The following is a 57671-nucleotide window of genomic DNA, read 5'->3' as shown; positions in this document are numbered from 1 at the left end:
TCTGCACAGTTCTCTGCAAAGACCATCCAGGGCGCATATGACTCCCGGTTCGGAGATCTGCAGGACAAAGACTAATTTCAGGGAAAGGAGCGGCTTTTTGCCTGCGGGGAAAAGCCGGATCAAGCTATGTCACAGGATTATAATACTACCATTAATTTGCCGAAAACAGATTTTCCCATGCGTGGAAATCTGCCGAAACGGGAACCGGATACCTTGCAGAAATGGGAGGACGAGAACCTGTATGAGGCAATGATTGCCAAGAATGAGGGAAAGCCTCGCTATATTCTCCATGACGGTCCTCCCTATGCCAACGGTGAGATCCACTTGGGTACAGCGCTCAACAAGACGCTCAAGGATTTCATTATCAAGTATAAGAATATGAGCGGCTTTTGTGCACCCTATGTACCGGGCTGGGATACACACGGTCTGCCTATTGAGCTGAAAGCTATGAAGTCTATCGGCGTGGAAAATGGCGCTATTTCACCGGTAGAGCTGCGCAAGCACTGCAAGGATTTTGCCATGATGCATGTCAAGAATCAGATGGCACAGTTCAAGCGGCTGGGCAGTCTGGGGCATTACTGCGATCCGTATCTTACCCTGAAGCCGGAGTACGAAGCACGTCAGGTGGAAGTATTCGGCGAAATGGCAAAGCGTGGCTACATGTACAAGGGTCTGAAGCCCGTTTACTGGTGCCCAGACTGTAATACTGCTCTGGCAGAGGCGGAGATCGAGTATGAGAACGATCCCTGCTACTCCATCTATGTGAAATTCCAGGTGACAGACGACAAAGGTCTGTTTACAGATTTGGGTATTGCCAAGGAACAGGTGTATTTCGTCATCTGGACGACCACCACATGGACAATTCCGGGTAACCTGGCGATCTGTGTTGGTCCGTCCTATGAGTATACACTGGTAAAGGTGGGCGAGGAATACTACTGCATGGCAACAGAACTGGTTTCTGCTACCATGAAGGCCGCTGGTATTACCGAATACGAGATGGTAGGCACATTCCTGGGCAGCGACCTGGAGCATATCAAGACAAAGCATCCGCTGTACGACCGTCTTTCCCCGGTCATTGTGGGTGATCATGTCACTTTGGAAAGCGGAACTGGCTGTGTACATACCGCACCAGGCTACGGCGTAGAGGACTTTGAAGTCTGCAAAAATTACGACGATATCGGTATTCTCGTTTGCGTAGACGATAAGGGTCGTCAGACAGAAGAAGCCGGCGAATTTGCGGGAATGGATACGGACGAAGCCAACAAGGCGATTGCAGCGAAGCTGACAGAACTGGGCGCAATGCTGGCAACGGAAAAGATCGTCCACCAGTATCCCCACTGCTGGCGCTGCCACCAGCCCATTATTTACCGTGCAACAGAACAGTGGTTCTGCTCCGTAAACGGCTTTAAAGATGAAGCCATTCAGGCAATCGAAAACGTCCGCTGGATTCCGGAATGGGGCGAGGATCGTATCAAGGGAATGGTACGTGACCGTAGTGACTGGTGTATTTCCCGTCAGCGTACCTGGGGCGTACCGATTCCGATCATTTACTGTAAGGACTGCAAGAAGCCCATCGTCAACGATACCACCATCCGTGACATTGCGAACCTGTTCCGGAAGGAAGGCGCTGACGCATGGTGGACAAAGGAACTGTCGGAATTCCTGTCTCCGGAAGTACAGTGCGAATGCGGCTGCAAGGAGTTCACCAAGGAATTCGATATCATGGACGTATGGTTCGACAGCGGTGTTTCCCACTCGGCTGTCATGGAACAGTACGACTGCCTGCAGTGGCCGGCTGACTTGTATCTGGAAGGCGCTGACCAGTATCGCGGCTGGTTCCAGTCCTCTCTGCTGACCTCCGTGGTATATAAGGGCACGGCACCCTATAAGGCTGTCTGCACTCACGGCTGGGTGGTTGACGGCGAGGGCAGAAAGATGTCTAAGTCCCTGGGCAACGGCATTATGCCTGACGAGATCGTGAAGCAGTACGGCGCAGATATCCTGCGTCTGTGGGTGGCTTCCTCTGATTATCATTCCGACATTCGCATCTCCAAGGAGATTCTGGGACAGCTGTCGGATGCATACAAGAAGATTCGTAATACTGCCCGTTATATCTTGGGTAACCTGGGCAACGGCGACGGCTTCCACCCGGATCGTGACAGTGTATCTGATGATCAGCTGTTGGAACTGGATCGCTGGGCACTGATGCGTCTGGACAGCGTCATTGAAAAGGTGCATGAGGGCTACGAATCCTTTGATTTCCATGTGGTATTCCACGCCATTCATAATTACTGCACCACAGATCTGTCCAACTTCTATCTGGATATCATAAAAGATCGCCTGTACTGCGAGGCAGAGCATTCTGTAGAACGCCGTGCGGCACAGACTGCCATGTACCGTATCTTGAGTGCCATCACACGTCTGATCGCACCCATCCTCTCCTTTACGGCAGAGGAGATCTGGTTGTATCTGCCCCATTCTGCGGAGGATGATGCCAAGAGCGTATTCCTGAACGAAATGCCCAAGGCAAGCGGTATCACTGAGGATGCAGCTTTCCTGGCAAAGTGGGAGCTGATTTATCAGACTCGTATGGATGTCAACAAGGTGTTGGAGGAAAAGCGTAACGAAAAACTCATCGGCAAGTCTCTGGAAGCAGCTGTGACCATTTCCGTTGCAGATGATGCTCAATATGCGATTTTGTCTGAGGCAGCTGATGTGCTTGCCAAGGTGCTGATCGTTTCTTCTGTCAGTGTAGTCAAGGCAGACGCCGGTGAGACAACTTATACAGTGGAACGTGCTTCCGGAGAAAAGTGCGAGCGCTGCTGGATGTATCTGGACAGTGTGGGCAAGAATGCTGCACATCCGACCCTTTGCGCACGCTGCGCTTCGGTTGTATCGGAGTCCTGACGGGAAAGGAATCATTTGTGCTGATCGTTGCATTGATTGGAATTATTTTGCTGACTGTCATTGATCAGCTGATAAAATACTGGGCAATTCAGGAATTAAAGCCCGTGGGGGAAATGCAGTTTCTGCATTTCGGTGACACGGAGATTCTGGGGCTGCGTTATCTGGAAAATGACGGTGCTGTGTTTAGCAGCTTTTCGGGAATGCGCTGGCTGCTGATCGTGCTGACGTCTGCTTTAATGGGAGTTTGTATCTACTGGCTCATTCACCGGGGAAAACGATCGAAACTTCTGACGGCGAGTCTGACGTTGATTATCGGCGGCGGCATTGGGAATCTCATCGACCGGATATTCCGGGGCGGACTTGTGGTGGATTATCTGGACGTCAAGCTGTTTCACTTTGCCGTTTTCAACTTCGCAGACTGCTGCGTCGTCATCGGCGTGATTCTCTTTGCTCTGTACTTCTTCCTGATCGACCCAAAGCTGGAAAAGCAGGGGAAAGAGGGCACTGTATCCGGAACTGCCGAAAAGGAGTCGGAGAATGTCTGAGACAATGACCTTGCAAATCCCACCGGAAGGGGCAGGGGAACGGCTGGACAAATGGCTGGCAGCGCAGGAGTCTGTTTCTCTGACACGTTCTCTGCTACAATCCCGCATGGAACAGGGACATATTACCGTAAATGGAAAGTCTGTCCCAAAGAATTACCGCCAGCACAGCGGCGATGTGGTGGAGATCGTGCTGCCCGAACCGGAACCGCTTTCGCTGGAGCCGGAAAATATTCCCCTGGATATCGTCTATGAAGATGACGATGTACTGGTGGTGAATAAGCCTAAGGGAATGGTGGTGCATCCTGCACCGGGACATGCCACGGGAACGTTGGTGCACGCTTTGCTCTATCACTGCGGCGAACGGCTCTCCGGTATCAACGGCGTGATTCGACCGGGTATCGTGCACCGTATCGACCGCTTTACCAGCGGCTTGCTCATGGTGGCGAAAAATGATATTGCTCACCAGGCACTGTCAGAGCAGATTCAAGCGCATACCTTTACACGGGAATACCAGGCAGTGGCAATGGGACATTTTCGGGAGTCTGCGGGAACGATCTCGGCATCTATCGGACGGCATCCGGTAGATCGAAAAAAAATGTGCGTGACCCAGAAGAATGCCAAGCCGGCCGTGACACATTATGAGGTGCTGGCAGAATATCAGCGTGCCACCCATCTGCGGCTGCGGCTGGAGACAGGGCGTACTCACCAGATTCGTGTGCATTTGGCATACATGGGACATCCGGTGCTGGGAGATGATGTCTATGGAAAGGCGTTTCCTGGCATTGAGGGGCAGTGCCTCCACGCCGCCAAGATCGGATTTCTTCATCCGACTACTGGCGCATATCTGGAATTCGAAAGCCCCTTGCCAGACTATTTTGAAAAAGTACTTCGAAAACTGAAATCCTGAAAAGGAGCGTGCCTATGGAAACACTGGAGAACACTCTGCTGCTCACGGACTTGGACGGAACACTGCTGCCTGCCAGCAAGGAGATCACTCCGGCAGATCTTGCAGCGATTACAGAATTCCGACAGAAAGGCGGCAAATTTGCTGTCGCCACTGGACGAACATTGCAGGCGTCGCAGCGGTATTTGCAAAAGCTGCAGCTGGATATGCCAGTGATCCTGTTCAACGGTGCGGCGATATACGACCCGGTTTCCGAGAAAATGCTGGATACGGTGACACTGCCGCCGGATGCGGTCTCCATAACACGGACAGTGCTGGATGCATTCCCGGATGTTTCGGCGGAGATCCTCCGGGAGAATGGCACATATGTAGCACGCATGACGGCATACGAAAAGGAACATCTGGAGATATGTCAGGTGGAACCCATCCTCATGATGCCGGAGGAAATCCCGGCAGGGGGATGGCTCAAGGTACTCTTTGCCATTGCACCGGAACGGATGCCCGAACTGACAGCGTTCTTCCGGAAACATAGCTGGGACTGTGCAGATTTTGTGCAGTCTGAGGCACGATTTTATGAAATGTTGCCCAAGGGCACCACAAAGGGAAGTGCACTGCGGAAATATCGAACACTGTGCGATATGCCGCAGCTGCGTATCGTGGCAGCCGGGGATTTCGATAACGATTTAGAAATGCTGCACGAAGCGGATATTAGTGCCTGTCCGTCCAACGCACAATCCTGTGTGAAAGAAATTGTAGATATTCAGCTTGAAAATTCCTGTGAAACACATGCAATTGCAGAGCTGATCGATCATATTTTATGCAGATTTTCCGAATAACTTTGCATTATTGCAAGGTTTCATATCAAAATCATTGGAGGTTCATAGAATGGATGAAATGACCAAAAAACAGCTGCAGGCAACAGCTTGCCGCATTCGAATGGGTGTTGTTGAGGGTACCTACAACGCAAAGTCCGGACATCCGGGTGGCTCTCTCTCGATCTGTGATACGTTGACCTATCTCTATTTTGCAAAAATGTACGTTGATCCGAAAAATCCCGATATGGCAGACCGTGACCGTCTGGTGCTGTCCAAGGGACACTGCGCACCGGCACTGTATTCCACGCTGGCAGAGCGTGGCTTCTTCCCCAAGGAAGAGCTGAAATCCCTGCGTCACATCGGTGCACTGCTTCAGGGACACCCCTGCATTCATATTCCGGGTGTGGATATGTCCAGCGGTTCTCTGGGCCAGGGCATCTCTGCTGCCTGCGGTATGGCACTGGCAGCAAAGATGGACAATGCTGCTTATAAGGTGTATACCATTCTGGGTGACGGTGAGATTGAAGAAGGTCAGGTCTGGGAGGCTGCCATGTTTGCAGCACATTATCAGCTGGATTCTTTGGTTGCCATTGTGGACAATAATGGTTTGCAGATCGATGGCAAGATCACCGATGTCTGCTCGCCGGAGCCGATTCCGGAGAAGTTCGAGGCATTTGGCTGGCATGTGATTCGCATGGACGCACATGATTTTGATTCCATCGAAGCAGCAATGCAGGAGGCAGAAACTGTCGTTGGAAAGCCGGTTGCCATCATTCAGAAGAGCGTCAAGGGTAAGGATGTTTCCTTTATGGAAAACCAGGTTGGCTGGCACGGCAAGGCACCGAATCAGGCAGAATATGAACAGGCAATGGCAGAGCTTTCTGCACAGCTGAAGGAACTGGAGGGTTAACGATGGCAGAGGTTCAGAAGAAAGCAACAAGAGAAAGCTATGGCGAAGCATTGCGTGACTTGGCGGAAAAGTATCCGGATTTGGTAGTACTGGACGCTGATCTTGCTGCCGCTACCAAAACCGGCATCTTCAAGAAGGCATATCCGGAACGTTTCTTTGACTGCGGTATTGCCGAAGCCAATATGATGGGCGTAGCTGCTGGTCTGGCAACTGTCGGAAAGATTCCCTTTGCCAGCACATTTGCCATGTTCGCAGCTGGCAGAGCCTTTGAGATCGTCCGCAATTCCATCGGTTATCCCCACCTGAACGTGAAGATCGGTGCAACCCATGCCGGTATTTCCGTGGGTGAGGACGGTGCGACCCACCAGTGCAATGAGGATATTGCCCTGATGCGTACCATTCCGGGCATGACCATCCTCAACCCGGCAGATGACGTAGAGGCAAAGGCTGCTGTAGAGGCTGCCATCCAGCATGAGGGTCCGGTTTATCTGCGTTTCGGCAGACTGGCTGCACCGATCTTCAACGATCCGGCAACTTACAAGTTCACCATCGGTAAAGGTCTGACACTTCATGAGGGCAGTGACCTGACACTAGTTGCCACTGGTCTTATGGTTTCCGAGGCGATGCAGGCTGCGGAGCAGCTGGAGGCTGAGGGTATCCATGCACGTGTACTGAATATCCATACCATCAAGCCTTTGGATACTGAGCTGATCTGCAAGGCAGCTTGTGAAACTGGTCTGTTGATAACTGTGGAAGAGCACAGCATTATTGGCGGTTTGGGCAGCGCAGTGGCAGAAGCGGTTACTTCCTGTTGCCCAGTTCCGGCAGTCCGCATCGGCGTCAATGACGAATATGGTCACTCTGGTCCGGCTGTGGATTTGCTCAAGGAGTTCGGACTCTGTGCAGATAACATTGCAGCTGTGGCGAAAAAGGCAGTTGCAGAGAAAAAGTAATTCTATCAGATAATTGATTGTTCTTAAAAACGGCAGGCGTTTCCATTTTGAAAATGCCTGCCGTTTCTAGTAAAAAGAGGTGTTACAATGAAAAAACTGAATCTGGAAACAGTACAGAAATTGTTTCTCTATTTTCTCATGGCGGCAATTATTGGTTGGTGCTATGAGGTATTTCTGGAAGTTGTGGTTTATCATTGGGGGTTCAGCAATCGAGGTGTACTGTTTGGTCCTTATTGCCCGGTTTACGGAGTGGGAATGCTGGCATTTCTCCTGTGCTTCGGAAAGTTCATGGAGATGGAATTGAAATGGAATATCCGCTGGCTCCGTCCCATTGCCATATTTGTAGGCTGCGGCGTGGTGGCGACGTTCATCGAACTTGCTGCAAGCTACTTATTAGAATGGACGACCGGCAGTTGGCCATGGCAGACTTATGCGGATTATTCCATCAACTTCCAAGCACGTGTTGCCCTTTCACCGTCTGTCCGCTTCGGCATCGGCGGCGTACTGTTCCTGTATCTGCTGCGCCCACTGTTTGCAAAACTGACTGGGCTGATGTCCAATCGGGTACTGAATTGGGTGAGCGGTATTGCTGCAGCGGTGTTTGGCATTGATCTTGTCGCAACCTTGCTGTATCGACTCTTTGCATGAAAGATTTCGAGAAATTGCGCATATCCTCTCACAGAGGTGATTGCAATGGTCTGTACGCTGGAGGAACTGCGCAGCAAGGATGTCATTAATGTGGTCAACGGGGAAAATTTGGGGCGGGTGGACGATCTGGAATTGGATGCAGAAACCGCAGCGGTGACAGCACTGATCCTGTATGGCAGACCGAAGATACTGGGCTTGTTCGGACCAAGAGAAAACTGCGTCATTGGCTTCCGTCAGATCCATCTCATCGGGAAGGATACCATTCTGGTGGCGCTGGAGAATATTGAAAATTGTTCAACATGCACAAAAATCAAGATAAATTGATGGAAATATTTTTCGTGTATAAATCTTGACCAGAACCGACCTTTTTTGGTATAATAAAAAGGCAGTTCGCACGCATGTCCTGGAATGTGCCGGTGCTTTGCATATCGGCAGAGTTGTGCATTCTATAAGGAAATGCGGAGGAAGCAAAACCAATATATTAGGAGGACTACACAATGGGCGTAGTATCAATGAAGCAGCTCCTGGAAGCTGGCGTACACTTTGGTCATCAGACCAGAAGATGGAATCCGAAAATGGCTCCGTATATTTTCACCGAGCGGAACGGTATCTATATTATCGATCTGCAGAAGACCGTAAAGAAGCTGGACGAAGCTTATATGTTCGTTCGTGACCTGGCTGCACAGGGCGAATCCGTACTGTTTGTCGGCACCAAGAAGCAGGCTGGCGAATCCATTAAGGAAGAAGCTACCCGTGCTGGCGCCTACTATGTAAACGCACGCTGGCTGGGCGGTATGATGACAAACTTCACCACCATCCAGAGAAGAATCAAGCGTCTGGAACAACTCCACGAAATGGAGACAGACGGCACATTCGATTTGCTGCCGAAGAAGGAAGTTGGCAAGCTGCAGCTCGAAATTGAAAAGCTGGAAAAGTTCCTTGGCGGTATCAAGGATATGAAGAAGCTGCCGGGCGCACTGTTTATTGTTGACCCTCGCAAGGAGCGTATTGCTGTTGCTGAGGCAAAGAAGCTGAACATCCCGATCGTTGCTATCGTAGATACCAACTGCGATCCGGACGAGATCGACTATGTGATCCCGGGCAACGATGATGCGATCCGTGCTGTAAAGCTCATCGCTGGCGTAATGGCTGATGCGATCATCGAAGGCCGTCAGGGCGCAGATGCTGCCGCAGAGGCAACTGAGGCTGAGGCAGCTGCTGAATAAGCGAAATAAATGGATTCATGACCCGAATATGTGCTGGTTTTCGCAAATCATATTCGGGTTTTTTGAAAGTATCGTAGATATAATTTGAGGAGGAATCATCCAATGGCTAATTTTACAGCAAAAGATGTCAATGAACTGCGCAAGTCCACTGGCGTAGGCATGATGGACTGCAAGAAGGCACTGACTGAGGCAGACGGCGATGTTGAAAAGGCAATTGAGCTGCTGCGTGAAAAGGGTCTGGCTACCCAGGCAAAGAAAGCTGGCCGCGTGGCTGCTGAGGGTATGGTTGTTGCAAAGGTAAATGCAGACAATACCGTGGGCTGTGTCGTTGAAGTCAACTCTGAGACCGATTTCGTTGCAAATACTGACGAATTCAAGGCATTCGTAAACCAGGTCGCAGATACGATCATTGAAAAGAATCCGGCTGATGTTGAGGCTCTGAAAGCAACAACTGTTTCTGGCGGTACAATGACCGTTGACGAAGCACTTCAGGAACTGTTCCTGAAGATCCGTGAGAATCTCCAGATCCGTCGTTTCATTCGCCTGGAAGGCATTCTGGTACCGTATATCCATGGCGGCGGCAAGATCGGCGTTATGGTTCGTGCAGAGTCTCCGGCTGGCGCAACACCGGAAGTTCTGGCAGCTGCAAAGGACTGCGCACTGCAGGTTGCTGCTATGAACCCGCCGTATCTGAAGCGTGAAGATGTTCCGGCTTCTGTTCTGGATGAAGAGAAGAAGATCATTCTGGCACAGATGGCTGAGGATCCGAAGATGGCAAATAAGCCGGATCAGGTAAAGGAAAAGATCGCTGCTGGTAAGGTTGGCAAGTACTACGAAGAAAACTGCCTGCTGGAACAGGCTTTTGTTAAGGAAAATAAGAGCTCTGTACAGGAGTATGTTAACGGCGTTGCGAAGGCAGCTGGTACTACCATCGAAATCGCAGAGTTTGTTCGTTTTGAGCGCGGCGAGGGTATTGAAAAGAAAGCTGACAACTTTGCAGAAGAAATTGCAAGCATGATCAAGTAAACAAAACTTATTTCATAAGGCGATTTTGCCGAAAAAAAGGAGCGTGGCGGTTGCCATGCTCTTTTTTTGATTTTTTCCTATAAATCGCTTTACATTTCACGAAAAATAGTGTAAAATAAGTACAGGAAGTTTGTGAGCTGTCGTACCGGACTTCTGGAGTGATATGGATTTCCTGTTGGAAGATCTGTACAAGAGACATATACGAAAGGAATAGGAAGTATGAAACCAAAATACAAAAGGGTTCTTCTGAAACTGAGCGGTGAAGCACTTGCCGGCCCGAAAAAAACCGGATTGGATACAGAAACCATGTTGCCGATCTGCCAGAGCATCAAGAAGTGCGTAGATGCCGGCGTGCAGATGGGAATTGTTGTTGGCGGTGGTAATTTCTGGCGAGGACGCTCCAGCCAGAATATGGATCGTACCCGTGCTGATCATATCGGAATGCTCGCAACAACTATGAACGCACTCGCTGTTGCTGATTTGCTGGAATCTCTCGGCGTGGATGTGCGTGTACAGACTGCTATCAGTATGCAGCAGATCGCTGAGCCGTATATCCGCAACCGTGCCATTTCTCATCTGAACAAGGGAAGAGTGGTTATCTTTGGATGCGGTACCGGAAGTCCGTTCTTTTCGACAGATACGGCAGCTACGCTGCGTGCCGTGGAAATTGAAGCGGATATTTTGCTGAAAGCTACTATGGTTGACGGCGTGTATAACAAGGATCCCCACAAATATCAGGATGCTGTGCGCTATGATCGCCTGACATTCAGCGATGTACTGGGCAGTGCACTCCAGGTTATGGACAGCACCGCTGCTTCTATGTGTCGGGATAATGAAATGCCCATGCTGGTATTTGACCTGAGCCGCCCGGATAATATCTATGACGCTGTTATGGGCGAGGATGTGGGAACTGTTGTTGCCGAAGAGGAAAATAAAGAAACGAACGCATAATCACATTGCAATTCAAGTAAAATGTATTGAAAGGAGCCCGGTGATTCCGGGGAAATGAGCTATGAAAGAACTGTTAAAGGAAACCGAGGAAAAGATGAAGAAGTCCATCGGCCGCTTGGAGCATGAGTTTACTACTATTCGTGCAGGCCGTGCCAATCCGGCTGTGCTGGATAAAGTAATGGTAGATTATTACGGTGTACCTACACCCATCCAACAGATGGCTGCTATTTCTGTATCAGAGGCACGTATTCTGGTGATTCAGCCGTGGGATGCTACCACTTTGAAAGCCATCGAAAAGGCAATTCTGGCTTCTGACGTGGGAATTACTCCTACTAATGACGGCAAGGTGCTCCGTCTGGTATTTCCTCAGCTGACAGAGGATCGTCGTAAGGAACTCTGCAAGAATATCAAGAAGATTGGTGAGGATACTAAGGTCGCTATCCGCAACGTACGCCGTGATACCATGGAAAAACTGAAGGCAAAGAAGAAGGCGTCCGAGTTGACAGAGGACGAAGTAAAGGACGGCGAAAAGAAGATCCAAAATCTGACAGATAAGTACTGCGCAGAAGTGGATAAGATGGTTGCTGATAAGGATAAGGAAATCATGAGCATCTGATTGGGATAGGCTCTGATATCGGATAGGAGTTGAACTGCATGGCATTGCCATTTTTCACAAAAAAGAATTCACAGACTCAAACAGACTCTGCCATTGCATTGCCAGAGGTGTTGCCCCAGCATGTGGGATTTATTATGGACGGAAACGGACGCTGGGCGAACAAGTGCGGTATGCCCAGAAAGTTCGGTCATAAAGAAGGTGCAAAGAATTTCAAGGATCTGTCCTTGTACTGCCGGGATATCGGCTTGCGGAATGCTTCTTTTTATGTATTTTCCACGGAAAACTGGAAACGTCCCCAGGACGAAGTGGATGCCATTATGGATCTGTTCTGGGACTATCTTTGCGAAGCGGATCAGTATTTGGAGCGGCGTGTGCGCATGGTTTTTGTGGGCGACCGCAGCAGATTACAGGATCGGCTGCAAAAGCGGATGCAGGAACTGGAGGAAGATTCCAAGGACTTTGAAAAGATGAACTTGATCCTCGCCATCAACTACGGCGGCAGGGATGAGATCAGACATGCGACGCAATGCATTGCACAGCAGGTGCAGGCTGGGAAACTGGATCCTTCTGCTATTACAGAACAGACCATTTCGGATAATTTGTACACTGCCGGGCTGCCCGATGTGGACTTGTTGATCCGTCCCAGCGGCGAGCTGCGGTTGTCCAATTATCTCATCTGGCAGTGCGCCTATGCAGAGTATTATTTCACCGATGTGCTCTGGCCAGATTTCAATCGGAACGAACTGAATAAGGCACTGGTGGATTATGCACAGCGGGGCAGACGATTTGGGGGCATATGACCATGAAAATTCGTATTATCTCTGGCGTTGTCGGAGGCTTGCTGGCAATTTTGATTCTGGTTCTGCATAAGACGTTTGTCTTTCCCCTTGCCATCGCCGCACTGATCTGTATTGCGCTGTTTGAATTGTACCGTGCCGGAAAATGTCTCCACTGCCGTATTTCCGTGGGTGCCGGACTGGTGTACGGCGCTGCGTTGCCGTTTTTGCAGTATTATGGGAACATATCTGCTATCATTGCAGTGACATTTCTCTGTATCGTTGCTATGTTTGTGGAACTGGTACTGTTGCATAAGCATGTGAAATATCAGGAGATCCTGTTCATTGCAGCTGTGACTCTTCTGGTGGCTGGCTCGCTGAATATGCTGAATGCACTGCTGCTGGGCAGTCAGTACGGTCTTGCTTGTGTGATTCTGGCACTGTGTTCTGCCTGGATCGCAGATACCGGCGCTTATTTTGCGGGCACGTTTTTCGGAAAACATAAGCTTTGTCCCGAAATCAGCCCGAAAAAAACTGTAGAAGGTTTTTTCGGCGGGATTGTGGTGGACATTGTGGTCATGATCGTATTTGCCTTGATCTATAGCCTGATCACACATGCCCATGTGCATTACTTGTGGCTGATCTTTACAGCAGTAGTATGTGCCGTCATTAGCGTGCTGGGCGATCTGAGTGCTTCTGTATTAAAGCGCCAGCAGGGAATCAAGGACTTCGGCAACATTATGCCGGGACACGGCGGCGTTATGGATCGTTTTGACAGCGTTTTGTTTACCATTCCGGCATTTTATGCATTGGAGTGCATGTGCCCAATATTTTACAGATAATTGTTTGAATTATGGATGAAGCACACGATGCAGGGTGGTTTGCGCTCTGCATCGTGTGTGTACTATAAGGTAGTATTACTGCACGAAAAAGGAGTCGTCATTTATGGGGAAGTGTATCTCAATTTTAGGATCCACGGGATCCATCGGGACACAGGCACTGGAAGTGGCAAAGGCACATGACATGCGGATTCACGCCCTTGCTGCCAACCGGAACATCGATCTGCTGGAACGGCAGACACGGGAACTGCGTCCCAAAAAGGTTTGTATTTATGATGAAACCAAATATCACGAGTTAAAAGGACGTCTGTCAGATCTGGCAGTGCAGGTACTCTGCGGTATGGACGGCTTGTGTGAAATTGCTGCGGATACGGCGGCAGATATGCTGCTCAATTCCGTGGTAGGCATGGTAGGACTGCTGCCCACGCTGACCGCCATTTCGGCTGGTCTGGATATTGCCCTTGCCAATAAGGAGACCCTGGTTGCTGGCGGTTCGCTGGTTATGGATCAGGCGGCGAAAAAAGGTGTGTCCATTTATCCAGTGGACAGTGAGCATTCTGCGATTTTCCAGTGCTTGCAGGGGAATCGCCGGGAACAGTTGCGGAAAATTATTCTGACTGCATCCGGCGGTCCATTCTTCGGAAAGATACGTGCTGAATTGGAGCATGTCACAGTCGCAGATGCCCTGAACCACCCCAACTGGAGCATGGGAAGCAAGATCACGGTGGATTCTTCTACCCTCATGAACAAGGGACTGGAATTCATTGAGGCAAAGTGGCTGTTCGACCTGACACCGGAGCAGATCGAGGTAGTTGTGCATCGTCAGAGCGTGGTGCATTCGGCGGTGGAGTATCAGGACTATTCTATCATTGCGCAGATGGGTGTACCGGATATGAAGATCCCTATTCAGTATGCACTGCTCTATCCCGACCGGATGCCTTGTCCGACCCGGCCGTTATCATTGACAGAATATGGCACACTGACATTTGAAAAGCCGGATCTGAAAACTTTTACATGCTTGCAAACAGCAATTACGGCAATTACACGTGGTGGTACCACCCCGTGTGTTGTCAACGGAGCAAATGAAGAAGCCGTTGCCGCTTTCTTAAAGGGGAAAATCGGATTTCTGGAGATCGGTGCTCTGGCACAGCGTGCTGTGGATTCCATTCCACAGACGGAGATCACCTGCTATGAGGATGTGATGCGTGCAGATGCACGTGCAAGGGAATTCGTACATAATTCAATTTCTCAGTAAAATAATACAAATCCCTCAAACTCCAATCGATAAACTTGCGGTATTCTCCTAGACTGACAAAATTTCTGCCCGCAATTTTATCTATCTCCATTTCAGGGATTCGTATAAGAAAGGATACATGCACCTATGCAGCATATCGTAACACTTCTCATTGCCATTGTCATTTTCGGCATGATCATCGGTATTCACGAATTCGGACACTTTATTGTGGCAAAGCTGCACAAGATTCAGGTGAATCAGTTTGCCATCGGCATGGGACCTCGCATTCTTCATTTTCAAAAGGGTGAGACAGAATATTCTCTGCGGCTTTTTCCCATTGGAGGATTCTGCTCCATGGAAGGAGAGGATGAATCCAGCGATAATCCCAACGCTTTTGAGAAAAAGGCAATCTGGCGCAGAATGACGGTTGTCCTTGCCGGTGCCATTATGAATATCATCCTGGGATTCCTGCTGATTGCCGTGCTGCTGTGCACCAGCCAAAAGGTACCCTCTACGGTCATTGCACAGTTTGCCCAGACCACGGATGCGACTACCGGTGAAACTATCACTGCGGCAGAAAGTGAACGCTCCGGATTGCAGGTAGGTGATAAGATCATTGCCATTGACGGCAGTCACATTTTTTCCACCACTGACCTGATCTATAAATTGCAGACCACGGATGCGAAATCCTTTTCCGTAACTGTAAAGCGTGACGGGGAGAAGATCACCATTGATCCGGTGACATTCCACAACGACAACACAGAAGGTCTGCTGGATTTTGCCGTGCAGGGAAAATCCAAGAATCCGGTGACAGTTCTCTCTTATGCGGCAAAGGATACGGTAGCTACTGCAAAGCTTATCTGGATGTCGCTTATTGAACTGGTCAGCGGCAAGTACAGCCTACAGGATCTCTCCGGCCCTGTGGGTACCGTCAGCGTTATTGAACAGGCGGCGTCTACCGGGGAAAATGTTCTGGAACGAGTGCAGTCCGTTTTGAATCTGACCATTTTTATTACTGTCAATGTGGGCGTGTTCAATCTGCTTCCCATTCCAGGACTGGATGGCAGCCGCTTTGTGTTCCTGCTGATAGAGGCGGTTCGCCGGAAACCCATTCCAAAGGAACGGGAAGCCATGGTGCATTTTATCGGTATGGCAGCATTATTTTTGCTGATGATCCTGGTGACAGTGCAGGATGTCAGTCGGTTTTTTCAATAAATCATGATATGGAGTTAAGTTTATGAGAAAAGTCAGACCCGTTTCCGTCGGCAGCTGTAAGCTGGACGGATCCCATATTTATATACAGTCCATGCTGAATACCCGTTCGGATGATATTCCGGGCAGCGTGGCACAGGCTGTGGCACTGGAACAGGCAGGCTGCGAGATCGTCCGGGCTGCCATTCCCGACAAGGAGGCCGTTGCGCTGATCCCGGCGATCAAGGAGAAGATATCCATTCCGCTGGTGGCAGATATCCATTTTGACTACCGCTTGGCACTGGAGGCAGCAGCTGCCGGTATTGACAAGATTCGTATCAACCCAGGGAATATCGGCAGTATGGATCGTGTACGTGCCGTTGTACGTGTGTGTCAGGAAAAAGATATTCCCATTCGTATTGGCGTCAATTCTGGTTCTCTGGAAAAGGAAGTTCTCGCCAAATACGGCGCACCTACGGCAGAAGCACTGGTGGAGAGTGCTATGGGACATGTGCGGATGCTGGAGGCGTGTGACTTTGATAACATTGTCATTTCCATGAAATCCTCCGATGTCAATACCATGATCAACGCATACCGTCTCTGTGCTCAGCAGTGTGATTATCCGTTGCATCTGGGCGTTACCGAAGCCGGAACAGAACGTATGGGACTCATCAAGTCTGCTATCGGTATCGGCACTCTGCTTCATGACGGCATCGGTGAGACCATTCGTGTCTCCCTGACAGAAGACCCGGTGCAGGAGATACGTGCCGCACGGGATATTTTGAAGTGTATCGGCAAACGGGGCGGCTCTCAGATCGTATCTTGCCCCACTTGCGGCAGAACACGGATCGACCTGGTGAAAACCGCCAAGGAAGTGGAAGCGGCACTGGAGCATGTCCAGAAAAATATCAAGGTGGCTGTTATGGGCTGCATTGTCAATGGCCCCGGCGAAGCAAGAGAAGCGGATATCGGCATTGCCGGAGGTGACGGCTGTGCTGTGCTGTTCCGGAAGGGAACAGTTCTGCGGAAAGTGCCGGAAGAGGACATTGTGCCGGAGCTTATGGCTGAGATCGAAAAACTGTAAGAGCAGTAGGAGTGGAACATATGGATTTGAATTTCGCAGCGTTTTTGGAGGAATATGTCCCGGTGATGCCCCAGTCCGTACAGGACGGCATTCTGAAACGTATGACCTATTCGGAAAACCTGACGAAAATTTCGTTTTATATTGCATTTTCCCATCTCGTTCCGGTGCAGGATCTGCTGTCACTGGAGCATGAACTGGAGATTCGCCTGGAGATTCATGCTGTGCGGCTGCATCCCCAGTATGCGCCGGAGCTGTTTTCCATGGCGTATTTTTCAGATCTGGTCATTTTTCTCAAACGGGAGATGACAGTTGTCAATGGGTTCATCGACGGAGCAGACGTAACATTTGAGGGTGATAAGCTGGAGATCCAGTTACATAACGGCGGCTTTGAAATTCTTGAAAAATATCACGTGGCGGAGTATTTTTCCGGCTTGCTGGAACAGCTGTTTTCCCGGAAAATTCAGGTGAAATTCCAGGGTACTGCCAGTGTCACAGAAGATGAATTCCAAGCGATGATCGCCAAGGCGGAACAGGAACTGCCGAAACATGCGGAACAGCTCCAGACACCGACGCCGGCACCTTCGGCAGGAGACGGTGCAAAACCGCCTAAGCCCACAGCACAGAGTGTAGCCATGAATGAAGAAATCCCAGGTGTGATTCCTGGGAGCGCTGTGCTCATCAAAGGCAGACCCATCCGGGATATTCCCATGCCTATCTGGGAGGCTATGGAGGTACAGAATCAGCGCATTGTGGTTATGGGCGATGTTTTTGCTATGGAATCCCGTGAAGTGCGGGGCGAACGCACTGTATTGACCTATCAGATTACTGATGGCAACTATTCTGTTCTTGTTAAAGTGTTTGACACTACAAAGAGCATTTCCGAATTGCCATATGGAGAGATAAAAAAAGGCAGTACTCTTCTCGTACTGGGGAGAATTGCTTATGACGAATTTGCCCGGGAAGAGGTACTGAAGCCGGAATCCATTGTTATGGTGAAGCGGCAGCGAAAAACAGACGGAGCACCGAAAAAACGTGTGGAGCTGCACTGCCATACCAACATGTCGCAAATGGATGCAGTGACTCCATGTGCAAAGTTGGTGCAGCGTGCCTATGACTGGGGACATCCAGCCATTGCTATCACAGATCACGGTATCGCACAGGCATTTCCAGAGGCTATGTCCGCATGGGACGGTTTCAAGGACAAAAACTTCAAGGTGATCTTTGGATGCGAAGCCTATGTTGTCAACGATTTGAATCGTCAGCTTGTTGTGGATGATCCAGGAAACCGGACATTACAGGACGAGATCATCATTTTTGACGTGGAGACGACCGGACTCAGCATGTCCCAGGATCGTCTTACAGAGATCGGTGCTGTGCGGATGCGTGGGATGCAAGTGGTGGATACTTTTAATACTATGGTCAATCCGGAACGCTCCATTCCGCCGAAGATTGTGGAACTGACCGGCATTACAGATGCTATGGTGGCAGACGCACCCAAGGAAGCAGAAGCAGTCCGGAAATTCATGGAATTCTGCGGCGATCATCCCGTTCTGGCGGCACACAATGCTCGGTTTGATACAACCTTTGTGCGCAATGTTTGCAAACGACATGGTATTGCATTTGAGTTTGCCACACTGGATACGCTGGTGCTTTGTAAGTGTATGCTGCAGACGCTGTACCGTCATAAGTTGGACGGCGTAGCAAAAGCGTTAAAGCTGGGAAAATTCGACCATCACCGGGCATCGGACGATGCACAGATGTTAGCAAAGATTTATATCGAACTGGTGACACGATTGGTGCAGACCAAGGGGGCGACCATGCTCTCTGATCTGAACACCAAGACCCAGGAGATCGATGTGAGAAAATTGAAATCCTATCATCAGATTATTCTGGTGCGTAATCACGTGGGCTTGAAAAATCTCTACAAGCTGATCTCCTATGGACATATTGAATGTTTCTATCGTAAACCCTTGATCCCAAAGTCTGTACTCATGCAGCATCGAGAAGGATTGATTTTCGGCAGTGCCTGCGAAGCTGGTGAGCTGTTTCAGGCAATGGTAGAGGAAAAGTCCCATGAGGAATTGGTGAAGCTAGCAAAATTCTATGATTACCTGGAGATCCAACCTGTGGGAAACAATGCTTTCATGATCCGAAATGGCACTGCTGCCAATATGGAGGAATTACAGGAGTACAACAAGCGTATTGTTGCACTGGGTGACGAACTGGGCATTCCTGTTTGTGCGACTTGTGACGTGCATTTTATGGATCGGGAGGATGCCATTTACCGTGAGATCCTGCAAGCCGGACAAGGTTTTGAGGATGCCGGAAATCAGGCACCCCTTTATCTGCGCACCACAGAGGAAATGCTGGAGGAATTTTCCTACCTGGGGGAGGAAAAGGCATATGAGATTGTTGTGACCAACACCAATGCCATTGCCGATCAGATCGAAAAAATTCGTCCGTTCCCGAAAGGAACCTTTACGCCCACCATTGATGGCGCAGAGGAAGACTTGGTGCGGATCACGACTACAAAGGCAAAGGAAATCTATGGCGATCCTATGCCGGAGCTGGTGGAAAAGCGGCTGGATCGGGAACTTTCTTCCATTATCAAGCATGGCTTCTCCGTACTGTATATCATCGCCCAGAAGCTGGTATGGGACAGCGTGGATCACGGCTATCAGGTTGGTTCCCGTGGTTCCGTCGGCTCTTCCTTTGTAGCATCCATGGCGGGTATCTCAGAGGTAAATCCTCTGGCACCCCACTATGTCTGCCCCAAGTGCAAACACAGCGAATTTATCACAGACGGCAGTGTCGGATCCGGCTTTGACTTACCGCCGAAAAACTGTCCAGAATGCGGCGAGGAAATGAACCGTGACGGACATGACATTCCCTTTGAGACCTTCCTGGGCTTCGACGGTGATAAAGCACCGGATATTGACCTGAACTTCTCTGGTGAATACCAGTCCTCAGCCCATCGCTATACAGAGGAGCTGTTCGGACGGGATAATGTGTTCAAGGCGGGAACCATTGCCGCCGTTGCAGACAAAACTGCCTATGGTTATGTAAAAAAATATCTGGAAGAACGTGGGATACAATGCAGTCCCACAGAGATCAACCGGCTTTCCATCGGCTGTACCGGTATCAAGAGAACTACCGGTCAGCATCCCGGCGGTATGGTCGTTGTACCGAGTGACTATGATGTATACGACTTCACTCCGGTGCAGCATCCGGCAGACGATGCCGAGTCGGATATTCTGACGACTCACTTCGACTTCCATTCGCTCCATGATACCATTCTGAAGCTGGACGAACTGGGACATGTGGTACCTACCATGTATAAGCACCTGGAGGATGCCACGGGAATTTCCATTCATGATGTACCTACTACAGATCCCAAGGTCATTCAGATGTGCACGGATGCGTCTGTGTTGGGTGTGACGCCGGAGGAGATCTACTGCCAGACGGGAAGTCTCGGTATTCCGGAGATGGGAACCGGCTTTACCATCCAGATGCTGCTAGATTCCAAGCCAAAAAAATTCAGCGACTTTTTGCAGGTCTCCGGTTTGTCCCACGGTACAGATGTATGGTTGGGCAATGCAAAGGATCTCATTGACAATGGAACATGTACCATTTCGGATGTGATCGGAACACGTGACAGTATTATGACCTACTTGCTCCATAAAGGCGTTGAGCCGAAGCAGGCATTCCAGATCATGGAGGATACCCGTAAGGGCAAGGCACCCAAAACCTTTACCCCAGAACGTGTGCAAATGCTCAAGGATCATGACGTACCCCAGTGGTATATTGACAGCTGCCTGAAAATCAAGTATATGTTTCCGAAAGCTCATGCGGCGGCGTATGTTACGGCGGCCATCAAGCTGGGCTGGTTCAAGCTCTATTATCCGCTGGCGTATTATGCGGTGTATTTCAGTACACGAGGGGATGACTTCGATCCGGTTCTGGCACTGCAGGGTAAGGATGCTGTCCGTGCCAAAATCGAGGAACTGAAAGAAAAGGGCAACGACCGTTCCAAAAAGGAAAGCGACCTGCTGGATACGCTGCTCATTGTCAATGAAATGCTCAGCCGTGGCTGTGAATTCCTGCCCATTGATCTGTACAAGTCCCACGCCGACCGCTATCTGGTGGAGGAGAATAAAGTCCGCATCCCGTTCAGTGCCATTCCCGGCATCGGCGTTTCTGCGGCACGTAATCTCTATGAAACAGCACAGAAGCGGAACTTTATTTCTATTGAAGAATTCCAGGCGCAGAGCAGTGCGTCAAAAACCATAATCGAGACCCTGGAACAGATGAACGCTTTGGGCGATTTGCCGAAATCAAGCCAGATGATGCTCTTTTGAGTACAGAATCTTGACAGATGTATTTTTCTGTGGTACTATAGTATTGTGTTAGTATGATAAAGCGATAAGGAGGAACCTATGAGAAAATATGATTTGATTACGCCGGAGGGGACAAAAGATTTTTTGTTTGAAGAATGCTTGGTGCGCCGTGAAACAGAGCATAAGCTGCATGCCATTTTCCGCAGCAAGGGCTATTCGGAGCTGACGACGCCAGGATTGGAATTTTTTGATGTATTCCAGTCGGAATCCGGTCATTATCCCCAGGAACGGCTGTATAAAATGACAGACAGCAAGGGACGTCTGCTGGTACTGCGTCCGGAGTCCACTATGCCCATTGCACGTGTTGTTGCCACACGTCTCCGGGATGCTTCACTGCCCCTGCGGCTGTATTATAATCAGAGCGTGTATCGTTTCGAACCAGCACTGAAAGGCCGCAGTGACGAGATCACGCAAACTGGTATCGAACTTCTCGGCTCTGCTTCCTATATGGCGGACGTGGAAATGATCACCACTGCCATTGAGGTACTTTCTGCGTGCAGCAACGACAGCTTTTCTCTGGAACTGGGCGATGCCGGGGTATTCAAGGAACTAATGCGTGAATTGAATGCTACACCGGAAGAGCGGGAGAATATCCGTTATCTTATTGAAACGAAGAACTATCCGGCGCTGAACGATGTGTTGGATACCATGGGAGATTCCAGAGCAGCAGCGGCACTGAAAAAGCTGCCGGCACTGTTCGGAGGAGAGGAAGTATTCGAAAAGGCATCTCAGCTGTACTCTAATCAGCGCATTGATGAGATCCTCATGGATCTGCGGAAGCTGTATGAGGATCTTTCAGAAGTGATCGGTGCTGGCAGACTGACTGTGGATCTGGGTATGGTCAACAATGCGGATTATTATACAGGTGTGATCATCAAGGGCTATCTGGAGGGTTACGGTGAAGAGGTACTCTCCGGCGGCAGATATAACAAACTATTGTCTGATTTTGGCTATGATATTCCGGCAACGGGCTTTGCGGTGAATGTGGATGCAGTTTCCAATATCCTGCGGAAGAACAAGGATGTGGCAGTGCAGCCAGCAGATGCCGTGATCTATGCTGCACCGGGCTATGAGATGAAAGCGGTGACAGTGTCTCAGGAACTGCGTGCCAAGGGGCAGATCGTGGAATATGCTTTCTTCGATTCCATCGACCTGGTACGGGAATATGCAAAAGACCGCAGGATCGGCAAAGTTGTCATTGTGGATGAAGAAATTACGGAGGTGGAATAAATGGCAAAACCCTTGAGAATGGCATTGACAAAGGGCAGACTAGAAAAGGATACCATTGGTCTGCTGGAAAGCTTGGGGTTTGACTGCACGGCTGTCCGGGAAAAGGGACGCCGGCTGATCCTGCCCATTCCCGATGCGAATTTGGAAGTTGTTCTGGCAAAGGCAAATGATGTTATTACTTATGTCGAGCACGGCGTGTGCGATATGGGCGTTGTGGGAAAAGATACCATTATTGAAATGCAGGGCAAGTTCTTTGAACTGGTCGACCTGGGCTTCGGTAGATGCAAGTTTGCACTGGCGGCAAAGAAGGGAACGGACTTTTACAGCGGCTTTGGCGTAAAGTGCATTGCTACAAAGTATCCCAATGTAGCACGCCGCTTTTTTGAGAGCAAGGGCATGGACGTGGATATTGTCAAGATCGAAGGCTCTGTTGAGCTTGCACCGCTGTTGGGACTGGCAGACGGTATCGTGGACATTGTAGAGACAGGCGTGACCCTGCGAGAAAACGGGCTGGAAGTGGTAGAGGATGTTGTGCCCATTTCGGCACGGCTCATTGCCAACACCGTCAGCCTGAAACTGCGTCAAACAGAAATTGAAGCATTGATCCAACAGATCGAGGAGGCATTGCAGAAATGATTACGATGAAAACCATTAACGCCAGCGATGTGCAGGAGCGTGAAGCATTTTTCACCAGCCTTGACACTCGCGCCAGCGAAACCAACCAACGTGTGACAGAAACAGTCAGCGAGATCATCTGTACTGTAAAGGCTGGCGGTGACGAAGCTGTCAAGAATTACACCTTAAAATTTGACGGCAGTCTGCCCCAGTATTACGAGGTGCCGAGAGATGTGATCAACGATGCCATGACAGAGGCAGACCCAGCATTTGTGGATGCTATGCTGAATGCCATTGAAAACGTCCGGGATTTCCACCAGCGTCAGGTACAGCAGGGCTTTGTGAATGCATTGCCCAACGGTGTCATTATGGGACAGCGTGTCCGTGGTCTGGCACGGGTAGGCTTGTACGTACCGGGCGGCACGGCGGCATATCCCTCCAGCGTTATTATGAATGCAGTACCGGCAAAGATCGCAGGTGTCAAAGAAATTATTATGGTAACACCGCCTTGCAAGGACGGCACACCGAATCCAGATATTCTGGTAGCTGCGGGACTCTGCGGCGTTGACCGTGTATTCCTGTCCGGCGGCGCACAGGCAATTGCAGCGTTGGCATACGGTACGGAAGAGATCCCAAAGGTGGACAAAATCGTGGGGCCCGGCAACATCTACGTGGCAACGGCGAAGAAGCTGCTGTATGGCGTGGTGGATATCGATATGATCGCAGGCCCCAGCGAAGTTCTGGTTATGGCAGACGAGACAGCCGACCCGAAATTCGTGGCAGCTGATCTTATGTCCCAGGCGGAGCACGATGTGCTGGCTTCGTCCATTCTGGTGACCACCAGCGCAGAACTGGCAGAAAAGGTACAGGCAGAGGTCAATCGTCAGGTGCAGTATCTTTCCCGGAAAGAGATCATCGAAAAGTCTATGAACGAGTATGGTGCAGTACTGCTGTGTGATAGTCGGGAAGAAGCGACAGCTTTGGCAAATCGTATTGCACCGGAACACCTGGAAGTTCTCATGAAAAATCCCATGGAACTGCTGGGGGCACTGGATAACGCCGGTTCTGTATTCCTGGGACCGTATGCGTCTGAGCCTTTGGGGGATTATTACGCAGGTCCGAACCACGTGCTGCCCACCAGTGGTACGGCACGGTTCTTCTCGCCGCTGGGCGTGCAGAGCTTTACCAAACGCTCCAGCTATACTTATTACACGAAGGATGCCTTGGAAGCGGCGAAGGAGGATATTGTGCTGATTGCCAATAAGGAAGGGCTGACGGCGCATGCGAATGCCATTACGGTGAGGTTTGAGGAAAAGCAGTAATAGGAGATATTATGGATTTCTATGAGGTTGTAAATTCAAGACGAACCATTCGGGATTTTGAAAATGTTTCTATGGATGATGAAATCATTGAAAAAATCATCTCTGCTGGAATGAAAGCCCCGACAAATGATCATATGAGAGATTGGCACTTTATTGTGATAAAGGACAAGGGTGTTGTCCTGAAGCTGATTGATAAAATTCCGGTTGAAATATCAGATGAGGAAATCAATAACATATTAATGGAATGGAATCTAAAGGACAATTGCCAGCAGAATGCGTATAAAAATGCAATTCCGAAGCAATATCGTATGCTTGCTGAAGCCTCTTGCCTAATCGTTCCGTTGTTTAAACAAAATACAGATATATTACATCCTGATAATCTTTCTCACTTAAATGGTCTCGCATCCATCTGGTGTTGTATTGAAAATATGTTTCTTGCTGCCACTGCGGAAGGATACGCTTGTGCATTGCGTGTTCCTTTGGGAGAGGAAGGAGATTGGGTAAAATCAGTTTTGCGTTTTCCCGATGACTATCTGATGCCATGTTTTATTGCAGTAGGAAAACCCAGTGAACATGCGGCATCTATTGAACAGAAACCATATTCTCTACATGATAGAATACATAAAAATATTTGGTGAAAGAGTATCGCCAAATTTCAACCGTATAAAAAGAAATCAAAATTGATGGAGGCAGCAAATAATGGCGAAGAAAGACGAAAGATTTGCAGTAATTATAAAAGAAGGAAGCCAGATGAAAGAATCCGGACTGATACAGGTGATTGTAGATAAGGAAACAGGAGTAAATTATCTGTGGGTGAAATCTGGTTACGCAGGTGGATTGACGCCGCTATTGGATACCAATGGAAATCCTGTTGTGACAAATCCATCGGCGCTTGATGGATAATCAAAGGAGGTACCGCAATGCGACAAGCGCAGCTCACACGCAAGACAAAAGAAACAATCATCCAGGTAAAAGTGACATTGGACAACCAGGGCACCGCCAACATCTGCACGGGCATCGGTTTTTTTGACCATATGCTTATGGCACTTTCCGTGCACAGCGGCATTAGTATGGATATTGCCGTCAAGGGCGATCTTCACGTGGACGGACACCATACCGTTGAGGATACGGGCATTGTCCTAGGCAAGACGCTGGGAGAAGCACTGGAGGACAAGTCTGGCATCACACGCTATGGCAGTGCTTATATTCCCATGGATGAAGCCCTGGCGTTTTGCAGTCTGGATATCAGCAACCGTCCGTTTCTGGTGTTCCAGGGGACGTTTACCAATGCCATGATCGGACAGTATGACGCATGTCTCACAGAAGAATTTTTCCGTGCCTTTGCATTCAACGCTGGAATTACCCTCCATGTGAATATGCTGTATGGTTCTAACGACCATCATAAATGTGAAGCGGCTTTCAAAGCGGTTGCTCATGCCCTGAAAACGGCAGTAACACCTCTGGAATCCGGAAAAACTTTGTCTACGAAAGGAGTGCTGTAAATGATCGCAATTGTGGATTACGGCGCAGGCAATATTTTCAGCGTGAAAAATGCCCTGGATTTTCTGGGACTGCCCGGGGAACTAACTTCGGATCCCGAAGTGATCCGTAAGGCGGACGGCATTATCCTGCCAGGGGTAGGGGCGTTTCCCAGTGCTATGCAGATGCTGCACGACCGGGGACTGACGGAAGTGATCCAGGAGGAATCCCACAAAAAGCCGTTTCTCGGTATCTGCCTTGGCATGCAGCTGATCTTTGAAAAGGGCTATGAATTCGAGGAATGCGACGGTTTGGGACTGGTTCCCGGCAGCGTGGAAAAAATCGTTGCACCGGGGATGGTCATTCCCCATATGGGATGGAATAAGCTGGAAGTACAGAACAACTGCCCTATTCTCCAGAACCTGCCGGAGGAAGCATATGTCTACTTTGTGCATTCTTACCAGGCGCACACGCCGGAGGAGTATCTGGCAGCGTATGTGGAATACGGCGATACGAAGATTCCGGCAATGGTCTATGACAGAAAGACCGTCTACGGCGCACAGTTCCACCCGGAAAAAAGCGGCGAGACCGGCTTGCAGATTCTGCGTAACTTCGGAGGGCTGATGGGATGATTATTTTACCTGCAATTGATATCAAGGACGGTAACTGCGTCCGCCTGTTCAAGGGGGACTTTTCCACCGTGGAAAAGGTTGCTGCGGATTACATGGAAACGGCAAAGGATTTCGAAGCTGCCGGTGCATCCTGGATTCATATGGTGGATCTGGACGGTGCTAAAGAGGGTAGACCGGTCAATCAGAAGATTTACAAGGACGTCGCTGCAAATACCAGCCTGAAATTGGAAGTGGGCGGTGGCATCCGTAACCTGGAAACCATTGCGGAATATCTGGACAGCGGTGTGGAACGTGTCATTCTCGGCTCTGCTGCGTTGAAAGACCCGAAGCTGGTGCAGGATGCGGTGAAGCAATTCAGCAGCCGGCATATTGCCGTGGGTATCGACGCCAAAAACGGCATGGTGGCTACAGAGGGCTGGCTGGAGGAATCGGATGTGGATTATATCACCCTGACCAGGGAAATGATGGCAGTGGGGGTGCGGTATTTCATTGTGACGGATATTGCCAAGGACGGCACCCTTTCCGGCGTGAATATTGGCCAGCTGTCTGACCTGCATCAGGCAACGGAAGGCAAGTGCAGTATCATTGCCAGCGGAGGTGTTCATACCATTGAGGATATCCGCAAGTGTAAGGAACTGGGATTGTACGGCACCATCTGCGGCAAATCTATCTATAAGGGCACATTGGATCTGAGAGAGGCCATTGCGTTGGCGGAAGGAGCGGAGTGATATGCTGGCAAAACGAATTATCCCATGTCTGGACGTACGGAACGGCAAGGTAGTCAAGGGCGTCAACTTTGAGGGTATCAAAGAGGTAGGTGACCCGGTGGAATGCGCCTATGAATACAACCTCCAGGGTGCTGATGAGATCGTGTTCTATGATATTACAGCTTCCTATGAGGGCAGAGGCGTCATGCTGGACGTAGTTCGGGAAACTGCCAAAAAGGTATTTGTTCCCTTGACCGTAGGCGGCGGCATCAAGACTGTGGACGATATCCGGGAAACCCTTCGTGCGGGTGCGGACAAGGTATCTGTCAATTCCCAGGCAGTGCAGAACCCCCAGCTCATCAAGGACGGCGCTGATATTTTCGGCTGTCAGTGTATTTGCGTAGGCGTGGATGCCAAGAAGGTGGCGGATAACAAGTGGACGGTATACATTAATGGCGGCAGAGTGGATATGCACCTGGATCTTATTGATTGGGTGAAGCAGTGTGAACAGCTGGGTGCCGGGGAGATCTGCCTGAACTCCATTGATACAGACGGCGTCCGCGGCGGCTTTGATCTGCCCATGCTGAAAGCAGTCTGCGATGCCGTACAGATTCCGGTCATTGCCAGCGGTGGTGCCGGAAAGCTATCCGATTTTGCAGATGCATTTCTGGAGACTGGGTGTTCTGCAGCATTGGCAGCATCCCTGTTCCATTTCCGGGAGCTGACCGTGCAGGAAGTCAAGGCGGATTGCCGGGCAAAGGGCATTTCCATGCGATGAAAGGAAAAAAATATGGATCTGAATAATGAATTATTTCAAAAACAAATTACCCCTTTTTCTTTTATGAAATTAGACGACAGTTATATGCTTCAACTTCAGACTGGCGAATATTTAATGGATGTTTTTGCAACCCGTGAAGAAGAGGGATTTTTAGGCAATGGTTATGATTGGGAATCTTTAGCGACTGTTTTTCTGGAGGAAGAATTTGATGGCGATCCGGAAGAATTTGAATTCGATTCCGAAGCAGATACGTTCGTCATCTATTCTGAAAGTGGAGAGACGTTAGCTGCTTTTGCTGTTGCATTCAAGGCAGCATGTGAGAATAGAGTACAGATTTTAGATCTGTTTTCTCGTGCTGAACTACAATAAAAATATGATTTACCGTGAAGAAAAGCGTGACTTATTTTTGCTGAAAGACAGCCATTGGCTGGCGCACTGCATCAGCGCTGATTTTGCATTGGGTGCAGGAATTGCCAAGGAATTTGCAAAACGATTTGATGAAAAACGGTTCTTGTCAGAAAATCGGAATTCATTTCCGGCGTGGAATGGAGCGGGCTTCTGTATTCCGGATGAACAGAATCATGTGCTGAATCTGGTGACCAAAAAAGGCTGGCGAAACAAACCGACACTTCTTTCTTTGGAGCAAGCACTACAAAGTATGGCAGCATTTGCAACACAGAACGCCATAACAAAGATCGCCATGCCGAAGATCGGCTGCGGCCTGGACAGACTGCATTGGGAAGATGTTTTCCCTTTGATTCAGCGTATCTTTGCAGATATGGAAATGGAAATTGTGGTCTGTTATCTGGATTGATTTTCGTCGAGCGGAGGGAAATCAAATGTTGGTATTTTATATTGCAATGACAATTTTCATACCACTGCTGATGTTGTTGAGCGGTTGGGTGATGAAATATCACACACCGAAAAATATCAACGGTTTCATTGGATATCGGACGGAGCGCTCTATGCGGAGTCAGGAAACCTGGAACTTTGCCCATCAATATTGCGGCAGGCTCTGGATCACAATAGGCACAGGAATGCTCATTGTATCTGCGGTGCTCTGTGTCGGATATGCTTTTTTCTCGGAAAAGGCAGGCTACATTGTATTTCTGGTAGCAATACTGATGCAGACGCTCTTGCTTTTGCTGACAATTCCGCCTACCGAATACGCACTGCAAAAGAACTTCGATTCCAACGGACATCGAAAAACAAACGAGGTGAAATAAATGGTTAAAATCGACATCAGCCATCTGGAAAAATACTTTGCCAAAAGCGAGCTGATTCCGGCGATTGCTTTTGATGTGGACACAAAAACCGTCTTGATGCTGGCATATATGAACGAGGAAAGCCTGCGTAAGACACTGGAAACCGGTTATACCTGGTATTGGAGCCGTTCCCGGCAGGAACTGTGGAACAAGGGTGCAACCAGCGGACATTTGCAGAAGGTGGTTTCCATTTACGGCGACTGTGACGATGACACATTGCTGCTGAACGTAAAGCAGACCGGCGTAGCATGTCACACCGGATCGTACAGCTGCTTTTTCAATGAAATTTACAGAGAGGACGAAGAAAAATGAACGCATTACAGGAATTATACGAGGTAGTTATGAGCCGCAAGGCAATGTATGAAAGCGGTGAGGTAGATGTAGAATCCCAGAAGTCCTACACCTGCTATCTGTTTTCCAAGGGGCAGGACAAGATCCTGAAAAAATGCGGCGAAGAGTGTTCTGAGACCATTATCGCTGCCAAGAATAACGATAACGATGAACTGAAAAATGAGATCGCTGACCTAATGTACCACCTGATGGTACTCTGCGCACAGCAGAACCTGCCCTGGTCTGAGGTGGAAGAAGTACTGGAAGAACGGAGCAAGAAGATCGGTAATCTGAAAACCTTTAAGAATGTAGATCACAATTCTTAATTGATTCGGGGGAAGAGAATGCCAACGATTGAAGAGTATCATCGTCAAGGAAAAGAACAATTGAAAAAGTATCCGATTCTCTTACTGCTTTTCGTTGTTATGCGAGTCGGTATGAAAATTCTGGTGAAATATACGGATATCGAGTTGCCCGGGTGGCTTGGAATTGCTGCTTTTATTGTAATTGCAGTAGGCATTATCATACTGTTTGTTTTGGATATGATCCGGCGGGATAAGACTCTGAAGAAAATGGAACAGCTGGAAGAGGAACAAAGCCGCCGTCCGGTTATGCATAACAGCATTGACGGTATGCTCCGGCAGTATGGCGTGGCTCAGTCTAATATCCATAAAGATTATACCCCGAAACGGAAAATTTCCCCCGAAGTACAGGCGGAGGAGGAACGATTGGATGCCATGAATCAGGAAAGCAATACGGAGTGGTGGTAAGACAATACCGCACAAAGATTGTACGTCAGATGTATTCTACGAACATAAACTTCATCAGATAAAACAAAAAGCGGAGGTAGATACTATGAAAAAAGAAAAAGGCGTATTCCAGCAGATTCAGTCCTGGTTTTTACAACTGGAAGAGAAAAAGTCCAATCCTCTTACGAAAACAGAACGAATGGCGGCTTTAGGAAGTATTTTATTTGTTGTACTGCTTATTCTGAAAAACCTGGTAAGTATATCTAATACAATTTCTTGTGTGATGCTACTGCTAGTGATATTGTTAGAATTGCCGGAACTGATCAAAATAATTTGTTTTGTTCGAGAAGGTATAAGGAGACAATAAGACAGCGTGGAAAATGAGAAAAATTTTTGCCCATGCAGTCACAATTCCGCAAACCTCTGAATACACTGTAGAGAAGCATTTGTCAGGAAACTGACGGGCGCAGAACAGTTTGAGGAGGTTTTTCTATGAGTAAGTGCCGTCCCACGCCGGAGCAGTGTGCCGATACTATGCCAGTGAAAGTGAACCGCATTTTCGACAGCTGCAGCGACCGGGATTGTTTTTCCAATGTGCGGATTCAGATCGGCGGAGAGCTGCCGGGCAATATTAATGTGGTCAAAAGCCGGTGCGTCCGGGTAACTGATATCTGCATGAATATTGAGCCGGTTCCGTTCAACCGTGGGTTCTATTCCATTGACCTGACTTATACGTTCCGGGTGGAACTGTTGGCGTATGAACGCTCTTGCAGCAGTCCGGTTCTGCTGACAGGAACTGCCTATGCTAACAAAAATGTGATCCTTTATGGCGGCGAGAGCAATACCAAGACATTTTTCAGCAACGGCGAAAAACTGGGTGAGACTGATGCCTGCTGCGAGACCATTAATCTGCCGACAGCGGCGGTGCAGGTGGTGGAGCCCATTGCATTGGAAGCCCGTATCGCCTCTGTTTGTGTGGCGGAGGATACGCCTCCGGTGCGTTCTGTCATTATGACCCTGGGGCTGTTCTCGGTGGTGGAATTGTTCCGTCCGGTGACCATACTTGTTCCCACCTATGAGTATACGATCCCGACGAAAGAATGTCATTCGGATACCGAGTCCCCGTGTGCAGTGTTTGACAAGATCCGTTTTCCGGCAGAAGAATTTACACCAGGCTCTCTGCCGTGTGCAGCCAAAGAGGAATCTTGTGGTTGTACAGAGGGATTTGATGCATCCGAAAACACTACATCGTAATACGGAAAACGGGCGGCTGAATTGTCGCCCGTTCTGCTGTTAAGGAGGATTACCGGATGCGGAAACAAGCTTATGTCAAACGGCGTGCCAGACTGCGTTCGCTTCTGATATTTTGTACAGTTGCCTCTCTGCTGGTCGTTCTGCTGATTCGCACAGACCGTGCCATTCGTCCGAATCTCTGTACTGTCTGCGAAAGCGAGACACAACAGTTCGCATCCAGACTCATGGCAGACAGCGTCGCCGAGGTGCTGACTGAAGAATCCTACAGCTACAGTGATTTTGCAACCCTGGTCTATGATACGTCCGGGAATGTAACGGCAGTAGAAACGATGACACAAAATGTCAATGCCATGCAGTCGGCAATGCTGACAAAGGTGCAGGACAGACTGGATGCCTGCCGGGATGTCACCTTGGAAGTCTCTCTCGGTACGGCAACGGGGGTATGGCTATTCGCCGGACGTGGACCGCATGTTTCCGTGCGTCTCATGCCCATCGGAAATGCTTCGGTGAAGCTGATCAGCGCTCTGGAATCCGCCGGTGTAAACCAGACCTGTCATACCATTCGTGCCGAGGTGACAGTGGAAATACAGGCGGCGATTCCTTTTTCACAGACTACTGCTCAGGTGCATTATTCGTGTCTGATCACAGAAACAGTCATTGTAGGGAGCGTGCCTGAGTCTTATCTGGAATTCAGTGGCATGTAAAAAACTGCATTTCTAGCGAAAAAACCATGAAAAAATTGTAAAAGGTCTAGCATATGCCGCAGGTTTGTGGTATAATAAAAAAGTATCTGGCGTCAATGCCGGATCACAGCAAGGAGAACCAAAACATGGATGAAATGACAGCAAAACAGCGGATGTCAGAACTGCGGCAACTGCTGGAACAGTACAACGAGCAATACTATATGCAGGAAAATCCCACCGTTTCCGACTATAAGTATGATATGCTCATGCGAGAATTGGAAACGCTGGAGCAGCAGTTTCCTCAGTATGCTACAGAGGATTCGCCCACAAAGCATGTGGGAGGAACGGCATCCCGTACTTTTGAAAAAGTGCCTCATGTCGTGCAGATGATGAGCTTGCAGGATGTCTTTTCCTATGAGGAAATGGATGCATTTGTCCGCCGCTGTCAGGAGGAATTGCAAACGCCGGAATTTATTGTCGAGCCGAAGATCGATGGTTTGTCGGTGTCGCTTGAGTATACCAATGGTGTTCTGACACGGGGCTCTACCCGGGGAGACGGTTTTGTGGGGGAGGATGTGACGGCAAATCTGCGTACGATTTCGAATATTCCACAGCGGCTCACCAATGCACCGACATTTCTGGAAGTGCGCGGCGAGGTGTATATGTCACGCAAAAGTTTTGCCGCACTTGTGGAGCAGCAGGAACTGAACGGAGAGACTCCGGCAAAGAATCCCCGGAATGCAGCGTCCGGCTCTTTGCGGCAAAAAAATGCTGCCGTCACAGCCTCACGCAGTTTGGACATCTGGATCTTTAATATTCAGCAGGTCGATGGCGTTACACTCCGTTCCCATTTGGAATCGCTGGAATATCTGGAATCTCTGGGCTTTCCCACGGTGATCCCTCACAGCGGCAAATGCCACACAGTGGAGGAGATACGTGACAAAATCGCTGCCATCGGCGAGGAGAGAGGCGGTTATGCCTACGATACAGACGGCGTTGTAGTAAAGGTGGATTCCTTTGCACAGCGAGAGGAAATAGGTGCTACTTCCAAAGTACCCAAATGGGCAGCAGCATTCAAGTTTCCGCCGGAGGAAAAAGAGACCACTTTGCGTGAGATACTTTTGAGCGTAGGCAGAACCGGTGTTATTACGCCGGTAGCGATCTTCGACCCGGTACAGCTTGCCGGAACAGAGGTGGCACGTGCTACACTGCATAATCAGGATTTTATCACAGAACGGGATATCCGTCTGGGAGATACGATTGTGGTACGAAAAGCCGGAGAGATCATTCCGGAGGTACTGCGTGTTGCGGCACATGCCGCCGATTCCAAACCTTATGTTTTGCCGGAGACATGTCCTGTCTGTGAGACACCAGCAGTGCGTGATGACGATGAAGCAGCGCTGCGCTGTCCTAATCCGGACTGTCCGGCACAGCTCATGAAGCGTATGATTCACTTTGTCTCCAAGGATGCTATGAACATTGACGGCTTAGGGCCCCAGAATCTGGCAGCACTTCAGGAAGAGGGATTGGTGCACTCCGTAGCGGATCTGTATCATCTGACTCAGGCGGATCTGACCGGGCTGGAACGCTTTGCGGAAAAGTCGGCAGATAATCTGATACGTGCCATCGATGCGTCCAGAGGAAATTCTCTGGATCGTCTGATCTTTGCCTTGGGAATCCGGGGAATCGGTTCTCGTGCAGCAAAACTGCTCTGCGAACGTTTTTCCACTATGGATGCGCTGCTGGCTGCGACAGCGGAGGAAATTCAGGAGATCGATGGCTTCGGTGCAACTATGGCAGAAAGCGTGGTCACTGCACTGACAGAGCCCCATATGCGTCAGCTGATCGACCATCTCCGTGAGGCAGGCTGTAATATGACCTATCAAGGCACTGCAGTGGAGGATACACGTTTTGCCGGTATGACCTTTGTGCTGACAGGTACGCTCTCAACCATGAAGCGCAGTGAGGCAAAGGAATTCATCCTGCGTTATGGCGGAAAGGTCAGCGGCAGCGTCTCCAAAAAGACTTCCTTTGTTGTCGCAGGAGAAGCTGCCGGCAGTAAGCTGGACAAGGCGAACGAGTTGGGCATCTCGGTGCTCAGCGAAGAGGAATTTCGTAACAAAATCCAAGAAAGGGTTGATATAAATGAAAATTGATATTGCACATATTGCAAAGCTGTCCCGACTTCGTATTGAGCCGGACAAGATGGAGAAATTCGAAACCGATATGGCTGCCATTGTGGATATGGTAGACCGTCTGCCGGATGTGGAGGACGAGCTGACACTGGATGCAGAAAATGCTATGCGTCTGCGTGAGGACGAAGCCGTGGAGCACAAATTCCGCCGGGAAGAAATGCTGGCAAATGCACCGGAAGTACAGTCCGGCTGTCTGGTCGTACCCAAAACAGTAGAGTAAGGAGGAAACGATATCATGAAGCTGTTTGAAAAAAATGCTGCCGAACTGTCTGCCATGCTGCAAAAGAAAGAATGCAGTGCTGTGGAACTGACACAGGATGTTCTGGCGCAGATCGATGCCAAAGAGCCTACAGTAGAGGCATATGTCACACGCTGTGAGGACTGTCTGGAACAGGCAAAGGCAGTAGATGCTGCCCGTGCCGCAGGAGAAGAATTGCATCCTTTGGCAGGTATCCCCATCGGTATCAAAGATAATATCTCCACAAAGGGTATCCGCACCACCTGTTCTTCCCGTATGCTGGAGAACTATGTGCCGCCTTTCGATGCCACTGTGATGCAGCCGGTACGCAAGGCAAATATGGTAATCACAGGAAAGATGAACATGGACGAGTTCGCCATGGGTTCCTCTACAGAGACATCCTATTTTCACAAGACCCATAATCCACATAATCCGGACTGTGTACCGGGCGGTTCCTCCGGCGGCAGCGCAGCAGCTGTGGCAGCAGGAGAGGCTATTTTGACTCTTGGCTCCGATACGGGCGGTTCGATTCGTCAGCCGGCATCTCTGTGCGGTGTAGTTGGCCTGAAGCCTACCTACGGCAGTGTATCCCGGTATGGTCTGGTGGCATTTGCATCATCCTTGGATCAAATCGGACCTTTCGGAAAATCTGTCAAGGATGTGGCTATGCTCCAGAGTCTCATTCAGGGACACGACAAGATGGATGCCACTTCGGCTTATCGCACCTATACTAACTTATACGACAACCTGGATGGCAATGTGCAAGGACTGCGCATCGGTGTACCCAAGGAATACTTTGGTGACGGCATTGACGCCTATGTCAAGGATGCAGTTTTTGCTGCCATCAAGCTGCTGGAACAGAACGGTGCAGTTGTCAAGGAAATCTCTCTGCCCAGTACGGAATATGCCATCAACACTTACTACATCATTGCATCTGCGGAAGCATCCTCCAACCTGGCACGGTTTGACGGCGTGAAGTACGGCTATCGTGCAGCAGGATATGACGGGCTGACAGATATGTACGAAAAAACCAGAAGCGAGGGCTTCGGTGATGAGGTAAAGCGCCGTATTATGTTGGGAACATTTGTATTGAGTTCCGGTTTCTATGATGCATACTACAAGAAGGCAAAGCTGGTACAGCGCCGTATCGGACAGGAATTTGCACAGGCATTCCAGGACTGCGATGTCATTCTCACACCGACAGCGCCCTCAGCCGCATTCCGCATCGGCGAGAATATCAACGATCCGCTGAAAATGTACTACAGCGACGTATGCACTGTTACTGTTAATATTGCGGGACTGCCGGCTGTCAGTGTACCATGCGGCAAGTCATCTGACGGTCTGCCGCTGGGTATGCAACTGATCGGCAACAAGTTTGCAGAGCAGACGATCCTGAATGCCGCATATGGCTATGAACAGCTGGTAGGCGGATTTCAGGCAATCCCGGAAACCTTTTGAGGAGGAGTGAACCTATGAAAGATTATGAAATGGTCGTGGGACTGGAAGTCCACGCTGAATTGAATACAAAATCGAAGATTTATTGCAACTGCCGCAACGCATTTGGTCTGGAAGTCAATACCCAGGTCTGCCCGATCTGTATGGGGATGCCGGGCACACTGCCGACTCTGAACGAAAAGGTCGTGGAGTATGCCATCAAAATGGGACATGCCATGCACTGTGAGATCAACGGTATCTGCAAGCAGGACAGAAAGAACTATTTCTACCCGGATCTGCCAAAGGCTTATCAGATCTCTCAGGCAGAGGTACCTCTTTGCGGAAAGGGCTATCTGGATGTTATGGTGGACGGACAGATGAAGCGAATCGGCGTGACCCGTATCCATATCGAAGAAGATGCCGGAAAGCTGCTTCATGATGAATCGTTCTCCGGTTCTCTGGTTGACTTGAACCGCTGCGGTGTGCCGCTGATTGAGATCGTTTCTGAGCCGGATATCCGCAGCAGTGCCGAAGCAAAAGCGTATCTGGAAACCATCAAGTCCATTTTGCAGTACCTGAACATTTCGGATTGTAAGATGCAGGAGGGTTCTATTCGTTGTGACGTTAACGTTTCCGTCCGGGAAAAAGGTGCTACTGAATTCGGTACACGCTGCGAGATGAAAAATGTCAACAGCTTCAGTGCAGCTGTCCGTGGTATTGAATATGAGGCAAAGCGGCAGATCGAATTGTTGGAAGCAGGCGGTACCGTTGTACAGGAGACCCGCCGATGGGATGATGCCAAGGGTATGAGTATTGTCATGCGTTCCAAGGAAGATGCCCAGGATTACCGCTATTTCCCGGAGCCTGATCTGCTGACCATCGTTGTACCAGAAGAGAAAATCCAGGCACTGAAAGAGAGCATTCCGGAACTGCCCAATGTGAAGCTCCAGCGATATGTCTTTGACTTCGGTCTGTCCCAAACAGATGCTACACTCATTGCGGAAGATATTTCTCGTTCTAGCTTGTTTGATGCCTGCGTGGCACTGGGCACTTGCAAGCCCAAGAGCATCAGCAACTGGATTCTCTCAGATATTGCCAAGTATACCAATGAAACCGGCAAGACCATTGAGGAGACTGCACTGACGCCGGAGCATCTGACTGCACTGATCGAACAGGTAGAAAAGGGCGTCATCTCCAATTCTTCTGCGAAAAAGGTATTTGCCGTAATTGTAGAAGAGGACAAGGATCCCATTGCCGTGATCGAAGAGAAGGGTATGAAGCAGAATTCGGATACCGGCTTCCTGGAACAGCTGGCAAAGGATGTTTTGGCACAGAATGAAAAGTCTGTCAATGACTATAAGAACGGCAAGACCAATGCACTGGGCTATCTGGTGGGTCAGTGCATGAAGGCATCCAAGGGTAAAGCAAATCCGGGTATCGTCAAGGAGATCGTTACCCGAATGCTATCAGAATAATTCTGGGGAATGCAGTTTTCAATATGACACACAGCTGTCACATTTCATATGTTATGATAAAACTGCCTGCGGAAATTCCTGCTTCACAAATGCAGGCAGTTCCGTCCGGACAGTCAGACCGTCTAAATCGGCGAGACATGTTCCGACATCGGTGGAAAAGGTCAGCTGATATGCCCATAGACGCTGGTATTTGCAGTGTGTACTGCGGTTTTCCTTCATATTTCCATATTTGGTATCGCCAAGAATGGGGGTGCCGATGTGTGCCAGATGGGCACGGATCTGATGTGTCCTGCCGGTGATCAGATCTACAGACAACAGCGCATGATGTGTGTTGGATGCAATGACGTGATAGGCGGTGATGATCTCCTGGAAACCATCTGCTTTCGTGTCACGGACAGTGACCGTATTGTGGCTTTCGGATTTTTTATGCCATGCACGGAGCTTTGCATCATGCAGCTTTGGCGTACCCACAGTAACACAGAGGTATGTCTTGTGAATGCGGTCTTCCCGAATGAGGCGATTCACCTCACGCAAAGCCGCTGCGGTTTTCGCTGCAATGACAATGCCGCCGGTGTTTCGGTCGAGCCGGTTACACAGCGCCGGCGTGAAGCTTTGTTCCTGTTTCGGGTCATAGGCACCGGTGCGGTAGAGGTAGTGGAGCACCCGGTTGATCAGTGTATCAGGCACTTGGCGGTTGTCACAGTGTACTACAAGTCCCACGGGCTTGCAGACTAGGAGAATCTGGTCATTTTCAAAGAGAATGTCCAGTTTGTCCGGTGCCTGTAAGAATTCCGGCGCTTCTGTTCTGGCGGAAGGGTGTTCCGCTTCGAAGTAAGTATCGCTGACAAAAAGCTGAACTGTATCACTGACACAAAGTCTTTGATCCGGTGTACAACGTTTGCGATTCACCTTGATGTGCTTAGTGCGGATCCATTTGTAAAACAAACTTTTAGGAAGCCGGGGCAGGATCTTCTGTAGGAATCTGTCGAGTCTCTGATCACTGTCATTTTCCTGAATGCAAAATTCTTTCATTTTCCATATTGCTGCTGCATTTTGCGGCAGCACTCCTTTTCTAATGTGACTTTCTATCAGTATACCACATTTCTACAAAAAAGAAAAGTGTTTTTGTGCTTTTGACGGGAGGGATTTCCATGGGGCAGACGAAAAAGAAACCGGATCAGGATACGGCTGGTGCGGACAAGCATCAGGACATGCCGGAGGAGACAGGGTCTGTTTCCAAGCCAAAGCACAGCCACTATGGTCATCGGGAACGGATGCGGACACGGTTTCAGAAAAGCGGTCTGGAGGATTTCCAGCCCCATGAGACCTTGGAACTGCTGCTGTTTTATGCTCTGCCACAGAAAAATACCAATCCCATTGCCCATGAGTTGATACAAGAATTTCACTCTTTGTCCGGCGTATTTGATGCAGATATCCAGGACTTGAAGCAGATCAAGGGCATTAGTGAATATACGGCAGTATTCCTGAAACTGATCCCTCAGGTCTGCCAGCAGTATCAGCTGGACAAAATGCGGGAGCATACGGTTCTGGATTCTGTGCAGAAGCTTTGTGATTATGTGAAAGCACATCTTTCCTGCGATACGGAAGAGCGTGTGCTGCTGATATGTCTCAATGAATCCCTGCAGCTGCTTCACTGCGAAACTGTATCAAAGGGAACAACGCAAAGTGCAATGCTGGATGTTCATCGAATCGTAGAATGTGCCATTCGGATGCGCAGTTCCAGAGTGGTTCTAGCGCATAATCATCCTAACACAGGAGCAGAATTCTCAGATGCGGATCTGTTTGCCACGCAGCAGCTCCGCCGAATTCTGGACAGCATGCAGATACAGCTGCTGGATCATATTGTGGTTGGAAAGCGTGGAGATACCATTTCCATGCGGCAGGTCATGGGCTGGTCAGAGTCGTAATCGTTTCAGGAGGAATTGTCATGGATCACTTTGAATTACACGCACCCTTTGCACCTACTGGAGATCAGCCGGAGGCAATCGAAAAGCTGGTGCAGGGAATCAGGGATGGCGATCATGAACAGACATTGCTGGGCGTAACTGGTTCCGGTAAGACTTATACCATCGCTAATGTCATCGCCAAAGTCAACAAGCCAACGTTGGTTCTGGCACACAATAAGATCCTGGCGGCACAGCTCTGCTCGGAATTCCGGGAATTTTTCCCCAAAAATGCAGTAGAATATTTTGTGTCCTACTATGACTATTATCAGCCGGAAGCGTACATTCCCAGTACAGACAGCTATATCGAAAAGGATTCGTCCATTAACGATGAGATCGACAAAATGCGTCACAGTGCCACAGCTGCGCTGGCGGAACGCCGGGATGTCATTATTGTCGCAAGCGTTTCCTGTATCTACTCTCTGGGAAGCCCGGAGGAATACCGTTCTATGATGGTATCCATTCGTCCGGGGATGGAAAAATCCCGAGAACAGCTGATCGATGAACTGGTGGCAATTCAGTATGAACGAAACGACATCAACTTTGTCCGCAACAAGTTCCGGGTACGTGGGGATGTGGTGGAAATTTTTCCGGCATCTTCTACGGATAAGGCGATTCGTGTGGAATATTTCGGTGATGAGATCGACCGTATCTGCGAGATCAATGTTGTCACCGGGGAAATCACTGCGACTATGCAATATGCGGCAATTATGCCGGCATCCCACTATGTCGTAGGCAACGAGAAGATGACCAAAGCTGTACAGGAGATCCGCCGCGAAATGGTGGAGCGTGTGGCGTGGTTCACCGCCAATCATAAGTTGATCGAAGCCCAGCGCATTCAGCAGCGTACCCAGTATGACATGGAAATGCTGGAAGAGATCGGCTTTTGCAGCGGAATCGAAAATTATTCCCGTGTTCTTTCCGGCAGACCGCCGGGAAGTGTGCCTTATACCTTGTTAGACCATTTTCCCGAGGATTTCCTGCTGGTGGTGGACGAAAGTCATGTAACACTGCCCCAGGTGCGAGCAATGTACGCCGGAGACCGGGCACGCAAGCAGACACTAGTGGATTATGGATTCCGTCTGCCCAGTGCCTTTGACAATCGGCCACTGAATTTCGATGAGTTTTACGGTCATGTCAACCAGGCAGTCTATGTCAGTGCCACGCCTGGTCCCTTTGAACAGGAACATTCTGTGCAGACTGTGGAACAGGTGATTCGTCCAACGGGTCTGGTGGATCCGGAAATCATTGTGAAGCCGGTGGAAGGACAGATCGAGGATCTCTTCTCGGAAATCAATATCCGTGCGGAGAAAAACGAGCGTGTCCTTGTGACCACGCTGACCAAGAAAATGGCGGAGGACTTGACTGCATATTTGGAACGCATGGGCGTCCGTGTGCGCTATCTGCATCACGATATTGATACAGTAGAGCGTATGGAAATTATACGGGACCTGCGTCTAGGTGAATTCGATGTGCTGGTGGGCATCAACCTGCTGCGTGAAGGTTTGGATATTCCAGAAGTATCTCTCGTGGCGATTCTTGATGCGGACAAGGAGGGATTCCTGCGCAGTGAGACCTCTATGATACAGACTATCGGTCGTGCTGCCCGGAATGCTCACGGACAGGTAATTATGTACGCCGATGAAGTTACCGGCTCGATGGAACGCGCCATTACGGAAACGGAGCGCCGCCGTGCCAAACAGATGGCATATAATGAAGCCCATGGCATTATTCCAAAGACCATTCAGAAGGATGTGCGTGATGTTATTGAGATCACGTCTAAGGCAGAAGTAGAAAAGAAAACTACTGGAAAGAAGTTGAAGGGTAAGGAAAAACAGGCGCTGATCGAACAGCTGAAGGCACAGATGAAAGAAGCGGCAAAGCTGCTGGAATTTGAACATGCGGCGTATCTGCGAGATAAGATCAAAGCTCTGGAGGAGGAAAAGTAATCTATGTTAGATAAAATCGTGGTGCGTGGTGCACGTGCCAATAACCTCAATAGTATTGATGTAGAACTGCCCAGGGACAAGTTGGTAGTTATGACTGGTTTGTCCGGATCAGGAAAATCTTCTCTGGCTTTTGATACTATTTTTGCAGACGGACAGCGGCGGTATATGGAGAGCCTTTCATCTTACGCCCGGCAATTTTTGGGACAGATGGAAAAGCCGGATGTGGACAGCATCGAGGGACTGTCTCCGGCAATTTCCATTGATCAGAAAACCACCTCAAAAAATCCCCGTTCTACTGTAGGTACTGTCACAGAAATCTATGACTATCTGCGTCTGCTCTACGCTCGTATCGGCATTCCCCATTGTCCGGTCTGCGGCAGGGAAATCAAGCAGCAGTCTGTAGATGAGATCGTGGATCGTGTTCTGGCACTGGAAGAAGGAACACGGATTCAGCTGTTGGCACCCATTGTTCGAGGAAAAAAGGGACAGCATGTCAAGGCATTGGAAAATGCTAAAAAATCCGGCTATGTTCGTGTCCGGGTGGACGGCAGTCAGTATGACCTGTCGGAACAGATCAACCTGGATAAAAACAAAAAGCACACCATTGAAATTATTGTAGATCGTCTGGTGGTAAAGCCTACCATCCGCACCCGTCTGACAGATAGCCTGGAAACAGTTTTGGCACTGACAGGCGGTCTGGTGGTCGTGGACGTCATCGGCGGAGAGGAAATGCTGTTTTCCCAGAGCTACGCCTGCCCGGAACACGGCGTTTCTGTGGAAGAATTGACCCCCCGGATGTTTTCATTTAATAACCCCTTCGGTGCGTGTCCTCATTGTACAGGTTTGGGTGTATTTCAGGAAATCGATCCGAAACTAGTGGTGCCAAACCGGGATCTGAGCATTCGACAAGGTGCTATTAAGGCTTCTGGTTGGTGCAATATCAGCGACGAAAATTCCATTGCCTTTATGTATTATTCCGCTATCTCCCAGAAATATGGAGTATCACTGGATGTGCCTGTAAAAGAACTGACTAAGGAACAGCTGAATCTGTTTCTCTACGGCACAGGAGAGGATGCATTGTTCCTGCACCGTACTACGGCGAATGGGAGAAGCGAGGGTTATCGTGCACCCTTTGAAGGCGTTATCCACAATCTGGAACGGCGTTTCCGTGAGGGCGGCGAGTGGGCAAAAGAGGATATCAGCGCTGTCATGAGTGACGTGGCATGTCCAGTCTGCCATGGAAAACGTCTGAAACCGGAGATTCTTGCAGTAACTGTCGGCGGCAAGAATATCATTGAACTAACGGAATTGTCTGTCACTGGCGCACTGGAATTTCTGGAACAATTACAACTGACACAGCGGGAACTGTTTATTGCAGAGCGTATTATTAAGGAGATCCGGGAACGCTTAGGATTCCTGAAAAATGTGGGCCTGGAATATCTGACTCTGTCCCGTAATGCCGGAACGCTTTCCGGCGGCGAAAGCCAGCGCATCCGCCTTGCCACCCAGATCGGTTCCTATCTCATGGGCGTGCTGTATATTCTGGACGAGCCAAGTATCGGGCTGCACCAGCGTGACAATGATAAGCTGATCGCAACCCTGAAACGCCTGCGGGACCTGGGGAATACCCTGATCGTGGTAGAACATGATGATGACACCATTCTCGCCGCAGATTATGTGGTGGATATCGGACCTGGTGCTGGTGTCAACGGCGGCAATGTGGTTTATTCCGGCGATGTCAAGGGACTTCTCGCCTGTGAAAAATCCATTACCGGACAGTATCTCAGCGGCAAAAGACGAATTCCGTTGCCTTTGGAACGCCGTCCCGGAAACGGACATTTCCTAACGGTACACGGTGCCAAGGAACACAATCTGAAAAATATTGACGTACAGATCCCGCTGGGGGCATTTACCTGCGTGACAGGCGTGTCCGGTTCCGGAAAATCCTCATTAGTCAATGAGATCATTCACAAATATCTGGCTGCGAAGCTCAACCGAGCACGTACCAGACACGGGGATTTCGACAACATGGATGGTGTGGAGTTCTTGGATAAGGTCATTGATATCGACCAGTCTCCCATTGGACGGACACCTCGTTCCAATCCGGCAACTTATACCGGCGTATTCACGGATATCCGGGAATTATACGCTAAGACAAATGATGCCAAAGCGAAAGGCTATACTGCTGGGCGTTTTTCCTTCAATATTAAAGGCGGCCGCTGCGAAGCGTGCCAGGGTGATGGTATTCTGCGCATTGAGATGCACTTCCTTCCCGATGTCTATGTGCCCTGCGAGGTCTGCAAGGGGAAACGATATAACCGTGAGACTCTAGCGGTAAAATATCGTGACAAGTCCATCTATGATGTGCTGGAAATGACTGTGGATGAGGGCGTAACCTTTTTTGAGAATCATCCCAAGATTGCCAGGAAACTGAAAACCCTACAGGAAGTGGGACTGGGCTATCTGAAGATCGGACAACCGGCAACGACCCTTTCCGGCGGTGAAGCACAGCGTGTGAAGCTTGCCACAGAGCTATCCAAGCGCCCCACGGGGAAAACCATTTATATTCTGGATGAGCCGACCACAGGGTTGCATACAGCAGATGTCCATCGGCTGGTGGAGGTGCTCCAACGGCTTACGGATACGGGAAATACCGTTGTGGTCATTGAGCATAATCTGAATGTGATCAAGGTGGCAGATTGGATCGTCGATCTGGGTCCTGAGGGCGGTGACCGGGGCGGCACAGTTGTCGTCAGCGGTACTCCGGAACAGGTGGCAGCTTGCCCGGCTTCCTATACAGGAAAATATCTGAAGCCATATCTGAAACAGCCGACAGAGAACAATTCAGGTGTGATCGTACCTTGAAATCCGCATATTTGTTGTATGTGAACGTACCCCAAAACTGGCGGTTTCTGATAAAAACGTAGCACCTAAAAATAAAATTTTGGATTTTTCGGAAAATCTCTTCGAAAAGCTTGCAAAATCATGTGAAATCGTGTATAATAGAATTGTATGGGGTGTACCTGCGGATATCCCAGGATCTCCCAGCAATATGTTAATTTCTATCTTACGAAAGGATGTCAATGATATGGCAGGGTTAAACAAAGTATCTGTAGACGACATTAATGTAAAGGGCAAGCGTGTACTGGTTCGTGTGGACTTCAACGTACCGATGAAGGACGGCGTGATCACCAATGACAATCGTATCCAGGCTGCACTGCCCACCATCAACAAGCTGGTCGCTGACGGCGGCAAGGTAATTCTTTGCTCTCACCTGGGCAAGCCGAAGAATGGTCCGGAGGAGAAGTTCTCTCTGAAGGCAGCTGCTGCACGTCTGGCAGAGCTGGTTTCCGCAAAGGTAACTTTCGTTCCGTCTGATGTTGTTGTAGACGATACCGTAAAAGCTGCAGTAGACAAGATGCAGGACGGCGAGATCATCGTTCTGGAAAATACTCGTTTCCGCAAGGAAGAGACAAAGAACATCGAAGATTTCAGCAAGGATCTGGCTTCTATCGCAGATGTATTTGTTATGGATGCGTTCGGCAGCGCACACAGAGCACACTGCTCCACAGTTGGTGTTACGGAGTATGTAAAGGAAACTGCTGTAGGTTATCTGATGCAGAAGGAGATCCAGTTCCTGGGCAACGCTGTTGAGAATCCGGTTCGTCCTTTCGTTGCAATTCTGGGCGGAGCAAAGGTTGCAGATAAGCTGAATGTTATCTCCAATCTGTTGGAAAAGTGTGACACGCTGATCATCGGCGGCGGTATGGCTTACACTTTCCTGAAGGCACAGGGCTATGAGGTTGGTACTTCTCTGGTTGACGATACAAAGATTGACTACTGCAAGGAAATGCTGGAGAAGGCAAAGGCAAACGGCAAGGATCTGCTTCTGCCGGTAGATACAGTAACAGCTGCTGATTTCCCGAATCCGATCGATGCAGAAATTGCTGTAGAGACTTTTGATTCTCACACAATTCCGGCTGAGAAGATGGGTCTGGATATCGGCGAAAAGACACAGGCTCTGTTTGCGGATGCTGTGAAGACTGCAAAGACTGTTGTATGGAACGGCCCCATGGGCGTATTCGAAAACCCGATCCTGAGCAAGGGCACGATCGCAGTGGCACAAGCTCTGGCAGACACAGATGCAACTACCATCATCGGCGGCGGCGACTCCGCAGCAGCAGTTATGCAGCTGGGATTTGCTGACAAGATGAGCCATATCTCTACTGGCGGCGGCGCTTCTCTGGAGTATCTGGAAGGCAAGGTACTGCCGGGCGTAGCTGCAATTGCTGACAAGAACTAATTAAAGAAAAACAGACGGGAGGGTACTGCATCATCGGTATTCCTCCGTTTGTGTTGTCTTGAGAAAGGTTGTGACTTTTATGCAGAAGAAAAACGCTGAACTTATCAAACGGGCTGCACAATGTCCAGTGGCAGTGTTTACATTAGGCGCATTATGTGGTCTGGCTGTAGGAATGCTCCTCATGCCTTTCTCAAAAGGCATTGTCATCGGAAGCCATAACGGCAGCTACAATAAAGAGTCTCATGAAGAAGGAGACTATATTTCTAAATCTGAAAATGGTGAATAATCCATAGAAACGAGGAAATTGCAATGAATAAGGAACTGAGAAAGGCAATTATTGCCGGAAACTGGAAGATGAACAAGAATCGCAAAGAAGCCAAGGAATTGATCGAGGCTCTGAAGCCTATCGCAGCTGACAAGACCTGCGGTGTGATCATCTGCGTACCGTTCACCAACCTGGAAACTGCTCTGGCACTGACAGAGGGTACTAACATTGAAGTTGGCGCTGAGAATGTACACTTCGAGAAGAGCGGCGCTTTCACCGGTGAGATCTCCGCAGACATGCTGACCGAAATGGGTGTAAAGTATGTTATCGTTGGTCACTCCGAGCGCAGACAGTATTTCGGTGAAACCGATGAAACTGTCAACAAGCGTACCACTGCTGCAATTGAGGCTGGCATGACTGTCATTCTGTGCGTTGGCGAGACTCTGGCAGAGCGTGAGCTGGGTATCACAGAAGAAGTTGTCGCAAAGCAGGTAAAGGTTGCTCTGCACGGTCTGTCCGCAGAACAGGTACAGAATATTGTTATCGCTTATGAGCCGGTATGGGCAATCGGTACTGGTAAGACTGCTACTGCTGAACAGGCACAGGAGGTTTGCTCTTTCATTCGTGCAACAGTTGCTTCTCTGTATGACAAGGCAATTGCAGACGGCATGACCATCCAGTACGGTGGTTCCATGAACGAGAAAAACTGCGCAGAATTGCTGGCAAAGGAAGATATCGATGGCGGTTTGATCGGTGGTGCTTCTCTGGTAGCAGAAAAGTTTGGCGTACTGCTGGCTGAGGCTTCTAAGTAAGCATTTTGCTAAGAACATTGTATTAATCCCGTGGGCAGTCTGAGAATGGCTGCCCATCTTTGGAAAGGAACGAATGCACATGAGTAAAAAACCTGTGGCTCTGATTATTATGGACGGCTTCGGCTATAACAAGGACGATTACGGCAATGCCATTCGTGCAGCTAAAAAGCCGCATCTGGATGAATATATGAAGGGACCTCATACCTTGATCGGTGCAAGCGGTCTGGATGTTGGTTTGCCGGACGGTCAGATGGGCAACTCTGAGGTTGGTCATACGAACATCGGTGCCGGACGGATCGTTTATCAGATGCTGGTGAAGATCACAAAGGACATTGAGGACGGCACTTTCTTCTCCAATCCGGCACTTTCTGCGGCAATGGATGCTTGCAAGGAAAAGGGAACTGCTCTGCACCTGATGGGTCTGCTGTCTCCGGGCGGTGTGCACAGCCATATGTCTCATCTATATGGGCTGTTGGAAATGGCAAAGAAAAAAGGACTGCCCAAGGTCTATGTACACGCATTCCTGGATGGTCGTGACGAGCCGCCGGCATCTGCTGCGGGCTTCATGAAGGAAGCAGCAGCAAAGATGCAGGAGATCGGCGTAGGTAAGGTGGCTACCATTTCCGGCCGTTACTATGCAATGGATCGTGACAACGCATGGGATCGTGTGGAAAAGGCATATGCAGCCATGGTTTACGGTGAGGGTGTACAGACCCAGGCTGACTCGGTACAGGCAATTGAGGATAGCTATGCAAAGGATATTACTGATGAATTCATGCTGCCCACAGTTCTGGATCAGGATGGTACGGTAAAGCCGGGAGATAGCATGATCTTCTTTAATTTCCGTCCTGACCGTGCAAGACAGCTGACACGCTGCTTTGTAGATCCGGAATTCAGCGGTTTTGAGCGCAGAAACGGCTTCTTCCCGGTACAGTTTGTCTGCATGGCACAGTATGACGCTTCGATGCCCAATGTTTCTGTAGCTTATCCGCCGGAAGAACTGCACATGACATTCGGTGAATATGTAAGCAAGTGTGGCAAGACACAGCTGCGTATTGCAGAGACTCAGAAGTATGCTCACGTTACTTTCTTCTTCAACGGTGGCGAGGAAAAGACTTTTGAGGGCGAAGACCGTATTTTGGTACAGAGCCCGGATGTGCCGACCTTTGACCTGAAGCCGGAAATGAGTGCCTATGAGGTAACTGACAAGGTAGTAGAAGCCATCGCAAGTGACAAGTATGATGCCATTATCCTGAACTATGCAAACTGCGACATGGTAGGCCACACAGGTATTTTCGATGCAGCAAAGGCTGCGGTAGAAGCTGTGGATACCTGCGTAGGACGCATGGTGGACGCTATCCTGGCAAAGGGTGGCGTGGCGTTCATCACTGCTGATCACGGCAATGCAGACAAGATGTATGAACAGGACGGTTCACCGTTCACAGCACACACCACAAACCCGGTACCGTTTGTTGTAGTGGGTATGGACAAGCCTCTTCGTGAGGGCGGCGTGCTGGCAGATATTGCACCAACTATGCTGGAAGCAATGGAACTGCCGCAGCCGGCTGAAATGACTGGTAAGAGCCTGTTTGCATAATTGATATAACATCATGTGAGAAAACCTGCAAGGGAAATTGCTCCCTCGCAGGTTTTTTGCATTCTATATAGTGGTTTTACTTTTGATAAACGAGAATACTGAATACCGCCTTTTTCTGTACCGCCGTCAGGGGCTGGAGCATACCACGGTGAAGCATTTCCTCAATGACATAGGGAATAATTTCAGCGCTGCCTAGTGCTTCCGTGCAATATTGACGGATAATCGGCTGAATGTGTTTGGGATGCTGTTCCTTTTGCAGCGCATATTTCTTTGCATCAAATGCTTTGCTAAAACTCCGGATAGATTCCGGTACATGGCATTTTGTATGCAGCAGTTGTATGATGTGATTCCAGGTTGGTTTTTCGTTGCAAACATATGTCATCACCTGTACATTGTCATCTGCCAGATAGCCCTTGTCACAAAGTCGTTTGTATTCTTCTGGTGTCAGGACAGACTTGTTGTTCTGGTTTTTGATGTAGCGGTACAGCGATTCCCAATCCTCAGAGCAATTGTCGCGCCAGTCCACCAGACGATCTGCAAAGCGACAATTGACCTGTTCATTCAGCATATCACTATTTGTATCATATCGCTGCATATAGCCGCAGATGACATAGGGGTATTTATCATAAGGATTTGTGCATTCTGATGGCTCGATTGTCATATGACAGTCGTCAGAAACATTTGCATGGGCAATGAAATCACCGCCGTCCGGTCGTTTGACAGAATAGGTCTGATAAAACTTCTGCCATTTTTGGGAATCACCGTGGTAAAAAAGATACCGTGTACACAGCATCACAAGGGTGTACTTCATAAAGTTTTTGTCATTGCCGTCACAGGCGAAGCCCCAGTTATCCTCTGCCTGATCAAAAGCATGGAAAATTGCCGGGTACAGCTCATCACAGAGCTTTTTTGCCGCCTCGAAGCAAAGGGATTGCGCTTTATCCGGAATCCGATCGTCATAAATTACCATATTGGTACGGAACTTCGGATTCTTGCTCTTGTCTATGCGGTCGAGATAGCCGTATTCCTCCAGCTTCTGTACATTGTCTGCAATATAGACAGACGGCACACTGAGGGCTCGTGCAATTTCTTCTACAGTGTGAGGTGTGAAGTAACAGCACCAGGCAATATTCTGTTTGAGTCTGGTGTCAAACATATCCTGGGTATCACCGGTTGTCCCGGCAGAGCCATTGTGCCCCGTGGAAGTAAACCGGATGGGGTTGACGGTCAGGTCAGTTGTTTGCTGTGTCATAACCAAATCCTCCTTTAGCGTGGTTCTTGCGTCCGACAGATGCCACTTTACCGTGCCGGGAGAGATCCCCAATGTTGCCGCAATTTCCGCTGCTGTCTTTTTCTTGTAGTAGTGCAGATAGACAATGGTACGCTGCCGGTCAGAGAGAAAACCGATATCCCGACGGAGCTGCTGAATTGTTTCGTTCTGTTCCAGATGCTCCTGTGTATCATCGTGGCAGGGGAGTACCATATCAGAAATATCAACTGTGCTGACATGTGTCAGCTGCCGGATATGCCTTGCATAGACATTGCAGGCAATGCGATAGACATAGCCGTCCGGGTTGGTGATCTGCTCTGCGGCGAGAAAAGAATGATATACCTCGCTGACAATATCGGCGGCAAGTTCTTCTGCTTCGGTGTAGCTGCGCAGCTTCGACATGGCAAAGCCGAAAATGCGGGTCTGGTATTGCAGGATCAGTCGGTCTGCTTGTACTTTGTCCATAGGAAAAGCCTCCGGATGCGTTTTCTGTCTATATAGTGAGGGGGATGGGGAAATGGTTGGGTGATACTTCAAAATTTGAGATAAACCAAAACAGGACGTATCCATATTTGGGAATACGTCCTGTAGGGTTCTCTGATTTGAAAAAATTATTCAGTCCGCAGTGCGGTTACCGGATCTTTCTTCGCCGCTTTTTTCGACGGAATCAGACCGGCGATCACTGTCAGGAACATGCTGATGAGCACCAGGATCACAGCACCCTTCCACGGCAGCTTAGCCAGATTGGAGATATCCGTCAGTGCACCGATAATGGCATTTGCGGGAATCAGCAGCACCAGCGTTACACCGATACCGATCAGACCGGCACAGGTGCCGATAATCAGTGTCTCCGCATTGAAGATGCTGGAAATATTCCGCTTGGAAGCACCGATGCCGCGCAGAATGCCGATTTCCTTGGTACGTTCCAGAACGGAGATGTATGTAATAATGCCGATCATGATGGAGGAGACGACCAGAGAAATGGAAACAAAGGCAATGAGAACATAGCTGATCATGTTAACGATGGTGGTGACTGAGGTCATCATAAGTCCCACATAGTCTGTGTAGGTAATGGTCATTTCCTCGTGTCCGTCGTCGATCTGTGCATCATTGTAGTCGTCAATAATGGAAACGATGGAATCCTTTGCATCAAAGTCCTTGGGATAAATACTGATGGCAGAGGGCTGTTCCAGATCTACCACACCTAGCTGTGCCAAAATGCCGTCATAGGTATCCGTGGAGTTTTCTCGAATGGATTTTCGGTAGGACTCCAGCAGTTCTTCTTCACTCATGACAGCAGCCATCTGCTGGAACTGTGCCTGCTCCTCCTGGCTTCTCTGTGCCACATCTGCCTGTAAATCTTCCATAGTCAGGCTGTTGACGTATTCGTCAATGTTGAAAGGCGTACCGGTCAAGACATTGGTATCCGGGTCAGCCATCTGTGCCTTTGCAATTTCACTATCGTTAATATGATTGACAACATAATCCGTCAGTGCGGAATTGTATGCGATGGAGCCGTTGATGGAAGTCGCAGTTGCCTCTTCATCGGGACGGATAATGCCCACGATTTTCAGCTCCGGTGCATCTTCTACCAGCTGCTTCATGTATGTATCATCGTCACGCTTGTCCTCCCATACACCGGAGGCCTCGTTATACTGATAGTAATCTGTATTTAGTACCAGCTTGAAGGAAGTGTTCAACAAATCATCATAGGTGAAGGAAACATTTTCTGTTTTTTTAACAGTCTCACCCTGCATGACCTTTTGCATCATGTCACGGAATTCATCCTGATCCATCAGCCCCAGAGTGTACAGTGCAACATCACTGATCTCATTATTTTCGTCCACCACGAGAACCAATTCGTTGTAAGCGTCTGCATCGGGCATTCTTCCAGCAAGAACATCATACTGGGATTCCACTAGCTCACGGTTGTCCAGCATTTCCGAAAATACGTTTCCGAAAGACATATATGCTGTCATATCGCTGGCAGAGGTGGGCATTTCCGAACTGGCAGTACTGCCGGTTGTGGTACTGTTTAGCGTACTGGGATTGACCTGCACCACGCCATCGGAAGTGTCTGTACTGTACAATTGCAGATCCAGATCATAACTATACTGGATATCTGAAATATAACTGTCAATATCGCTGTCATCGCCTTCCAGATAGCTCTTGAATGCGCCCAGATCATTTGCTTTGGATTCCTGGCTCATGGTGGAGAGCATGCTGCTTGCAATGTTGTTGGAATAAACCTTGTCCTTTTCATGTCCGCTCTCTTCGTTCACATTCTGGGACATCATATCTGCCATCATAGAGGTCATATCCATGCTTTCCTTTTCGATGGTCAACGGATAGGTAGACAGCGTGTCTTTTTGTACCGTTTCAATATACTGGCTGATGCCGTTGGACAGGGACAATACCATGGCAATGCCAATGATGCCGATACTGCCAGCAAAGGAGGTCAAGATGGTTCTGGCTTTCTTGGTGCGTAGGTTATTAAAGCTCAGAGACAGCGCTGTCAGAAATGACATGGAGGATCTTCCCATATTCTTATGTACTGGTGCTTCTTTAGTCTCCGGTATTGCAAATGGATTAGAATCATCCAGAATCTTGCCGTCACGCAGCTTCACGATACGTGTGGCATAGGTCTCTGCCAGCTCAGGATTGTGAGTTACCATAATGACAAGCCGATCCTTGGCGACCTTTTTCAGCAGATCCATGACCTGAACGCTGGTTTCCGTATCCAGGGCACCAGTCGGTTCGTCTGCCAACAGAATATCTGGATTGTTGACAAGGGCACGTGCAATAGCAACACGCTGCATCTGTCCGCCGGACATCTGATTCGGCTTTTTGTGCAGCTGATCGCCTAAGCCGACCTGCTCCAGGGCTTCTTTGGCACGGGCACGCCGTTCGCTTCTGGAAATACCGGAAATGGTCAACGCCAGTTCCACATTTGCAAGCACTGTCTGGTGGGGGATCAGGTTATAGCTTTGGAATACAAAACCAATGGTGTGGTTTCGATAGGAATCCCAGTCCCTGTCTTTGTATTTTTGTGTAGAAATGCCACCGATGATCAAATCGCCGCTGTCGTACCGGTCCAGCCCACCGATGATATTTAGCATCGTGGTTTTACCAGATCCGCTGGGGCCTAGAATTGCGACAAATTCATTGTCCCGGAAATTCAGACTGACGTGATCCAATGCAGTTTGTATTAGATCACCAGTCTTGTACTGTTTGACAATATCTTTGATTTGCAGCAAACAAATCACTCCTTTCTGAAATAACAGATCATATCTTTATAAGCGTACTAGTTATATAGTAAACTATTTTTCTGTGTTTGTCAAGGGGATTTGAAAATTTCATCTGTTTCACACAAAATGGGATACGTTAGTTTGATTTTTGTGCAGCTATTGTCAAATCGCAAAAAATGTGATATGATTAAGAAAAGTACTGCGCAAAGTGGTTTGTGCGGTGATATGGAAAGAAAAAATCTTGGAGGGATATCTTGTGACACTGAAAGAAATACAACAGGAGCGTATAACCTGGGCAGAATGTGACGCAAAGCGAGATCATGATTTGACAGAACCAGAGGGGATAGAAGCATTCCGGGATATTACATATCGTTCTGACAGTATAACGGCGCATTTACTGGATGTGTATTGTCCGAAAAATGCGCCGGTCGGATTGCCGGTGATCATCAGCATTCATGGCGGTGGCTGGTTTTATGGGGATAAGGAACTGTATCGGTTTTATTGTATGCATTTGGCACAAATGGGTTTTGTGGTGGTAAACTGCAACTATCGTCTGATGCCGGAAGATCCTTATCCTGCTGCCATTGAGGATGTCTGTCATGTCGTTTGCTGGACTCTGGCACATCGCAAGGACTATACAACTCCAGATGCACCGTGGTTTATGGTGGGGGATTCTGCCGGAGCACAACTTGTCAGCCAATATTGTATACTGGCAGCAGAACCGGTATATCGGCACCAGCTGGATTTTGAGACTTATGATCAGCTGCCAAGTGCAGTGGCGTTGAACTGTGGCATTTATGATATGGCGATGACAGAAGATGTTCATCGAAATCTCTATGTGCAAGAGACGACCGGGAAGCAGCTGGAGCTGTTTGAACAGGTGCTGTCCTATATGAATAGTGCATTCCCACCTACCTATCTGATGGCAAGCGTCAATGACGAGCTTTACCCATGTACATTGCCTATGAAAGCAAGACTGGAGACGTGCGGCATTCCCTTTGTCTTTGCAGAATACGGCGAGGGTGTGCCGGAGGATGGACATGTGTTCCATCTAAATCTTTACAGCGAAAACGGGATGCGGTGTAATCAGGAAGAAGCGGCGTTTTTCAAAAAAATTGCAGCGCAATCGAAATCATAAGCATGTTTCAAAAAAAGCGGAGCAGTTCATGGGGAACTGTTCCGCTTTTCTCATTGGTTATAGTATTTCACGCAGTTTCAAGATACGCTGATTTTCCGAGCCTCGAAAAGGAAGTGTCAGGGATTTCTGCTCTTCCACAAAGGGACCGTCCACCAGCACATCAATCTCCCGCAAAAGCGCATCTGTCACATTGCAGCGATAGGGACTTTCGGCAAGGAGATCTCGTTCCAGTATACATCCGGTATAACACCAGATATCCTTGGTATTCCCGAATTGCTGCCGGACAGCCTGTACCAGCTCCAGCAGAACCGGTTGATTTTCTGGTTCCATAGGCTCGCCGCCGATCAGCGTCAGCCCCTGAATATAAGACGGTTTCAGAAGCTTTAGAATTTGCGCAGTGGTTTCGTCTGTATACAGCGTACCGTAGTCAAACGCCCATGTTTCCGGATTAAAACAATTCTTGCAGCAGTGCCGACAGCCTGACACAAATAAAGACACCCGAACACCAGTCCCATTGGCAATATCACAGGACTTGATCGAACCATAATACATCTCCATCACCTCTTACAGGTGCATAACACGGTCGCGAATCTCCTGAGTACGACCCTGATTCCAGAACTGAGTGCCGATATAACCACAGGTGCGGCGTGCTACATTCAACTTATCCTGATCCCGGTTGCCGCAGTTGGGGCATTCCCAGACCAGCTTACCATCATCTTCTACAATCTGGATCTCACCGTCATAGCCGCAGACCTGACAATAGTCACTCTTTGTATTCAATTCTGCATACATGATGTTGTCATAAATGTGCTGCATCACTGCGATAACAGCCTGAATGTTGTCCTGCATGTTGGGCACTTCCACGTAGCTGATGGCACCACCCGGAGACAGCTCCTGGAACTGTGCTTCAAAGGAGAGTTTTTCAAAGGCGTTCATAGGTTCCGTCACATGGACATGATAGCTGTTAGTGATGTAATTCTTATCAGTCACGCCTTCAATAACGCCGAAGCGTTCCTGAAGGCAGCGAGCAAATTTGTAGGTCGTAGACTCCAAAGGTGTGCCGTAAAGGCTGAATGCAATATTGGTCTCTTCAGCCCAGCGCTTGCAGGTGTCGTTCAGATGCTGCATGACATGCAGGGCAAAAGGCGTTGCCGCCGGATCTGTATGGGATTTTCCAGTCATATAGCGTGTGCATTCACACAGACCGGCATAGCCAAGAGACAAAGTGGAATAGCCGCCGTAGAGGAGCCTGTCAATAGTTTCACCCTTTTTAAGACGAGCCAGTGCGCCGTACTGCCAGAGGATCGGCGCTACATCAGAAGGTGTGCCTTTCAGGCGGTTGTGGCGGCACATCAGCGCACGATAGCACAGTGCCAAGCGTTCGTCGAAGATCTCCCAGAAGCGTTTTTCATCGCCGCCAGAGGAGCAAGCAATGTCCACCAGATTTAAAGTCACAACGCCCTGATTGAATCTGCCGTAGAACTTGTACTTGTCGTTTTCGTCTTTGTATACAGTCAGGAAGGAACGGCAGCCCATGCAGGTGTAGCAGTTGCCTTCTTTGAGAGATTTCATGATTTTTTCGGAAATATAATCAGGAACCATACGTTTTGCAGTACACTGTGCTGCAAGCTCTGTCAAATAGTAATACTTGGAATCCTTTCGAATATTATCTTCTTCCAATACATAGATCAACTTCGGGAATGCCGGTGTGATATATACGCCCTTTTCATTTTTAACGCCTTGGATACGCTGGCGCAGCATTTCCTCAATGATGATTGCCAAATCGTCCCGTGTCTGTCCTTCCGGTACTTCGTCCAGATACATAAAGACCGTAACAAAAGGAGCCTGTCCGTTGGTGGTCATGAGAGTGATGACCTGATACTGGATCATCTGTACGCCCTGAATAATCTCGTTGCGTACACGCATTTCTGCAATACGGTGAATGGTTTCCTCATCAACCTCTTTGCCGAGGCGCTCATATTCCCGGCGGACATCTCGGCGGAATTTTTCACGGCTGACTTGAACAAAAGGTGCGAGGTGGGACAGGGTAATGCTCTGACCACCGTACTGAGAACTTGCAATCTGGGCAATGATCTGTGTGGAAATATTGCATGCAGTGGAAAAGCTGTGAGGCTTTTCGATCATGGTTTCACTGATGACGGTGCCGTTTTGGAGCATATCCTCCAGGTTTACCAAACAGCAGTTGTGCATATGCTGCGCAAAATAGTCAGCGTCGTGGAAATGGATGATCCCTTCTTTGTGCGCATCAGTGATATCATGGGGCAGCAGAAAGCGGGTCGTAATGTCCTTGCTGACTTCGCCCGCCATATAATCACGCTGTACACTGTTTACTACAGGGTTTTTGTTGGAATTCTCCTGCTTGACTTCTTCGTTTTCAAAATTCAAAAGACTGAGAATTTTTTTATCTGTGGTATTGGACTGACGCAGCAGACCTCGTTCATAGCGATATGTAATGTAGTTTTTAGCAACCGTATATGCACCGTGCTTCATGATTTCCAGTTCTACCCAGTCCTGGATGGTTTCCACATCCACAGCACGATTCATTTCATCACATCGCAGTTCGATTTCTTCTGCAATTTTACGAATTGCTTCATCCGTAAGACGTTCCGATTCGATCACCGTAATATTTGCCTTACTGATAGCAGCTTCGATCTTGATGCGGTCAAAGACGTCCTCTTTTCCGCTTCTCTTGATAATTTTCACAGCTTTCTCCTCCAAACATGAACAGGCTGCATCGATGGGATCAGCTTGCATTTTTTCTTGATATGTGTTATGATGACTGTAGGTACTATTATACCGCTTCTCTATGCCACTGTCAAGCAAATTTTCTATGTTCGTGTTTTCGAACACAACAAATTGTACCTTTAGTATCTTCCAAACACAATATCTTGTATATTGAAAGCCGATGGAGTGAAATTTGTGTTTTTCAATGACCTGCCTGGAGGGCATTATTTTATTATAATTTGAAAGGAAATGGATATTATGTATACATTTGTTTCTATTCAGTCGCCTGATGAGATTCAGAAACTTGCTGTTTTGGCGAATGAGATCTGGCACGAATATTTTCCCTGTCTGCTGACAGAAGCCCAGATCAATTATATGGTGGAAAAATTTCAGTCGGAGGAAGCCTTAACAAAACAGATCGCAGAGGGTTATCAGTATTGTATTTTCCTATACCAGAACCAACCGGCGGGTTATTTTGGTGTATGCCTGCAATCAGACGGCAGTCTGTTTCTTTCCAAGCTGTATTTAAAACAAGAATACCGGGGGAAGGGTCTGGCATCTGTGCTGTTTCAGGAAGTGCAGCACCTTGCCAAAATATGCGGCGCATCCTCTATTTGGCTTACAGTCAATAAACATAACGACCAGGCAATCGCAGTTTACAAACATTTTGGTATGGAGATCATTCGTTCTCAGGTGACAGATATTGGCTCAGGTTTTGTTATGGATGATTATGTTTTTTCTGTTCCGTTGTGGCAGGATATGCCAAGCTAAACGGATTATACCAGAAATTCATTCAAAAGGCAAGTTGCTTTTCCCAAAAAAGAAATATTCCTGTTTTTCTTTACAAAAGCAAGTATAGATGAAGAATTGCAAGAGAATAATCAATAAAAAATCTTTTTTAAAGCAGATTTGGCAAAATAAAAATCACCCGTTGACTTTTTTCAGGGAATGTGCTATAATTAATACATCCTG

General features: G+C 48.9%; 55 protein-coding genes (1 of these 55 running past the window's edge). 50 read left to right on the top strand and 5 right to left on the bottom strand.

Annotation, left to right across the window (positions count from 1 at the left end):
* From QZ375_RS03800 to gatB, 41 genes are all read left to right on the top strand, one after another.
* Positions 1-75 carry the 3' portion of a DivIVA domain-containing protein gene (locus tag QZ375_RS03800; protein ID WP_295215483.1) on the top strand. Its footprint begins 570 nt before the window's first position, so 75 of the gene's 645 nt are visible here — the last part of the coding sequence; the start codon falls outside the window, past its left edge; it ends in the stop codon at positions 73-75.
* A gap of 51 nt (positions 76-126) precedes the next feature.
* Entirely contained in the window at positions 127-2907 is a 2781-nt protein-coding gene (ileS, locus tag QZ375_RS03795; protein ID WP_295215481.1) for an isoleucine--tRNA ligase, read from the top strand.
* Between the two features lie 17 nt (positions 2908-2924).
* Positions 2925-3452: a signal peptidase II gene (gene lspA, locus QZ375_RS03790; RefSeq protein WP_295215479.1), complete on the top strand. Its 528-nt coding sequence runs from the start codon at positions 2925-2927 to the stop codon at positions 3450-3452.
* Entirely contained in the window at positions 3445-4359 is a 915-nt protein-coding gene (locus tag QZ375_RS03785; protein WP_295215476.1) for an RluA family pseudouridine synthase, read from the top strand. Before lspA ends, QZ375_RS03785 begins: the two co-directional genes overlap by 8 nt.
* A gap of 14 nt (positions 4360-4373) precedes the next feature.
* On the top strand, positions 4374-5192 hold the full coding sequence (locus tag QZ375_RS03780; RefSeq protein WP_295215473.1) for an HAD-IIB family hydrolase: 819 nt from the start codon (positions 4374-4376) through the stop codon (positions 5190-5192).
* 49 nt (positions 5193-5241) lie between these two features.
* The gene (locus QZ375_RS03775; protein ID WP_295215470.1) at positions 5242-6081 is read left to right on the top strand and encodes a transketolase; all 840 of its coding nucleotides are present in this window, start codon (positions 5242-5244) and stop codon (positions 6079-6081) included.
* Positions 6082-6083: 2 nt separating this feature from the next.
* A complete protein-coding gene (locus QZ375_RS03770; RefSeq protein WP_295215468.1) occupies positions 6084-7034 on the top strand; it encodes a transketolase family protein in 951 nt (316 codons plus the stop codon).
* An 87-nt stretch (positions 7035-7121) separates the two neighbouring features.
* On the top strand, positions 7122-7682 hold the full coding sequence (locus QZ375_RS03765) for a putative ABC transporter permease (RefSeq protein ID WP_295215466.1): 561 nt from the start codon (positions 7122-7124) through the stop codon (positions 7680-7682).
* A 45-nt stretch (positions 7683-7727) separates the two neighbouring features.
* Positions 7728-8006 (top strand): YlmC/YmxH family sporulation protein, encoded by a 279-nt coding sequence (locus QZ375_RS03760; protein WP_295215463.1) that lies wholly within the window; start codon positions 7728-7730, stop codon positions 8004-8006.
* A gap of 173 nt (positions 8007-8179) precedes the next feature.
* Positions 8180-8908, top strand: a complete 729-nt coding sequence (gene rpsB, locus QZ375_RS03755; RefSeq protein ID WP_295215461.1) for a 30S ribosomal protein S2 — start codon at positions 8180-8182, stop codon at positions 8906-8908.
* A 102-nt stretch (positions 8909-9010) separates the two neighbouring features.
* Positions 9011-9934, top strand: coding sequence for a translation elongation factor Ts (gene tsf, locus QZ375_RS03750; RefSeq protein ID WP_295215458.1), 924 nt, complete (start codon positions 9011-9013; stop codon positions 9932-9934).
* A gap of 219 nt (positions 9935-10153) precedes the next feature.
* Complete coding sequence (gene pyrH / locus QZ375_RS03745) at positions 10154-10885, top strand: UMP kinase (RefSeq protein WP_295215456.1); 732 nt, start codon at positions 10154-10156, stop codon at positions 10883-10885.
* Between the two features lie 61 nt (positions 10886-10946).
* Positions 10947-11501, top strand: a complete 555-nt coding sequence (gene frr, locus QZ375_RS03740) for a ribosome recycling factor (protein ID WP_295215454.1) — start codon at positions 10947-10949, stop codon at positions 11499-11501.
* 38 nt (positions 11502-11539) lie between these two features.
* Positions 11540-12301 (top strand): polyprenyl diphosphate synthase, encoded by a 762-nt coding sequence (uppS, locus tag QZ375_RS03735; RefSeq protein ID WP_295215452.1) that lies wholly within the window; start codon positions 11540-11542, stop codon positions 12299-12301.
* A 2-nt stretch (positions 12302-12303) separates the two neighbouring features.
* Positions 12304-13119, top strand: coding sequence for a phosphatidate cytidylyltransferase (locus QZ375_RS03730; RefSeq protein WP_295215450.1), 816 nt, complete (start codon positions 12304-12306; stop codon positions 13117-13119).
* Positions 13120-13222: 103 nt separating this feature from the next.
* Complete coding sequence (locus tag QZ375_RS03725; protein WP_295215447.1) at positions 13223-14371, top strand: 1-deoxy-D-xylulose-5-phosphate reductoisomerase; 1149 nt, start codon at positions 13223-13225, stop codon at positions 14369-14371.
* A 126-nt stretch (positions 14372-14497) separates the two neighbouring features.
* On the top strand, positions 14498-15565 hold the full coding sequence (gene rseP / locus QZ375_RS03720) for an RIP metalloprotease RseP (protein ID WP_295215445.1): 1068 nt from the start codon (positions 14498-14500) through the stop codon (positions 15563-15565).
* Positions 15566-15587: 22 nt separating this feature from the next.
* A complete protein-coding gene (ispG, locus tag QZ375_RS03715) occupies positions 15588-16625 on the top strand; it encodes a flavodoxin-dependent (E)-4-hydroxy-3-methylbut-2-enyl-diphosphate synthase (RefSeq protein WP_295215443.1) in 1038 nt (345 codons plus the stop codon).
* A 20-nt stretch (positions 16626-16645) separates the two neighbouring features.
* On the top strand, positions 16646-20983 hold the full coding sequence (locus tag QZ375_RS03710) for a PolC-type DNA polymerase III (protein ID WP_295215441.1): 4338 nt from the start codon (positions 16646-16648) through the stop codon (positions 20981-20983).
* A gap of 78 nt (positions 20984-21061) precedes the next feature.
* The gene (gene hisZ / locus QZ375_RS03705; RefSeq protein WP_295215439.1) at positions 21062-22252 is read left to right on the top strand and encodes an ATP phosphoribosyltransferase regulatory subunit; all 1191 of its coding nucleotides are present in this window, start codon (positions 21062-21064) and stop codon (positions 22250-22252) included.
* A complete protein-coding gene (hisG, locus tag QZ375_RS03700; protein ID WP_295215436.1) occupies positions 22253-22888 on the top strand; it encodes an ATP phosphoribosyltransferase in 636 nt (211 codons plus the stop codon). It begins immediately after the preceding gene.
* 5 nt (positions 22889-22893) lie between these two features.
* Positions 22894-24189, top strand: coding sequence for a histidinol dehydrogenase (gene hisD, locus QZ375_RS03695; RefSeq protein WP_295215521.1), 1296 nt, complete (start codon positions 22894-22896; stop codon positions 24187-24189).
* 11 nt (positions 24190-24200) lie between these two features.
* Positions 24201-24827: a nitroreductase family protein gene (locus tag QZ375_RS03690; RefSeq protein WP_295215435.1), complete on the top strand. Its 627-nt coding sequence runs from the start codon at positions 24201-24203 to the stop codon at positions 24825-24827.
* A 61-nt stretch (positions 24828-24888) separates the two neighbouring features.
* Positions 24889-25092, top strand: coding sequence for a DUF6440 family protein (locus QZ375_RS03685; protein WP_295215433.1), 204 nt, complete (start codon positions 24889-24891; stop codon positions 25090-25092).
* 17 nt (positions 25093-25109) lie between these two features.
* Positions 25110-25691 (top strand): imidazoleglycerol-phosphate dehydratase HisB, encoded by a 582-nt coding sequence (hisB, locus tag QZ375_RS03680; protein ID WP_295215432.1) that lies wholly within the window; start codon positions 25110-25112, stop codon positions 25689-25691.
* A complete protein-coding gene (gene hisH, locus QZ375_RS03675) occupies positions 25692-26300 on the top strand; it encodes an imidazole glycerol phosphate synthase subunit HisH (RefSeq protein ID WP_295215430.1) in 609 nt (202 codons plus the stop codon).
* Positions 26297-27028: a 1-(5-phosphoribosyl)-5-[(5-phosphoribosylamino)methylideneamino]imidazole-4-carboxamide isomerase gene (gene hisA / locus QZ375_RS03670; protein ID WP_295215429.1), complete on the top strand. Its 732-nt coding sequence runs from the start codon at positions 26297-26299 to the stop codon at positions 27026-27028. Before hisH ends, hisA begins: the two co-directional genes overlap by 4 nt.
* 1 nt (position 27029) lies before the next feature.
* Positions 27030-27785: an imidazole glycerol phosphate synthase subunit HisF gene (gene hisF, locus QZ375_RS03665; RefSeq protein ID WP_295215428.1), complete on the top strand. Its 756-nt coding sequence runs from the start codon at positions 27030-27032 to the stop codon at positions 27783-27785.
* A gap of 12 nt (positions 27786-27797) precedes the next feature.
* Complete coding sequence (locus tag QZ375_RS03660) at positions 27798-28154, top strand: Imm51 family immunity protein (RefSeq protein ID WP_295215427.1); 357 nt, start codon at positions 27798-27800, stop codon at positions 28152-28154.
* A gap of 4 nt (positions 28155-28158) precedes the next feature.
* Positions 28159-28599, top strand: coding sequence for a macro domain-containing protein (locus QZ375_RS03655; protein WP_295215425.1), 441 nt, complete (start codon positions 28159-28161; stop codon positions 28597-28599).
* A 25-nt stretch (positions 28600-28624) separates the two neighbouring features.
* Complete coding sequence (locus QZ375_RS03650; protein ID WP_295215424.1) at positions 28625-29011, top strand: SdpI family protein; 387 nt, start codon at positions 28625-28627, stop codon at positions 29009-29011.
* Positions 29012-29362, top strand: a complete 351-nt coding sequence (hisI, locus tag QZ375_RS03645) for a phosphoribosyl-AMP cyclohydrolase (protein ID WP_295215421.1) — start codon at positions 29012-29014, stop codon at positions 29360-29362.
* The gene (gene hisE, locus QZ375_RS03640; RefSeq protein WP_295215418.1) at positions 29359-29706 is read left to right on the top strand and encodes a phosphoribosyl-ATP diphosphatase; all 348 of its coding nucleotides are present in this window, start codon (positions 29359-29361) and stop codon (positions 29704-29706) included. Before hisI ends, hisE begins: the two co-directional genes overlap by 4 nt.
* Positions 29707-29724: 18 nt before the next feature.
* Positions 29725-30150 carry a hypothetical protein gene (locus QZ375_RS03635; protein WP_295215415.1) on the top strand — a complete coding sequence of 142 codons (426 nt, stop codon included), beginning with the start codon at positions 29725-29727 and terminating at the stop codon, positions 30148-30150.
* A gap of 85 nt (positions 30151-30235) precedes the next feature.
* Positions 30236-30496 carry a hypothetical protein gene (locus tag QZ375_RS03630; protein ID WP_295215413.1) on the top strand — a complete coding sequence of 87 codons (261 nt, stop codon included), beginning with the start codon at positions 30236-30238 and terminating at the stop codon, positions 30494-30496.
* Positions 30497-30621: 125 nt separating this feature from the next.
* Positions 30622-31383: a hypothetical protein gene (locus tag QZ375_RS03625; RefSeq protein WP_295215411.1), complete on the top strand. Its 762-nt coding sequence runs from the start codon at positions 30622-30624 to the stop codon at positions 31381-31383.
* Positions 31384-31439: 56 nt separating this feature from the next.
* Positions 31440-32087: a sporulation protein YunB gene (yunB, locus tag QZ375_RS03620; protein ID WP_295215408.1), complete on the top strand. Its 648-nt coding sequence runs from the start codon at positions 31440-31442 to the stop codon at positions 32085-32087.
* A gap of 125 nt (positions 32088-32212) precedes the next feature.
* Positions 32213-34222: an NAD-dependent DNA ligase LigA gene (gene ligA, locus QZ375_RS03615; RefSeq protein ID WP_295215405.1), complete on the top strand. Its 2010-nt coding sequence runs from the start codon at positions 32213-32215 to the stop codon at positions 34220-34222.
* The gene (gene gatC, locus QZ375_RS03610) at positions 34212-34481 is read left to right on the top strand and encodes an Asp-tRNA(Asn)/Glu-tRNA(Gln) amidotransferase subunit GatC (protein ID WP_295215403.1); all 270 of its coding nucleotides are present in this window, start codon (positions 34212-34214) and stop codon (positions 34479-34481) included. Before ligA ends, gatC begins: the two co-directional genes overlap by 11 nt.
* A 15-nt stretch (positions 34482-34496) precedes the next feature.
* Complete coding sequence (gene gatA, locus QZ375_RS03605; protein WP_295215400.1) at positions 34497-35957, top strand: Asp-tRNA(Asn)/Glu-tRNA(Gln) amidotransferase subunit GatA; 1461 nt, start codon at positions 34497-34499, stop codon at positions 35955-35957.
* A gap of 14 nt (positions 35958-35971) precedes the next feature.
* Positions 35972-37408, top strand: coding sequence for an Asp-tRNA(Asn)/Glu-tRNA(Gln) amidotransferase subunit GatB (gatB, locus tag QZ375_RS03600; RefSeq protein ID WP_295215397.1), 1437 nt, complete (start codon positions 35972-35974; stop codon positions 37406-37408).
* 51 nt (positions 37409-37459) lie between these two features.
* Here the strand turns inward: gatB and QZ375_RS03595 are convergent, their stop codons facing one another.
* Positions 37460-38440: an RluA family pseudouridine synthase gene (locus QZ375_RS03595; RefSeq protein WP_295215394.1), complete on the bottom strand. Its 981-nt coding sequence runs from the start codon at positions 38438-38440 to the stop codon at positions 37460-37462.
* Between the two features lie 119 nt (positions 38441-38559).
* Between QZ375_RS03595 and QZ375_RS03590 the strand changes: the two genes are divergently transcribed.
* The 7 genes from QZ375_RS03590 (at position 38560) to gpmI (ending at position 48298) form a co-directional block, all read left to right on the top strand.
* The gene (locus QZ375_RS03590) at positions 38560-39336 is read left to right on the top strand and encodes a JAB domain-containing protein (protein ID WP_295215391.1); all 777 of its coding nucleotides are present in this window, start codon (positions 38560-38562) and stop codon (positions 39334-39336) included.
* Between the two features lie 20 nt (positions 39337-39356).
* Positions 39357-41321: an excinuclease ABC subunit UvrB gene (gene uvrB / locus QZ375_RS03585; RefSeq protein ID WP_295215389.1), complete on the top strand. Its 1965-nt coding sequence runs from the start codon at positions 39357-39359 to the stop codon at positions 41319-41321.
* Positions 41322-41324: 3 nt separating this feature from the next.
* Positions 41325-44186 carry an excinuclease ABC subunit UvrA gene (gene uvrA / locus QZ375_RS03580; protein WP_295215387.1) on the top strand — a complete coding sequence of 954 codons (2862 nt, stop codon included), beginning with the start codon at positions 41325-41327 and terminating at the stop codon, positions 44184-44186.
* A 223-nt stretch (positions 44187-44409) separates the two neighbouring features.
* Positions 44410-45624 (top strand): phosphoglycerate kinase, encoded by a 1215-nt coding sequence (locus tag QZ375_RS03575; protein WP_295215386.1) that lies wholly within the window; start codon positions 44410-44412, stop codon positions 45622-45624.
* Between the two features lie 79 nt (positions 45625-45703).
* Positions 45704-45910 (top strand): hypothetical protein, encoded by a 207-nt coding sequence (locus QZ375_RS03570; protein WP_295215383.1) that lies wholly within the window; start codon positions 45704-45706, stop codon positions 45908-45910.
* Positions 45911-45933: 23 nt separating this feature from the next.
* Positions 45934-46701 (top strand): triose-phosphate isomerase, encoded by a 768-nt coding sequence (gene tpiA, locus QZ375_RS03565; protein WP_295215380.1) that lies wholly within the window; start codon positions 45934-45936, stop codon positions 46699-46701.
* 79 nt (positions 46702-46780) lie between these two features.
* The gene (gpmI, locus tag QZ375_RS03560; protein WP_295215377.1) at positions 46781-48298 is read left to right on the top strand and encodes a 2,3-bisphosphoglycerate-independent phosphoglycerate mutase; all 1518 of its coding nucleotides are present in this window, start codon (positions 46781-46783) and stop codon (positions 48296-48298) included.
* Between the two features lie 76 nt (positions 48299-48374).
* On the opposite strand, the gene QZ375_RS03555 is transcribed toward gpmI, so the two are convergent.
* Positions 48375-50033, bottom strand: coding sequence for a sigma-70 family RNA polymerase sigma factor (locus QZ375_RS03555; RefSeq protein ID WP_295215375.1), 1659 nt, complete (start codon positions 50031-50033; stop codon positions 48375-48377).
* A 146-nt stretch (positions 50034-50179) separates the two neighbouring features.
* Positions 50180-52825 (bottom strand): ABC transporter ATP-binding protein/permease, encoded by a 2646-nt coding sequence (locus QZ375_RS03550; RefSeq protein ID WP_295215373.1) that lies wholly within the window; start codon positions 52823-52825, stop codon positions 50180-50182.
* A gap of 247 nt (positions 52826-53072) precedes the next feature.
* Here QZ375_RS03550 and QZ375_RS03545 point away from each other — a divergent pair, with 247 nt between their 5' ends.
* The gene (locus QZ375_RS03545) at positions 53073-53954 is read left to right on the top strand and encodes an alpha/beta hydrolase (RefSeq protein WP_295215370.1); all 882 of its coding nucleotides are present in this window, start codon (positions 53073-53075) and stop codon (positions 53952-53954) included.
* Between the two features lie 57 nt (positions 53955-54011).
* Here the strand turns inward: QZ375_RS03545 and nrdG are convergent, their stop codons facing one another.
* Both nrdG and nrdD read right to left on the bottom strand, forming a co-directional pair.
* Complete coding sequence (gene nrdG / locus QZ375_RS03540) at positions 54012-54506, bottom strand: anaerobic ribonucleoside-triphosphate reductase activating protein (protein WP_295215368.1); 495 nt, start codon at positions 54504-54506, stop codon at positions 54012-54014.
* 12 nt (positions 54507-54518) lie between these two features.
* Complete coding sequence (gene nrdD / locus QZ375_RS03535; protein WP_295215367.1) at positions 54519-56678, bottom strand: anaerobic ribonucleoside-triphosphate reductase; 2160 nt, start codon at positions 56676-56678, stop codon at positions 54519-54521.
* Between the two features lie 279 nt (positions 56679-56957).
* Between nrdD and QZ375_RS03530 the strand changes: the two genes are divergently transcribed.
* Positions 56958-57470, top strand: a complete 513-nt coding sequence (locus QZ375_RS03530; protein ID WP_295215364.1) for a GNAT family N-acetyltransferase — start codon at positions 56958-56960, stop codon at positions 57468-57470.
* Positions 57471-57671 lie beyond the last annotated feature (201 nt).

Origin of the sequence: Ruminococcus sp., assembly GCF_019417665.1 — a bacterium.
In the GTDB taxonomy this organism is placed as follows: Bacteria; Bacillota; Clostridia; order Oscillospirales; family Ruminococcaceae; genus Ruminococcus_C.
This window is presented reverse-complemented; position numbering and strand designations above follow the sequence as displayed.

Bases quoted from the DNA above. Each gene is read 5' to 3' on its own strand.
- ileS (WP_295215481.1), top strand. From the start codon at position 127: ATGTCACAGGATTATAATACTACCATTAATTTGCCGAAAACAGATTTT.
- QZ375_RS03785 (WP_295215476.1), top strand. From the start codon at position 3,445: ATGTCTGAGACAATGACCTTGCAAATCCCACCGGAAGGGGCAGGGGAA.
- QZ375_RS03780 (WP_295215473.1), top strand. From the start codon at position 4,374: ATGGAAACACTGGAGAACACTCTGCTGCTCACGGACTTGGACGGAACA.
- QZ375_RS03775 (WP_295215470.1), top strand. From the start codon at position 5,242: ATGGATGAAATGACCAAAAAACAGCTGCAGGCAACAGCTTGCCGCATT.
- QZ375_RS03770 (WP_295215468.1), top strand. From the start codon at position 6,084: ATGGCAGAGGTTCAGAAGAAAGCAACAAGAGAAAGCTATGGCGAAGCA.
- QZ375_RS03765 (WP_295215466.1), top strand. From the start codon at position 7,122: ATGAAAAAACTGAATCTGGAAACAGTACAGAAATTGTTTCTCTATTTT.
- QZ375_RS03760 (WP_295215463.1), top strand. From the start codon at position 7,728: ATGGTCTGTACGCTGGAGGAACTGCGCAGCAAGGATGTCATTAATGTG.
- rpsB (WP_295215461.1), top strand. From the start codon at position 8,180: ATGGGCGTAGTATCAATGAAGCAGCTCCTGGAAGCTGGCGTACACTTT.
- tsf (WP_295215458.1), top strand. From the start codon at position 9,011: ATGGCTAATTTTACAGCAAAAGATGTCAATGAACTGCGCAAGTCCACT.
- pyrH (WP_295215456.1), top strand. From the start codon at position 10,154: ATGAAACCAAAATACAAAAGGGTTCTTCTGAAACTGAGCGGTGAAGCA.
- frr (WP_295215454.1), top strand. From the start codon at position 10,947: ATGAAAGAACTGTTAAAGGAAACCGAGGAAAAGATGAAGAAGTCCATC.
- uppS (WP_295215452.1), top strand. From the start codon at position 11,540: ATGGCATTGCCATTTTTCACAAAAAAGAATTCACAGACTCAAACAGAC.
- QZ375_RS03730 (WP_295215450.1), top strand. From the start codon at position 12,304: ATGAAAATTCGTATTATCTCTGGCGTTGTCGGAGGCTTGCTGGCAATT.
- QZ375_RS03725 (WP_295215447.1), top strand. From the start codon at position 13,223: ATGGGGAAGTGTATCTCAATTTTAGGATCCACGGGATCCATCGGGACA.
- rseP (WP_295215445.1), top strand. From the start codon at position 14,498: ATGCAGCATATCGTAACACTTCTCATTGCCATTGTCATTTTCGGCATG.
- ispG (WP_295215443.1), top strand. From the start codon at position 15,588: ATGAGAAAAGTCAGACCCGTTTCCGTCGGCAGCTGTAAGCTGGACGGA.
- QZ375_RS03710 (WP_295215441.1), top strand. From the start codon at position 16,646: ATGGATTTGAATTTCGCAGCGTTTTTGGAGGAATATGTCCCGGTGATG.
- hisZ (WP_295215439.1), top strand. From the start codon at position 21,062: ATGAGAAAATATGATTTGATTACGCCGGAGGGGACAAAAGATTTTTTG.
- hisG (WP_295215436.1), top strand. From the start codon at position 22,253: ATGGCAAAACCCTTGAGAATGGCATTGACAAAGGGCAGACTAGAAAAG.
- hisD (WP_295215521.1), top strand. From the start codon at position 22,894: ATGAAAACCATTAACGCCAGCGATGTGCAGGAGCGTGAAGCATTTTTC.
- QZ375_RS03690 (WP_295215435.1), top strand. From the start codon at position 24,201: ATGGATTTCTATGAGGTTGTAAATTCAAGACGAACCATTCGGGATTTT.
- QZ375_RS03685 (WP_295215433.1), top strand. From the start codon at position 24,889: ATGGCGAAGAAAGACGAAAGATTTGCAGTAATTATAAAAGAAGGAAGC.
- hisB (WP_295215432.1), top strand. From the start codon at position 25,110: ATGCGACAAGCGCAGCTCACACGCAAGACAAAAGAAACAATCATCCAG.
- hisH (WP_295215430.1), top strand. From the start codon at position 25,692: ATGATCGCAATTGTGGATTACGGCGCAGGCAATATTTTCAGCGTGAAA.
- hisA (WP_295215429.1), top strand. From the start codon at position 26,297: ATGATTATTTTACCTGCAATTGATATCAAGGACGGTAACTGCGTCCGC.
- hisF (WP_295215428.1), top strand. From the start codon at position 27,030: ATGCTGGCAAAACGAATTATCCCATGTCTGGACGTACGGAACGGCAAG.
- QZ375_RS03660 (WP_295215427.1), top strand. From the start codon at position 27,798: ATGGATCTGAATAATGAATTATTTCAAAAACAAATTACCCCTTTTTCT.
- QZ375_RS03655 (WP_295215425.1), top strand. From the start codon at position 28,159: ATGATTTACCGTGAAGAAAAGCGTGACTTATTTTTGCTGAAAGACAGC.
- QZ375_RS03650 (WP_295215424.1), top strand. From the start codon at position 28,625: ATGTTGGTATTTTATATTGCAATGACAATTTTCATACCACTGCTGATG.
- hisI (WP_295215421.1), top strand. From the start codon at position 29,012: ATGGTTAAAATCGACATCAGCCATCTGGAAAAATACTTTGCCAAAAGC.
- hisE (WP_295215418.1), top strand. From the start codon at position 29,359: ATGAACGCATTACAGGAATTATACGAGGTAGTTATGAGCCGCAAGGCA.
- QZ375_RS03635 (WP_295215415.1), top strand. From the start codon at position 29,725: ATGCCAACGATTGAAGAGTATCATCGTCAAGGAAAAGAACAATTGAAA.
- QZ375_RS03630 (WP_295215413.1), top strand. From the start codon at position 30,236: ATGAAAAAAGAAAAAGGCGTATTCCAGCAGATTCAGTCCTGGTTTTTA.
- QZ375_RS03625 (WP_295215411.1), top strand. From the start codon at position 30,622: ATGAGTAAGTGCCGTCCCACGCCGGAGCAGTGTGCCGATACTATGCCA.
- yunB (WP_295215408.1), top strand. From the start codon at position 31,440: ATGCGGAAACAAGCTTATGTCAAACGGCGTGCCAGACTGCGTTCGCTT.
- ligA (WP_295215405.1), top strand. From the start codon at position 32,213: ATGGATGAAATGACAGCAAAACAGCGGATGTCAGAACTGCGGCAACTG.
- gatC (WP_295215403.1), top strand. From the start codon at position 34,212: ATGAAAATTGATATTGCACATATTGCAAAGCTGTCCCGACTTCGTATT.
- gatA (WP_295215400.1), top strand. From the start codon at position 34,497: ATGAAGCTGTTTGAAAAAAATGCTGCCGAACTGTCTGCCATGCTGCAA.
- gatB (WP_295215397.1), top strand. From the start codon at position 35,972: ATGAAAGATTATGAAATGGTCGTGGGACTGGAAGTCCACGCTGAATTG.
- QZ375_RS03595 (WP_295215394.1), bottom strand. From the start codon at position 38,440: ATGAAAGAATTTTGCATTCAGGAAAATGACAGTGATCAGAGACTCGAC.
- QZ375_RS03590 (WP_295215391.1), top strand. From the start codon at position 38,560: ATGGGGCAGACGAAAAAGAAACCGGATCAGGATACGGCTGGTGCGGAC.
- uvrB (WP_295215389.1), top strand. From the start codon at position 39,357: ATGGATCACTTTGAATTACACGCACCCTTTGCACCTACTGGAGATCAG.
- uvrA (WP_295215387.1), top strand. From the start codon at position 41,325: ATGTTAGATAAAATCGTGGTGCGTGGTGCACGTGCCAATAACCTCAAT.
- QZ375_RS03575 (WP_295215386.1), top strand. From the start codon at position 44,410: ATGGCAGGGTTAAACAAAGTATCTGTAGACGACATTAATGTAAAGGGC.
- QZ375_RS03570 (WP_295215383.1), top strand. From the start codon at position 45,704: ATGCAGAAGAAAAACGCTGAACTTATCAAACGGGCTGCACAATGTCCA.
- tpiA (WP_295215380.1), top strand. From the start codon at position 45,934: ATGAATAAGGAACTGAGAAAGGCAATTATTGCCGGAAACTGGAAGATG.
- gpmI (WP_295215377.1), top strand. From the start codon at position 46,781: ATGAGTAAAAAACCTGTGGCTCTGATTATTATGGACGGCTTCGGCTAT.
- QZ375_RS03555 (WP_295215375.1), bottom strand. From the start codon at position 50,033: ATGGACAAAGTACAAGCAGACCGACTGATCCTGCAATACCAGACCCGC.
- nrdG (WP_295215368.1), bottom strand. From the start codon at position 54,506: ATGTATTATGGTTCGATCAAGTCCTGTGATATTGCCAATGGGACTGGT.
- QZ375_RS03530 (WP_295215364.1), top strand. From the start codon at position 56,958: ATGTATACATTTGTTTCTATTCAGTCGCCTGATGAGATTCAGAAACTT.